This window comes from Arachidicoccus rhizosphaerae (assembly GCF_900107765.1).
Lineage (GTDB): Bacteria > Bacteroidota > Bacteroidia > Chitinophagales > Chitinophagaceae > Arachidicoccus > Arachidicoccus rhizosphaerae.
Genome location: NZ_FNQY01000006.1, coordinates 1 through 57,671, shown reverse-complemented (window position 1 = coordinate 57,671; position 57,671 = coordinate 1). Strand labels below are relative to the sequence as shown.

Sequence of the window (57,671 nt, the reverse complement as noted above, 5' to 3'; positions counted from 1 at the left end):
CAGTCAGGTCCAGCTCTATTCCTTTGCTTCGCTGTTTGCCGTCCTGATAGACAAAGCCGCTGCCATCCGTCCGCAGCGCGTCATTAATGTCAATGTTATAATAACTCAGCGAGGCGGTCAGCCTCTTCGAAAAACCATCCACTTTGATCCCCGCTTCCCACTGTCTTGCATAGGAAGCCTTGAAATTTATCTGTGTTCCGTCGGGCTGCACAGATGGACTGTTATTTTGGAAGCCACTCATATAATTACCAAAAAGCGACAGGACGCCTTTTACTGGTTGATACACCAAACCAAACCTGGGGGCGGCAGACGTCTGTCCATACGGAGCACTGCCTTTACGTTCATACCGGTCTATCCGCACGCTGGCTAGCGCCATTAACCGATCGGTTATATTCGCAAGATCAGAGATATAAGTGGCATAGTGCAACCATTCAGAAGGATAAAGGGCCACATATCCGTTTGAAGAAATGGCATAATCGGCCTGCTCTTTGGTCACCGGGATTATGGTTTTATTAATATTAATACCATCTATGAATCCACTGGAATAAGTCATATCACTTTTAGAGGACAGATAATCCAGGCCCCAGACAAACCTGTTGCGGATACCACCGATTAAAAAGTCTCCCTGTAAATTGTGCTGTATGTCAAAATTGGTAGTGGTGACTCCATATAAGGAGATACTCCGCTTGATGGAGTCAATATTATAAAATGTTGGATACCCCTGATAACTGGTCACATTTTCATTATTGACTGACAGGTTAGTCAAAGAAGTCCAGTTTTTGGCAATCTCGTATCTGGCCTGGAAATAGGCGCGCTGTGTATTGACAACCGCATTAAAATTATCTGCATATAAGGATGTCCGATATCCTATCGGCAGCTCGCTTACATTTTTAACCCCATTATTCTTTACCAGTGAATCAAAACGTAGGTAAGGCACCCTGTTGCCATCTTCCTGATAAAGTTCCAGATCAAAGGACAAGGTCAGCCTGTCGTTCACTTTTAAAAGCAGGCTCGGATCAAATGCATAACGGTTCATATGCCCGGCAGACATATAACTATTTTGCTTGTTGGCAACTGCATTAACCCTGAACAAGGCAGTTTTTTCTAAATTTAAAGGGGTATTGATATCTGCTGTCACCCTGTTTAGACCCCAGCTACCCATTGAATACGACACTTCACCTTTGAATGTTTCAAAAGGTTTTTTGGTGACCAGGTTTACGGCACCGCCGTAGGAAGTGATCGCATTACCGAACAAGGTGGCTGCCGGCCCTTTTAAGACTTCAATACTTTCAATATTAACCGGATCAAGCGAGGAACGACCGGCAGCAATGAAAGGCATACCGTTACGCGCGGAAGGTTCCGAAGTAAATCCACGCACCGTAATACTGCCCCCCCCGGCAGGATCCGTACTCGCTACAGCGCCAGGAACGTTATTTAAGGCCTGAGTGATATTGGTATTGAACTGATCCTTTAATAGTTCTTTTGTCACAACGCTATAAACCTGTGGGTTATCAATATTATTTAAAGGCATTTTGGCAACGTCCTCACTATGGTCAGTTTGGTAATTATATTGTCCTGCATAAACGACAACATCTTCCAATTGCTGAAAACTGATATCTAATTTAAAGTCTTCCTCCCGGCTTTTCCCTTCTGCGATAATAATTTTTCTTTCCTGGTTCGCGATACCGAGTCCGGATATTTTCAGTGTATATTGACCAGGTACAAGGTCTTTAATTATATATTTACCTTTTTCATCAGAATTTGTTCCTTTATTTAAAGCTTTTACAACGACATCGATACCAACTGCCGCTTTTCCGTCTTTGGTAGTAACCGTTCCCTTGACGGATCCGGTTTTAGTCTGAGCGAAAATTGAGGTCGAACTGACAAGAGCTAAAAAGAGAATAAACAAACGAATTGAGCTATGCTTATATTTCATATTATGGATTTTCGTGCGCGAAGTTCACCTTAAGCCGTCGAACAGATTTACTTTATCGGGAAATGCATTTACGCAATCGGAAATAAAAAAGTGCTGTTAAAGTAGCCGCTTGTAATAGTCATGGCTGGCAAGTATTAAAATGGCGACTACAATGACAAGCAATCAATCCTGTAATTTTTTCTTTAGGCAGAAGACTAACCAAAGACTCCATCGATATCTATAGGCATCTGCGTATGCTTTTCAAGCAGAGAGCTACAAGATTATTTCTTATAACTAAAGGTGACCATAGATATGAAATCAAGTGTCAGCTGTTATAGTATAATAAAGATCCGCTTGGGTCGACCTGTGCCAGGAAACATAAAAAAGAGAAAAGGAATTCCCCTTTTGATATATATAAATAGAAAAGTACAAAATGGCAGAGCGATAATATTGTGCCCGACAATAAAACTAAGTGAGTTATTATTAGCACTCCAGCGCCCAATGCAACCGAACTCCATCAGCACTCTTGAAGATGCTGCAAGCATCTAACTGTTGGCATATACATTACATGCCTGTCAATTGAGATAAATCACTCTCCGATGCAAAAATGGGTAGTATTAAAACGGCTTTTACCCCGCTTTCATTTTCGGTCTCATTTCCCGTTTCGCCAGGCGCAATTCCTTTATTTATGATCTCTAAAGATCCAATATTCCCGTGCAGCGCTCCATTGATAATTCCAATTCTTTCCCGGATCATCGTTACACCTAAAGATCGAAGTTTGCCCTCCTGCTTCACTCCGTCCGGTTTTGGATCGACCATCCCGACACCATTATCCTCTACTGTGATCTTAAGTGTTTCATTGATATGCTCCATTATAACAGATAAATGCAATCCAGGTTTTATGTGATGCCTGAGGCCGTGATGAATTGCATTTTCTATTAAGGGTTGAACCATCATGGATGGCATAACGAAGCCAGATAGATCCAGATCAGCCTTCTTAATAAATTCGAAAGAAAACTCATGACTAAAGCGTTCAGCTTCCAGTTCTGTATATAATTGTAAAGCCTGCCATTCTCTTTGTACACTTACCAATCTCTGATCTGAATTCTCAAGGATGAGCCGGTCCTAAAGGCTGTGCAGCTCTTCATGTCAATTTATTTATAATTCCCACATATTCTTCAACTTCTGCTTCAACTGAAGGGTAAACAAAATAAGTTAGGCTATGGCGCTCCAGTATCCATCGCAAAAAGACCTTCAATTTCTATAACTTCATTGACATAGAATATACTTTGGTGGTATTGGATCAGACAACCAAATACCGTTTTCTTCTTTATAAAATTTAATATTGTCTAAAAATGCTTTTTTAGCCTTCACTTTAAGTATAATCAAAATACCGACTCTTCTCTTTCCTACCAATTCCGCGGTTATTTCGTCTTCAGATAAATGGACAAATTGCCTTTCCATGGGAAGTAAGCCATTTTCCATAATTTTATCTAAATTAGCCTTTATTGTACCATGGTATAAATACTGAGGCGGTTCGATTTCAGGTTTCAAGATTTTAGTTTTTAGGGAGTGCCCATAATAAGCTCTAATTTTCCCATCTATTATCTGATGGCGTTTCTTTTGGGAGGAATTAACCATTTCAATAATATCGTCTTTGCTAATTTGCATCCCATTAGAATTCATAGCGGCAACCAAATCAGAAAGTAAAACCCAACCTTGAGAATCTAAAATGATATTATAAGATTGCGGGTCATGCCTTAAAGCATGAGATACTATCATACTTAATCGTATAAAGTCGTTCTTTTCCATCATTTAGAGAATTTTCTATTCGTAGCTGATTGTCTAATAGTATTTACACCTTTCATTACCCCATTATATTGCCATTGCCCTGAATGCATTTCTTCAAATTCCGGGTCTCCTATTTTATTTGCAACATGCAACGATTGACCGTGTCTTCTCCCATAGCAAATTGACCTTTGAAATCCACTGTCCGCAATCTGGCTATTCTGGAATCCTACATCCTCAGTTCAAAACGTATTCCAGTCTGTCTCTCCATCCTTCTCCGCATAGTCTCCCTGGCCACCATACCGGTAACTCGTTCTACCGCTTCTAAGAATCATCCGATAATCGAGTAATAATATTAATAACGTCGACCTAACCTTAATAAGTAAAGCCCATTTTTAGAATCAAGAACATCAAAAAAACCTTGAAAAAAGTCAGTAGATAGTACCGTATCTTTAAATTCGCTTATATACCTATATTCATAAGCTGATACAAGTGGGCCATTAGGAAGGGGGCCATAATCAAACACTAAAAAATCAACCTGTCCATTACCATAATATTCACATCCGGTTATATGCATCAATGATAATCGTTTAATAACAGACTTTAAGCCTGACAAATCTTTGTTATCTAATGAATCTAATTCTTTCAGGCTAGATATGTTGCCATTATAATCTTTAATTTGTATTAGATGATCAATGGGAAAATATCCATAATTATATTCTCTAGAATATATAGGGCCATTTAATTTTGCAGCATACACTTTATATTGTCGAATATAAAATTTTATACTATCGATTTGGTCATATGTTATACTTAATTTATTAAAATTATTATTGTCATTACAGCAAATCATTACAAGACTAGCCATAAAAAATGTTAAGCCTTTGACATAATTCATTTTTATTAAATTCATACATATAATTTATACAATTATAGATGAAAAACGCCAAAAATACCCTCCCATTGCCGCGAGTCGTAGAAATTATAATACCCTTCTTTAATCATGTAATTATTCGGAGCTTCAAAATATGTTGATGGTCCCTGAATTGCTTGCAAATTGTTTGCAAATTTCCAAAAAAGAGAAAAGCAGCTATGATTCTAGATCATAACTGCTTGATAATTAAGTGGGCCCACCTGGGCTTGAACCAGGGACCCCCTGATTATGAGTCAGGTGCTCTAACCAGCTGAGCTATAGGCCCCAAATTTTGAATCACTTCAAAATTCGAGGGGGCAAAAATAAAGATTTATTCCAAAAATCAATCCTTTAATTGAATTCTTTTTAAAATTACCCCTAATTCTTAGTGCCCGCTTTGTAAATATTGCTTTAAAATGTCTGATTTTGGATGATTAAAGATCTCATCCGGAGTTCCCTGTTCAATTACCTCCCCAAAATACATAAATACGATATGATCCGCCAGCCTTCTGGCCTGTCTTAGAATATGTGTGACCACAATCAGGGTATAATCCTCTTTTAGCCTTAAAAATTCCTCTTCAATCTTTCTGCTGGAAATTGGATCCAGTGCTGAGGTCGGTTCATCGGCCAGGATGATTTCCGGGCCGACTGCCAGGCCTCTGGCCAGGCAGAGCCTTTGTTGCTGGCCAATGGAGAGCCTAGCTGCAGGACCATGGAGCCGGTCTTTCACTTCCTCCCATAATCCGACGTCCTTTAAATGCTTCTCTACTTTCTCCTTTATGACCTTTTTATCTCTTATACCCTTAATTTTCAGGCCATAAGCGATATTTTTATAGATGGACATCGGCAGCGGGAAAGGCCTTTGAGAAAGCAGTCCCATTTTCTGACGGATTTTAGTCAGATCCTGCGTTGGATGGAAAATATCCTCCCCGTCAATTAATATCTTCCCATTTACCTTTAAACTTGGATGCAGATCAGAGAGTCTGTTTAAGCATTTTAATAGCGTCGTCTTTCCACATCCTGAAGGGCCTAATAAAACAGTAATTTTACCTTTAGGAATCTCCAGATTAATATTTTTTAAAATAGTCGATCCTGCGGCCTGAACATTAAAGTTTTTAATGCTTAATATGGCCGGGGCTTTTTGATCATTTGTTGAATAGGCGTTTTGTTGGGGAGTACTTATACTCTGTTCAATCTGCCCATCTGCATCCAGACTTCCAGCCTTAAAAGAGGGTTCTTCTAAAAAACCCGCATCAAAGGACTCGGTTAATCTGATTTTATTTCCTGGGATTGGATAACTAGCTGACATGACTAATAACACTTAAATAATTACAAAATATTCTTTTTAAACCGCCGGGTGGATAACCTGGATACGACACTGATGATTAAAATTATAATCGTCAGTATCAATGCGGCAGCATAGGCCCTGGCTTTCACTTCCGGAATCGGTGAACTTAACTGAAAAAATATGGCAAGCGGCAATGTAGCAGTTGGATCTTGGATGGTTTGCGGAATATGGTCAGTATAGCCGGCGGTAAACAGAACGGAGGCCGCGTCTCCGATTCCTCTTCCGAAGGCTAACAATATTGCGGTGATAAAGCCAGGCAGCGCCTGTCTGAAAAATACAGTAAATGCAATCTGGGTTTTATTGGCACCCAGACTATAGGCTGCCTCCATCAGTCCTTCCGGTACGGTCCTTAAGACCTCATCGAAGGCTCTGATAAAAATTGGCACTATAAATAAAGTAACGGTGATTATACCTGCTAAAAGAGAAGCTCTCAGGCCCAGATAAGCCATAAGCGCAAATCCGAAGGCACCAAAAACGATGGAAGGAACTCCCCAAAGCGCATCCAGTAAAAAACGTAACGCGCCCACAAACCTGGTTTTAGTTATCCAGTGAACGTTCATGCCCAGTGCGACCGGCAGCCCCAGCAACAGGCCAAAAAATGTAGACCCCAGAGCCAGATACAGAGATCCCACAATGGCATTTAAGATGCCACCGCCTTTCCCAAAATAAAAGCCTCCTTTAGGCTCCTGGCTGATCATTTCCCAGGTCATGGCATGAAACCCTTTTTTAATAATAATCCCCATGATGAAAAGAAAAACCAGTATGATAGACAGCGTAACCAGACGCATCAACCATAAAAAGAATTTTTCTTCCAGTATTTTTCTATTCTGCATGTCTTTGTTTTATCCATTTTGTTCCAAAAGATCAACCCTTTATACCTCTTTCACTCTTGATAACAATACATTGGTAATGCTATTAAAAACCAGTATAATGACAAATAATAATAAAGCCGCAAACATCAGTGCCGAATCATAGAGTGGTACAGACATCATATCTCCATAATTATTGGCAATGAGTGCCGGCAAAGGATAAGCAGCGTCAAATACGCTTTTGGGCACTTTGGCCACATTACCCACGACCATTAATACAGCAATGGTCTCTCCCAGGGCTTTGGAAATCCCCAGGCTCAGGGCTGCTATAATCCCTGTTATCCCTTTTCTGAGCACGACCCACTTAATGGTCTCCCAGTAAGTAGCTCCCAGGGATAAAGAAGCCTCCTTTAATTCAACGGGGACACTTCTAAAAACCTCCATTAACATATTCAGCATATAAGGCACGGCCATAATAGCCAGTACCACTCCCCCGGAGAGTAAACAATAACCTGTGGTAGAAAGACCAAGTGCCGGTGCCACATAACCAGCCAGCAAAGGCACCACCACCAGTACCCCCCATACACCATAGACCACGGAAGGGATCCCGGCTAAGACATCTATCACAAAATACATGGTCTGTGTAAGCCAGGCCGGGCTGTATTCAGTCAGATAAATGGCCGCCAATAAACAAACAGGTGCAGATAACACAAAAGAGAGCAACGTTACCAGAGCCGACCCCATAATAAAGGCATAGAAACCAAAATGCCCTTGTTGTGGAGAGAACTCAGCAGAACTAAGCATTTTCCAGGTTGAGGCTTGCTCCAGCAAAGGCAGTGATTTAATCACCAGCCCCACCCCTATTACCAGGGGTAGCAAGATCAAGAATAGAACTGCAAAATTTAACCAGCCGGTGGAGAGTCGGTCTGTCAATTTTGCCGGAAGTCTAAGGCTTTGTAACGCTGCCATCTATTTGTTTGTTTTCTATAGTTAGTAATAATTCAAAAATTGAAAATATTTAATGATGGTAAAATGCTCTACCCTATCGCAATTTTGCCAGCTCCTCCTTAATGTGGGCATCTGTCAGCGGAACATAACCCGCTTCTTTTACATACTTCTGACCATCTGTCAGCACCCATTTAAGAAAAGCAACGATATCGGGATTGGTAGGTTTCCCTTTCGTAATAAAATACAGATCCCTTGCAGGAGGTGAAGGATAGCGGCCATCTGAGATTGCCTGCAGAATACTATCTGCATTTTGATAAAAATTCTCCTCAGGATCTATGACTCTGTTATTATTCTGATCAATAGGTATGATATCAATACCGGGTCTTTTTTTGCCTGTAGTGACGTCATAAGCGTAGGCAACATTATTAAATCCTACTCCGCTTGCATCCTTGCCAACGGCCTCGGCTAACCCCGGATCTCCATAAATACCGGTTCCTTTGATATTCTCCTGTTTGCCTCCGAAATAATCAGCCCAGGTATCGGCAGCCCCGGCAGCATCTGAACGGGTATACACCACCACCGGCTGCGTGGCTGCGGTATCCAGTAAAGAACCCCAGCTGATATTTGTTTTACCGGATAAATAGACCTCTTTAAGCTGATCTTTGGTCAGGCCTTTTTTACGAATCAAGTCTGCCAGCGGATTATTCAGACTGAAGGTTGGAAGTACCGCATCCTTTGCCACAGCAAAGACCCAGATACCTTTTTCTTTTTCTGCCGGCGTTAATTGCCTGGAAAACATGGCAATATCAGCGGCGCCTGCCAGTACATCCGTCAGGCCTTTACCGGCACCTCCTGCTGAAACGTCAAAGCGAAGATCAGGCGCGTTTTGCTTATACTGTTCTGTCCATTTAACCCCTAATGGATATAGCGCAAATGCGCCTGATATAGTTACGTTTTTGGTCTTTTTACCTCCGCAGGACACAAGACCGGCGGTAAAAGATCCCAGAAGCAATATGGCTATAAATGATTTAATACGCATTTTAATGTGTTTAATGTTTTAATGAAAATGATTTAGTTTAATAAAGTTTCAGGGTATGATAGAGCGTAAATCTTAAGATATCCCTGTTATAATACTGATTGCCGCTGCTGCGCTGCTGAAACCAGTTCATATACCCGAGTTCTGCCTGGAAGGACTTAGAGATCCCATAATTAAGCCCTGCATAAATCCTGTTCTGGTCAAAAGTGTTGTTTACTATATTATGTCCCAGGTTCAGCAGGATCTCATCAAAGGCCACTGCCTTCAGACTTCCCACTGTTGATTTCGTTTCTACCAATGGGTATGAGAGTTGAAAGCGGTAGCGCGCCCGTCCCTGAAAATGATAACCGGAAGTCAGTTCCGTGCTGGTACTATTATGAATCCAGCGCTCCTCCATCTGAAACCTGTGCTGTACTCCGAGTTTACCTAATTTCTGAGTAGAAGTAAAATACTGATGTGGCCGAAGTTCAGGAGCGGTTACGACGGTTTCCTGTTCGGGATCCTGCGGGCTGGAAGCTAAATAGTAAGTAAAACCCGCACCTACAGCCCAGCCACTGCCTAATTTTCTTTCAACAGCTACCCTTGGCAAAAACCAGTTGCTCTGGCGGTTATTTTTAAAATATCTGCGATCTTCAACTTCCAGATTCACCCCCCAATCATCGGAAAGTTTATATTTCCCATAATATCTGATCCAGTATTGACTTTGTTTGGTAACCTGCTTTTGTCCGATAGCAGGACTGGTAAAACCTGCCATGCCCAATGCCGCCCAGATAAGCGGTCTGTATTTATAACGATTCATAGAATGATTTGCTAATGTGTATTGATAATGTATTGACTCAAAACATCCATTTGTCCCATTATCAATTTGAATGCAACTAGCAAGTCCTCCTCTGGGTGTGTTATATTTAAAATTCTGCATGACCGGTTATTATTTTTTTTGACTTAACATCACGCTACAATTAGTCTACTATTTTAGTAGACTAAAATGATAAAAAAAACGGAGATTTTCCTTATCCCCTTATTGAGTATATTATTTAATCCTTTATAAAAACTACTTGGACTACCAATCCGAATGTAGTTCCGCAAATAAAAAGGTTCAAGCAGGGACCGCATGGTTTCCATAATAATTTAAAATATCTATTATTGGATCTAGGTATTGCCCTTTTTCTTTAACCGCGATGCAAACATATAACAAAGTCCACTATTTTAGTAGACTTTTAGAAACTTTTTTTATATTTTTTTAGAATAAGCCTCTTTAATACCAACTAATCACTGATAAACAAATACTTATGCAATTTTATTTTCTACATTAATAGCCAATATAAATACAGCATCTTGCGTAAAATCTAATTTTAAGCCTTATTTTAACCCTTAAATATGTGATCACCCGCAAGCCTTTGTTGTCCTCTTCAGGGACAACTTTAATTTTTTATCTTTGCCTCCATGGAAACAAAGCAGTCAGCCACCGACATCGCAATAAAAAAGGCAGATCAGACTTTTAATAAGGCCGATATCAAAAATATCATTTTTGATTTTGGCGGCGTATTACTTCATATAGATTTTAAAAGGACCCATCAGGCTTTTGAAGCGCTGGGTATTGAGGATGCAGCGGCCCATTTCAGCCAGCACCATGCCAGCCAGCTGTTTTCCCGTCTGGAGACCGGTCATATTTCCAACGAAGCTTTTTATGATTTGTTCCGTGAGGAAGCAGAAAATCCCCGGCTTACCAATGAACAGATCCGGGACGCATGGAATGCCATGCTGCTGCATTATGCAAAAGACAATATTGCGCTTCTAAAACGGCTCAGTAACAGCTATCAGTTGTATTTATTCTCTAATACCAATCAGATTCATTACGACTGGTTCGCTGATTTATATCAAAAAGAATTTAATGGAGAAAAACTGGAAGACTTATTTAAAGTAGCCTGGTTTTCCCACGAAAAAGGCGTCCGTAAACCGGACCCAAGCGTTTTTACACACATGCTGGAAGTAGAAGGGCTTAAGGCTGAGCAGACGCTCTTTATTGACGATACCGTAAGCAATATTCAGGGAGCTCATCAGGCAGGCTTAAAGACCCACTTATTAAAAAGTCCAGCAGAATTGCTCCTACTGGACCTGTAACTATTAATTTACCGTGTCTTAAATTACATAATTTGAACGATTAGGCCTATTTAACCTCTTCAAAATCAATATAATCTGACTTTGAAGGTTTAGCGGCCTGCCCGGCGGCCTTTTGTTTGGTAAAGCGGCTGAACGGGCCCTTGCTTTGCCCGGTCACATTGACCCCGGCATTCGCAGACCGGTTCTCTCCGGTACCGGCATTATTATAGGCACTCTGTCCAAAAGGCCCTTGTCCGTAGGAGCCATTCATCTCTCTCACTTTGCGTTTCATTTGACTGGTGGTTCTAACCACCGGTAAGACAAAACCTACAATAAAGCGGTATAGAAAGTAAACCAAAAACGCTAATACTATATATCCTATCATGTAACGAAGATACTAAAAGACACACTCAATACGCCTGCCCGCCATAGATTTTGCGAATCACTTAACAAACAATTCGGTGAACGAACAAATAGCTTCCGTCAGTAACAAACGGACGGTTTTTGGTTAAAACAACGTGGGAGTTTCCGGGTTAATATTAAAACTTTTACGGTGATGCTCGCAAAGGCCGTAGGCTTTTATGGCCTCCCTGTGAAAAGCCGTCCCATACCCCTTATTGCTAGCCCAGTCATACCTGGGATAATCCAGATGCAAGGAGCGCATATGCTCATCCCTGTAGGTTTTGGCAAGGATACTGGCTGCAGCTATATTGGCATATTTACCGTCTCCTTTAATAACACAGATATGCCTAGTGGAAGGATAGGGCGTAAACCGGTTACCATCAATGGCCAGAAAAGCCGGCTTTTGTTTCAGCGCCCTTATGGCCAGATGCATGGCCTTGATGGAAGCTTTTAATATATTAATACGATCTATTTCTGAGACACTTACGCTGGCCACGGCAAAACTAATCGCCTCTTTTTCAATGACCGATCTTAATACATCCCGGTCCTTCTCCTGGACCTGTTTACTGTCATTGAGCTTTTCATGAAAAAAATCCTCTGGCAAAATGACGGCCGCCGCGAAAACCGGGCCTGCATAGCATCCTCTACCCGCTTCATCACAGCCGGCCTCCAGCACCTCATTTTGAAAAGAATTGAATAGCATAAGGCAAAAATATAAACTTTCAATCGGCCTGCCAATCTTCTTTACCGGTAAACGGCTACCTTTGCACCGGAAAAAACCGGATATCATGAGCACATTAGCTGATAAAGAGCAACGTTTCATCAAATACGCCAAACTCGTTTTATATACCATTTTTATTGTTATACTGGCCGGATCTATCGTCCGGACAACTCATAGCGGAATGGGCTGTCCGGACTGGCCCCATTGCTTTGGCAGACTGATTCCTCCATTAAATGCAGGACAGTTGCCTAAAGACTACGAAAAATACCTGAAAAAGCAGGATATCGACCACACGTTCAATGCTTTTCATACCTGGATTGAATACCTGAACAGAATGCTGACGGTTCTTTTGGGATTTTTCATTATCTGGCTGAATATCTCTGCCTGGATTACCTACAGAAAGACCAAAATTTCCATTTTCTACTGGGCACTGAGTCTGTTTGTTTTGGTAGGATTTGAAGCCTGGGTCGGTAAGGTAGTGGTGAACTCCAATCTGGGTGTTATACAAATTACGGCTCATATGATTCCTGCCCTGATTATCGCAGGCGTATGCGTCTATATCATCCATTTGGTTAAAGGAAAGCCTTTTATTGTCAATAAATCACTGAAAGGCCTCATCTGGCTGGCATTTATACTTGTTTTTGCACAGATTCTGATCGGCACTGAAGTTCGTTCAGAGGTAGATAATATCTCAAAAGCCCTTAATTACACCTCCAGAGACACCTGGCTTGGACAGGTGGGCAAATGGCTGAATATTCATGAACTCTTTGCCTGGGTGGCCTCCTTTGCCTGTATTCTGGTGGTAGGCAAATCCTTTAACCATAAAGAAACCCAGAAAACGGGGCTTTTAATACTGATCTCCCTGGTTTCTGAGCTATTTTTAGGACTCATCATGACCCAGCTGAAAATGCCGGCTTTTGCGCAACCCCTGCACTTGCTCTTCTCCTCCATCATTATCGTAGCCCTGTACCGCATGATGATTCAGGTCAGAACCCGCTAAACAATAAACCCACACTTATCATTCCCCTTATCAAAAATATATACCATGGAAAATAGAACAGAAATCTCAGAACTTGGCGAATTTGGCCTGATTGACCACCTGACTAAAAATTTCGAGACTTATAATGTTTCTACCATTGAATCCATTGGTGATGACGCAGCCGTCATGGATCATTTCGGGAAACAAACAGTCATGACGACGGATTTGCTCATTGAGGGAATTCATTTTGACCTGATGTATACGCCGCTGAAGCATTTAGGATATAAAAGCGTCATTGTCAATTTAAGTGATGTCTATGCCATGAATGCTCAGCCTACACAAATCACCATCAGCCTGGGTATTACCAATCGCTTTAGCGTGGAGGCTTTGTCTGAGTTCTACGAAGGGGTATATGCTGCCTGTGAAAAGTACAAGGTAGATCTGGTCGGAGGCGATACCTCCGCTTCTCAAAAAGGCTTTATTATCTCTGTCACCGCCATCGGTGAAGTTGCTCCTGATCAGTATATCAAAAGGTCCACCGCTCAAAAGGGAGACCTGATTTGTGTCTCTGGTGATTTAGGCGGTGCATTTCTTGGACTGACCTTACTGGAGAGAGAAAAGAAAATCTATATGGAGAACCCGAAGGTCCAGCCAGATCTGGAGGGAGAAGACTATATCGTGGGCCGCATCTTAAAACCGGAAGCCAGAAAAGATATCATAGAATTTTTTGAGAAACAGGATTTAAGACCGACTGCCATGATGGATGTCAGCGACGGGGTCAGCAGTGAGGTATTACACCTTTCCAGAAAGGCCGGGCTAGGCTGCAAAGTCTACGAAGATAAATTGCCTATTAATGAAGCGACCCGGCAGGCCGCCTTTAAATTCGGGCTGGACCCCACGGTCTGTGCTTTAAATGGCGGAGAAGATTATGAACTCATCTTTACCATCAGACAGGAAGACCATGATAAAATTGTCCTCAACGAAGAAATAAGCGTCATTGGTTATATGACTGATGTAGAAGAAGGGTGTAAATTCCTGACCAAAGGGGGTAACACCTTTGATATTACGGCCCAAGGATGGAAAGCCTTTTAAAACCTCGCTTCAGGATCCAAGTATTTTCTATTACTATAAGCTGATTTTCAATAACAAAATAGCCGGCAGGAGTCTTTGCCGGCTATTTTAATTTAATAACATTCCACAACATTAGACAAAGATTTGTCGATGTCACTTCTTAAGGGAGTGTATTACAACACTTAGCCTCACAGAAGTCTATACCTTTAAATTTATCAAGGCTTTCCCCCCATATTTTCTTGCACTGCCTTAGCCACATATTCGTAGGCAAGTTTTCTGACATAAACCTCTGTCCACAAACCGATAGGTTCGCCTGCTCTCCAGCTAGAATTAGCCGGGCTATCCATTGGACTCCAAATAGTTATACCATATCTTTGACTTGCAGGAATGTATTTAAAATATTGGTCGATTACAAATTTATACAATTCAGCCTGCTTAAGATACTCTTGAGCCGTCGCATTATCGGTCTGTGTATTCCCTCCTAGACCTATATCCAATTCTGATATTTTAATCAATTTACCGGTAGCTGCTAACAATTGGAACATATTTACAATTTTAGCACTATCTGCATTTATATCAATGTGCATCTGCGTACCAATACCATCTACCTTTTGTCCTTTACTCTCAATATAGTTTACATATTCAATCAACCCTTTGCATTTATCTATATTGCTTTCTAGCCCATAATCATTAATAAACAGTTTATCTGTTGCATTCCCATATTGTCTGGCAAGTTTAAACGCCAAAACAGCGTAATCTTTTCCGATATAATCCTGCCAGTAAAACTGATCATCACTAACTGTTTTACCAATTCCAGTCTTTAATTCATAAGGACTGCCATCATCCATAGGTTCATTAACCACATCCCAGGCATGAACATAATCCTTACAATTTGTTACCATAGTACTTATCCAGCTTTCCAATGCTCCTGAAATAATCGTTTTTTTCTCCTCAGCTGTCTTTTCAATAGTTTGAGTTCCTAAATCTGGATTCTCCCTTTGCAAGGCAATATTATCAATATACAATGTACCTCCATAATTGCCATAATTAAATAAAAACCTTGTTCTGTCTGCCGCCGTAACGGTTGCCTCCAGCTCAACTTTAGTCCAGTCTTTGGTTACATTAAAGGAGGGAAAGTTATCACTTCCATAGCTTGTCGTTTCCTGAAAGGAGGCACTGATTGCTCCTGCAACACTTCCCTTTATATAAAAACTTAGCTTATAGACAGACCCTTCCTGAAATGGGGATGTAAAATCATAGGCCGTCTGCGCCTCCCAGGAGTTAACTATTGAAGGATTCGTCATTTTTAGGGCGTTACTGCTATTATATCCATCTATTGTTAATTCCCTGACAGAATTATTTCCCCATCCTGACCAACCATTAATATTACCCGCTTCAAAATCACTATTGGCAAACAAGTTTGATTCAAGCCCTGAGCTCGCATCTTTGTCCTGTACAGACAAACTATTTACATCAATATAATAGGTAACACCAGGCATATAACCCAAATCAAAATTCATGGCAAAAGAACTGGCAGTAGTTTTAAAGTCACTTACCGTAAATTTAACTTGCTGCCAGCTTGTCTTGGTCTCAAAATACTCCGATGCGTTTCCTGTATTCATCCAGTCAGTCCACGGATACTGATTATTCAAATCAGCACTAAAGGACACTCTACCCTTACCTGCCTTATCAGATTTAATAAAAAAACTCACGACATACTGCTTTCCTGCGGTTATATTTATTAAAGGTGTCTTAATACTCATATCCCAGGCGTTAGCAGAATTAGAATTTGTAACCAATTTAATGGCACTTCCGGTATTTTGCCCTGCAGCAGATTCAATTGAAGAGGCAGATGCTCCATTTACTACCCAGTCTCCAAACTGACCATCTTTAAGACTCGTTAAATCGAATAGATTATTATCAGACTCTACAACTTCCGGCGCAATCAAACCATTCAAATAGGTAGCATTTTGATTGGAATGCCAGCAAAGCGTATGACCATACAGTGAAATCCCCGCCTCTTTGGCTGTTTGGATAAGGGTATTTACGTTATCCAAATTCAGGGATCCATCTGCCTGAACCACCGCCCCGTGTTTCATTGCATACCCCAAAACTATTTGTTGAAAATTCCGGTTAACCATACGGTACAGCACTCCTTTTTTGATATAATCACCTAAGGAGACTGCAGCGCCCAAATGAAAATCCGCAAATTTGACAGTATCAATGTATGATTTTAAAGCAGGATATCCATCGATATCTTCCTGTGCTGCCACTTCCTCAGGTTTGGACACGTTAAAATCCAACGCTTTATATTTATAACAGCTACTAAAAAAAACTGTAAGCAGTAGTACTGTAAGCAGCGCTCTTCTAATATTAAATATTTTCATACCTAATTGTTTATTGAATGTTAGTTTGGCCTTAAAAAGTTTCCAGAGTTACCCCTCTGTTTCTCATGACTAGTGTATCCTTAGAAGAAACATGCTCATCTACCATATTTACTTCATACGCTAAGTATAAGGCATCTCTATCCTTATTGCCCCAGCTATTTTTTTCTCCCTTTTTTACAAATTTCCCACTGCCTGAGGCTGTTATGCCTTCCGTAGCAGAACTAATAGTACAGGTATTATCATCATCAAAATGAAGCAATAGATTACAATTAACATTATAACCATTTTTATCTTTAAATATCAATGGGAAAATAGTTTCCGTCAGAGATTTAGTTGTTAATTGCTGTACGTCATCATATTCTACATATTGCTGGTGCCTTACATTTGTATTATCTAGTGCAGTATTGCCATTATTCCCCTTAATTACGTCTATCCCTCTACGTAAATAGTATCCATGCCACTGATTAATATACTTAATTGCATAAAGTATATAATCCTTATCTATCAGAATTGAATCAGCGTTGGTTACGGATTTCATTTTTAAAGGAATGACATATTTATTCTTTATAGCATCCGGATCATTGAAAAATGCGTCCGTTAAATGGACTTCCAACCCTCCAGAAATACTATCTTTAGGGATTTCAATTGTATTTGAAGCCAGCGAATAATAATCCGTTGGCATCGCAGTTACTTCACTACCGTCGCTAAAGCTAACGCCCTGCACCAAATCGTTATCAACTGCATAGGTTATATTTACGATCTTATTATTATGATAAACCCCTCCTAAGGTTGCATAAATCTTACATTTGTGCGCATTATCCAAATCCGTATTTACGATATCTTCACCCAGCGTGATTGTTCGAACGGGGTGTTGATAAGAAAAATAGACTGTCTGATAAGGGTAATCCTCAAAAATAATGTCTTTATTATGACATGCACCTAACAGCATAGCAGCCATCATTAAATATAATATTCTGATTTTCATTTTTATCGCTTTTGAAAAATTCTTTAATTTTCTAATTTCACCACCCTTTATTCTGAACCAGATTTGTAAATTTCAATACTTCACTATAGGGAATAGGTCCATAGTTCATATAATCTTTATAAACTCTATTTTCAACATTAATCGCTGTGTACTTTTTATCCGAAATACGTATACCCTTGGCCGTTTCATTTAAAGCGGCATTCCATCTTCTCAAATCCCAGAACCTAAAACCTTCAAAACAGAGTTCCAATCTTCTTTCATTTCTAATTAGATCCCTCATTTTGTCCTTGTCTGCACTACTAGATTCTAGATATGGGTCGCCATTATTTGTGCCTACGCCCGCCCTGTTACGAAGTGCTTTAATAATATCGTAGGCAGAATATGTATGTCCCCCAGTCCCCTCAGGACCCCACGCTTCATTGGCCGCCTCTGCATAAATCAAATAAATTTCAGTATATCGAATAAGTGGTTTATAATGGCGTTGTGTAGTCGTAGATGTACTACTCAGATTCACATCCTGCCTTAATAGTTTTTTCAAATAATAACCAGTTCTTGTGGAAGTCTCTGTTTTATTAAGGCCATCATTTGTAGTTCCATCTGCTTCAGTATTGATAGCAGAACTATTAACCCCCGCTTTAGTTCCATCTACCAAAATAAAATCTGTAAGTCTTGAATCTCTATTGGCATATGGATTCTGATCGTCATAACCACTTCCCGATTGATTTATAGGATAGCCATTGGCCATAGGAAAGGCGTCAACTAGATTTTGCGTAGGATTTATCCTGCCTTTTCCATTAAGAGTTGGAGGAAAATTATCAGATTCCAGATTATTACTTTCGCTATAGTTAGTTCTCCATAAAATTTCATCTGGGTTTTGACCGTCCGCAAGACCTGCTATTTCAGATGTGTTGGTATACCAGGTTAGACCATTTGAGGCAATACCACTTACCCCACCTTTAAGATCAATTATTCTTGCCGCCGCATCTGCTGCCTTAGCCCAGGTCGCACCACTTCCCTGGCTAAAAGCCGGGCTTGCTGCCAACAGAGCCAGTTTGGCCTCAAGAGCCATGGCCACCCTGCCTGAAAAGAGGCCACTCATGCTTTTACCCATTGCCCTGTTAAATTGCTCCTTAGTAATAGAACCGTATTTAGCAGGCACCTGTGCATTATCGGTTAGGTCTAAGTAATCTATCGGTAAATAAGATTCTGCTAAATTTAAATCCGCATAAATCTGGGTCATGCAATCCTGAAAAGAGGCCCTTGGTAAATTAAAATCATCCCCTACTACCTGAGAATTTAACACCAAAGGCACTCCTAATAGTTCCCCATCGGCTCCAAAACCCGCATGCGCCTGAAGTAAATAAAAATAAAATAAAGCCCGAAGTCCATAAGCTTCCCCTTTAACCCTCATATTAAACAAACGGGATACGGTTGAATCTTCTGCCCAAGTGACCTTATCGATTTGTTCAAGCGTCAAATTCATATATTGAATAGCAGCATAACAATTGCTCCATTGCTCTACAGGATTATTATTCGCTGCCCACTGCCCAGTCGCCATTTTTAAAAGACTACTTGTCTTATCATTGGTAACAGCATCATCAGTTGCTACATCATTAAAAGACCAAGAATTGACCGGTATTCTATTATAGCCATTAAGGATAAGTCCATAAGGGAACTTTGCATCACTTGGATTATAAGAATCTTCCAATTGTCGGTTATTCTCAATTTGTGGTGTAATTAAGTCCTTACAACCGACCCCCACAAATGCCAAAAAAAGCAGATATAGAATAATTTTATTTTTCATCTTAACTAATTTTCCCTTTTTAAAAATTGGCTTTTACCCCTATATTATAAAACCTGGTTTGCGGCGCACTTCCTATATTGAGTTGCATAATATCTTTGTGTTTAGAAATGGTCAAAAGATTTGCACCGCTAACATATACCCCTAATGTATTGATAAACCCTTTCGATTTTAACAGGCCGGTCATATCATAACTTAGTTGTACTTTGGACAGATCAAATCGATTGGCTTTATACATCCAGAAATCTGATGTCCTGAAATTATTATCACTGGAATTAGTGGTCAGTCGGGGATAAGTAGCTGTTGCCTTAGTCTCTTCCGTCCATCTGTTGCGGACGACTTCGGAATACTTTCCATCTCCATACACCCAATAATAACTATTGTTTTTAACTCCATATGCACCATAACTTCCAGTTCCGTACATGAAAAGTGTAAGTTTTTTGTATTTAACGGTAAGATTCATACCGATCGTAAAGGGAGCGCCGAACCATCCTCCCTTGCCTAAAAACACCTCGTCCTGGCTATTAATTACTCCATCTCCATTCTGATCCTTGTATTTGATGTCACCCGGATGCACTTCTCCAAAAGATTGGGTGGGTGAATTATCAATATCCTCCTGGCTTTCAAAAAATCCCAGGTTTTGAAGCCCCCATATACCGTCAAGACTTTTCCCTTGCCTGTATTGATAAGCATCTTCATAGACCTCAGCGCGTCTGGTAGCTTTTGTTGTATAATATGTTCCATTTAACCCAAAGTCAACATCTAATTTACCAATTAACTTATGCCAGTCCAGCCCGAAATCAACCCCTGTTCTCTGATCTCTATCATAATTGATATAGGGAATAAAAGAAGAAACCGGCCAATAAGAAGTAAAATATGAAGGGAATAAAGAGGATGCCTGAATAATATTACCATCTATCGTATTACGGAAAAAATGACTGCTAAGCTGTAAAGAACTATTGAAGAATAACCCCTCAAAACCTATATTAATCTCCTTGCGCCTTGGGAAAGACATATTAGGGTTATTTCCCCTTCTGGATTCAGTTGCCTGGAACCCAGTTCCATCTTTCCAACCATACCAAGAGCCTGCTACCGTATAGTAACCCTGATACATATAATAATCACTAATATCAATATCCGTATTCAAAATGCCCGCTGAGGCTGTTATTTTCAAATCGTTAACCACCCCGGTTTTATTATGCATAAATGGCTCTTTGCTGATTCTCCATGCAATAGATAAGGTCGGTGATAAAGCCTCTCTGTGATTTTCAGGCAATTTCGCTGAATGAATATATGCTCCTTTAAAATCGATATAATATTTATGATCATAGTTATATCCGGCATGAAGGCCCAGATTTGCATTACTAACCCTGTGATAAACTTCCGATTCAGACTGCTGATACCCATTTGCTATGAGTTCACTGGAAACATTGTTTTTTGTTCCAAAAGTCTGGTCATAGCTAAATAATCCGTAAAAAGCAATTGTTTGCCTATACCAACTATTGCTAACATTTTGTGTCCCTGAAGTCGCATCATTTCCATACTTATTCAGACTACTGATAAGATCCTGACCAGCATAATTATTCCAAATAGGTTCATATGTTGCATAATCATAGTTATAAGATAAGGAATATGCAGTCGCATAATCGACCGCAAAATTCGATTTAAATTTAAGTCCAGGCAAAATATCCTTTAAATCCGCATCAATGCCGGAACTAAACTGAAACTGTCTTGAAATATATTTATTATATCCGCCTGCATAAATGGTAGCCATTGTATTGGTTTGATCCAACTGAGTTCCACCCAACAGGTATTTCCCATCTATTACATGGTCGCTGTTTTGCACCAATAATAATGAAGCTTCATCATTTGACTCAATCATATCAATTGGCACCAGAGGAGTAAATCGATTCGGGCGAACTGTTGCTGCTGCTGACCAGTAATCAGCATTTACTCCTCTGCCATCATAAAACGTAGCAGTCGCATCAATTCTCCCATTAATAAACCGATTAATTTTTATATCAACATTCCCTCTGAGATTAAACCTGCTATTTCTATTCTCCTTTGCCATTCCAAAATCCAATAAGGAGCCTTCTGTATAAAATCCCATATTGGTATAATATCTCGCCCGGTCGTTACCTCCGGATATTTCAGCAGTAGCATCATATCTATTGTAAGCTCTTTTTAAATAAGAATCAGAATAATAATCGACATTCGGATAACGGTACTCATTCTCATTTGATGCGTAATGATAAATAGTAGCCTCATCATATAAAGCAGGCAAACTATCATTACTCCTCGCTTCATTATATAAGCTCATATATTCTGCAGATCCAAGATATTTCGGATAACTTACAGGAACATAAGTACCCATATCTGCTCTAACAATTAATTTCTTATTAAATGCCTGGCCGCGTTTAGTGGTTATATTAATCACTCCTTTCGCTCCTTTGCTCCCATACAATGCTACAGCCTCCACTCCTTTTAGAACAGCAATCTGATCAATTTCAGTAGGCAGGACATTATTAGCATCCCTTGGAACACCATCTACCAACAATAAGTAAGATCCCATACCCCAAATACTATTACCATTATAACCAGGAACATAAGCGACTAAACCATCCAAGCTGTAAGTTGTATAATTCTTAGCCATAATTTCCTGTTGATTAACAACTGTTACATCCCCAAATAAATCTTCCTTTCTACTTGTACTAAAAGGAGCTTGTACATCAATGGTATCTAAACTGGTCGGATTTAACTTAATAATATTTAATTGTTTCGATGCTGGCAGATACAAAGAAGTAAATCCTGGGGCGGATACAAATATGTTTTCGCCAGGTTCAGCCATTAAACTAAAAGCGCCATTACTGTCCGTTAAAGTATGGACATCTGCCCTTTCCTGGCTTTGAATCAATGCATTAGCAATAGGATTTTGGTTTTGATCATAAACTTTTGCACTGATTTTAATCTCCAGTACACTTTGGGCCTTCACCCCGACTGCGCCGAAAGCACATGCCATGTATATTATGAGAATTATTAATAATTTCATTGAATGTCTGTTTATATTACAATTCATAAATAGATTAGATTTTCTACACCATTACCAACCAGGATTTTGGTAAAATCCCGGGTAAAGTGTCACATCGCTTGTCTTAAGAGGTAGCCAATAATGTTTCTCTGTAAATTTTCTTTCAAGAATCGTCTCTTCCCGAAGGTTTTTCACCTCATTATCCTCAGGATTTGTAGTGCTGAAGGTTCCTGCCCTGTCAAAATAAACAGTCTTCTTCAATGTATAGGGCTTTTTAATGAGAAGTAACCAGCGGCGTAAATCGTTAAATCTATGACCTTCAAATGATAATTCAACAGCTCTTTCCCTACGAAGTTCAGGCATAAAAGCATCCACTGATCCTGTATATTCAGCGGCAACATGTCCTACTCCCGCTCTGTCTCTTATCACATTGACAGCATCAACTGCCGTTTTGCCATAAGAAGATACAGAAGCAGTTGGAGAGCCATATCCTTCAGCCACAGACTCTGCATACATTAAATAAATATCTGCCAGCCGCATATAAGGGATATGAATATTGAGACTATGAGAATACCCATAGCCATCATCATATTTATTACAAGTAATTGGAATGAATTTTCTTAATAAATACCCAGTTCTGCTACCAGTACTTGGATCTCTATAGCTGCCACGGCCGTTAATTGTTCCATCACCGAATAAATTCGCATACCTGTTTGCCTCATCTGTTGTTGAACCTTGAACAAACTTGACACCGTCATAAACTATATCATTATAGAATCTCGGATCTCTTCCTTTCCAAGGGTATTCAGGGTCATAACCCGACTTTGGATCAGATTTCGTAATATCAGATATTGGCAACCCATTAGCCATTCCATAATAGTCTACATAATTGGCAGTCGGTGCGAATACAATATCACCTTCGCCTATAATTAACGGAGTATATTGTTTACTAGTTCCCCAATTCGATGAATTAGCATTATAATAAGGCGATCTGAAAATTGCCTCAGTTCCACCAGGCATTAACCAATTTTGACCAGTCGTATAGAAATTATTGAAATATTTATCAAATGGCAATAATTTATATGGGGCCTCCCCACTTTCGCATAGTTTCAATAATTCTGCAAAAGCATCCGCTGCTTTTTTACAATAATCCTTATTATAAGCTGTAGATCCGGTAGAAACGGAGTTCATTAAGGGACTTCCTGCCCATAGATAATCTTTTCCCAAATATCCCAAGGCCATTATCTTATTAATTCGAAGTTCATTTTTCCCAAGCGTATTTTTACCCGCAGTAGTGTTATCCCAATTCGTAGGCAATAAATCTGCCGCCTCTTTAAAATCCAAGGCCGCTTTATCCGCGCACTCCGAATAACTTAACCGAGGTAATGTTAACTTCTGATCACTTGGCAAAAGCGTATCAATATATGGAAGCCCCCCAAAATATTGCATCAACTCAAAATGAAACCACCCTCTAAAAAACAGCAATTGACCTTTAATTAAATTTTTTTCTTCGGTTGTGGCATCAATTAACTTATCCATATTCGCTAATCCTAAATTAGCCTTATTTATGCCATACCAACAAAGCGGATATAAGGACTTATGAAACCTATCATTGTCTGTAGATGTGGATGCCCGATCCATCCATCCCCCTTGCCAACCATCGAATTCTGATTGCCAGCCCCAAAAATTCCCTAAATCAATTTTATTTACAAAATGAAAATCATGTGATGTTGACATTATCTCATCCTCCCCCCAATTCCATGAATTGGTCCAATAAGCATTGGAAAAATCCGGTATGCAATGATACAACTCCTCGGTAAACCCCTGAAAGTTGGTAAAGTTTTTATAAGCATCATCCGCATTCAAAGTTGAATCTGGACTTTTATCTAGGTATTTTTCACATGAACTAATGGCAGTAAATACTGCAAGAAAGCCTATTAGTATATATATTTTAGAATATCTTTTCATGATAACTTATTAAAAGGTGATATTAAATCCAAGGTTGTATCTCTTTAGCGTAGGGTAAGCACCCTGACTTGCCCAGCCACTTCCGGCATAGTTAGATTCGCGATCATCAGGCATTTTGGTCCACAAGAAAAGATTGTCTCCATTTAAATAAACCCTAATATTTTCCAGGCCAGCCTTTTTAATAAACCGCCAATTCTTACCGAATGTATAGGCTATTTCCGCATTTTTTAACCTTAAATAGGATCCGTCATACATATACTGATCAGCTCTGTAGTAATCAGGTGGAGTGGACAACCATCTAGGCAATGGAACCGTTCCGGAAGAAGCACTTTTGCTCCAATAATCACCCTCATCATAAGCAATATCCACTTGACCGGAAAAAGTACTAAATACAACTTGCCTTGTTACATTGGTTACTCCATAAAACTGGACAAATGCACTAAACCCTTTCCAGTCAAATCCGATAGTTGTATTATAAGTGTTTTGTGGCCAGCCAGTATAACCATAAGGTATATTATCATCCTGATCAATAACGCCATCTCCATTATAATCAATGATATTATAATTACCGGGAAGTTTGTTATTATCATTGGTATTATACTGTGTGCTACCGTAAAGTTCGTCCCAGGTATTATAATAGCCAGAACTAACATAAGAATATGCCTGTCCTACAGACTTACCAGCCTTTTTCTGATACTCGGGCAACAGTTCTGCATCATCTTCATCAATTACTTTATTTTGAGTATGTGTCATATTAAAGTCCACATATACCCGTAAAGCATCGCTCAGATTTTTATTTAAATGCAATTCAAACTCATAGCCTTTAGCATTCACCTTCCCAAGATTAGCTGCTGGTGCAGAAAATCCAAAATAGGAAGGAACCGATCTATTAGTACCAGCTATGAATATTTTAGAACGTTTATCTTCAAAATAATCAAATTTTCCTTTCAGCAGACCACGAAATAACTCAAAATCAACGCCTATATTACTCTTAAAAGATTCTTCCCATTGGATTTTTTCATTACCCAGAGAGGTTAAAGTATACCACGTATAACTACTTTGTTCAGCATCTACTCCCGATGTACCTAATAAGGCATTTCCGGAATGAGCCCATTGATTCAGGTATAACCACCTAAGGTTATTAATATTGTCGTTACCTGTTTGTCCTACAGAAGCCCTAACTTTTAGGACATCTACAAAATTCACAGATTTCATAAAGTTCTCTCTACTTACTACCCAGTTTACCCCACCTGAAGAAAAATAAGCAAACCTATTGCCTTTTGCAAACTGCTCTGAGCCATTATACGCTCCATTATACTCGACAGTATATTTATTTTTGTAACTATAGGTCGTTCTAAACACCCAATCTTCTCTAGAATGCGGGACTTCACTACCTGTGGCATATTGATTTCTATTCATCAGTCCCATTGCCGTTATATAATGATTTCCAGCGATAGTTTTCGCATAGTTTAATTGTAATTGATAAAATATGCGTCTGTAATTTGAGCCAACATTTCCAGCGCTGGTAGACCAGTTTATCCCTTCCTGAAAGTCAAAATTTGTAACACCATCATAAGCCTGTTTATAAGTTACCGCTCCAGTTTCTGGATCCACATATTTCATCTGAACACCATTATACAAATCATTGACACCACGATTATTTTCAACAAAAGTGTTATCGAGCGATACCGTTCCAGATAATTTTAATCCTTTAACAAGCATACCCAGATCCTGATCTAAGATAAAGTCTGTGGTCATTCTGGCAGTTGTTACCTGTTGAATACCGCCAACTGAAAGGTTTAATGCAGAATTTGCCAAATTACTATTAACCAGACTATATCCCCACGAGCCATCAGGATAAATCGGCAAAAATGCATCCGGTGGTGTAGAATAAGCAGACAGCCAAAGCGTTAACCCAGTTACATAATCACTTTGAGAAAAATTCCATGGAGTTTTTTGTACACCGTAGGAACCACTTAAATTGGTTTTAAAAACAGTGGATGGAGTTAATTGAAAATCAAGGTTACTTCTTACATTAATCCTATTGAACCCAAAACCCGGTTTATACCCTCTGCCGTTATCATATACTTTGAAGATGTCTCCTTCATGGAGATAATCTACATTGGCAAAATATTTTACAAATTTCGTCCCACCACTTATATCAACACTGGCATTATGACTCATAGTGTAATCCTTAAAAAGAACTTTATTCCAATCCACATTAGGATATCTTTCCCTCTCTTCTTCATTAGAAGGGTTTTTGTATTTTTCTAGAATTTCTTCCGGCAAATATTGATTCCAACTGTCTGGATCTACATTCAATTCATTTTCTATCACCTGATTTCTTAAAGCAAGCGTATTATATGAATCGTATTTTTGCGGCAATTTGGAGGGCTGCTTTATAATCGTATTTACTCTTGCACTGATAGAGGCTCTACCTAATTGACCTCTTTTAGTGGTTATTAAAATTACTCCATTGGCACCTCTTGATCCAAATACAGCAGTTGCAGAAGCGTCTTTTAAAACACTTACTGTTGCTACGGAATTAATATCTACACTGTTCATTGGACGTTCAACCCCATCAACCAGAATCAGAGGAGATGTGTTATTCCAGGAATTTGTTCCGCGAATAACTATCTGTGGGTCTTCTTCTCCAGGTAACCCCGTACTCGATGTTGTAATCAAACCTGGCACATTACCTGTCAGCGCAGCCCCAATACTTGAAACACCCCCTGCCCTTTCTAAAACTTCACCCGTCGTTTGGGAGATAGCTGCAACCACACTTTCCTTTTTTTGAGATCCATATCCAATAACAACCATTTGTTCTAAATCAGACACCTGTTGTTTTAATGTGACATTTATGATCTCTCCATCACCAAAATTGATTTCAGTAGTTTCATATCCAATAAAGGCAAAAACAATCACCGCTTTCTGCTCAGGGAAGCTCAATGAATAATGACCATTTTGATCCGTTGTCGTCCCAATTTTTGTTCCTTTTAAATATACACTCACTCCTGGTAATGGATTGCCAAGGGAATCTGCAACTTTTCCGCTTACTTTTACCTGTTGAGCTACCTTTATTTCAGTTGGAGGTACTTCATCCATCTTTTTTCTTTTAATACCAATTGTATTTTCCGATATATAAAAGGAAATAGGTAGATTCTTAAAACAGTTGGTCAGTACATCATTAATATTAGCATTTTCTGCGTGTACAGTTACCTTTGGCAAACCGTTTAAAACTTCTTTTTCATAAAAGAAATGATATCCCGTTTGCATCTTAATTACCTTGAAGACATCTTCAAGTGGAATATTCCTGGCATCTAAATTTATCTTTTGGCTTAAAGCGGCACCATGCGCACCAATGCAGGCAACTAGTATCAAAATAGTAATTAACTTCATAACCAGCAACGATTTATAAAGCTCCCTGCCCGTTTTGGGCATGAGCTTCCTAAAAGCATTAAAATCCATATCTTTGTAAAAGTTTGGGTTAAATGTTATGTATTACAGCCAACCTTCCAGATTGGTTAACTCAGATTTTTATGGCCGGAGGTGTTGCGAGCACTTCCGGTTTTTCTGATTCGTGCAATTACTCTATATTTTTTATTTCATATTCAATATCAGTTTAAAATTTTAGGGAAGTATCGTTAATTGTTTACCTTGTATCTTGTAATCAACATTCTCAAATTCCAATAGTTTAAGGAATTCGGATAGATTCAATTTCCGGGATATACTACCTGTAAACTTTCTATTGGGAATCTTTCCGCTATATGTCACATCAATATCATACCATCTGGAGACTTTCTTCATAACTTCCTCCAACATTTCGTTATCGAATATCATCTCACCATTCACCCAACCGGTAACATTTTCTGTATTCACTTTACTAATTTTAATTATGTGGGAATTATCTGTTTCCGCCTGTTCTCCTGGTATTAGGACATGACTACCGCTGCCAGCAGAAACTTTTACACTTCCATTCAGCAATGTAGTTTTAATAGAAGCCTCATCATCATAAGCATTAATATTAAATTCAGTCCCAATATCTTCAATCATTGTATTTCCTACCTGTACCTTAAATGGCTGCGATTCATTATGAACTACTTCAAAATACGCTTCTCCTTTGATGCTTACGATTCTGTCCTTTCCATTAAAAGCTAATGGGTAATGAATCGAGCTCACTGCATTTAACCAAACTTTGGTTCCATCTGGCAGTGTCAAGCTCCATTGCTGCCCGCGCGATGTTGTAATATCATTGTAAAGGGTTTCCTTGGCCTGTCCTACATAAACGAGTCCATTTTTATCCTTAAGAATTTTAACGCCATTTTGTTCCGTTACCACACCATTTTGAAGACTATCCAGAAGTATTACCTGCCCGTTGGATAAATGCAGAATTGCACCATTGTGACCCGCTGCAATATTCTGTCCTGGAAGACCCTGCATTTCTTCTTTTGCAACTTGCTGTTTATTAGCACTTTTTTGAAATTGCAATCGATAAACCATAATTGAAAAACAAAATAATATTAGAATGGCTGCAGCCCATCCCCATCTATTCCACGAAAATCCCTTTTCAGCTGCATTTTGTTTTTTATCATTTTCTACATTTTCCTGGACGGTAAAGTTTAAATGATTTTGCCCTTTAAGAGCTCTTGCCTGCTTTATTAATTTCAGCAGCATTTGTTTCTTCCAGGTTTGAAAATCTTCATCTCTTAAACCCGAATCATCTTTGCCTCTAAGGTTCATTTCCTCATACCAAAGGCTAAGTTTTTGGTCCTCTTCCTCACTGGTTAACCCTTTAAAATACCTTTCAATAATGTCTTCTATTTCTTCTTGTTCCATATTAATATAAGGCCATTTAATAAAAGAGTCCATGAACAAGCATGAACCCTAAAAAAATTAAAAAAAAATTGAGAAAAAAGTTATAAAATCAGAAAAGGCTTCTGATTATCATGATAGTAATCAAAAGCAACTTAACATGATGAGCATGATCCAAGGCAGTTCTGAGTAACTTTAAAGTTTTGGTTATATGGTATTCGATTGCCTTGGTTTTCATATTCATTTTACTGGAAATGTCTGCAACACTCATTTCCTCATTTCGACTATAATTGTAAATAAGTCTGGATTTTTCAGGAAGAGACTCTACCACCTCCTTTAAATATTCCTCCATAAACTTGATTTCAATCCGCTGTTGCTCCTCCTCCGTTAATAATTTGCATTCATAATTTGCAAGAAGATCTTTACGGCGTTTCTTTTTCAGAACCATTTTATATATTCCAAACTTAATTGAAGTGAATAAATAGGCTGGCAAGGACCTTACCTGAAACTTCTCAGGATTACTCCACAATTTCAAAAAAACGTCATTTACAATCTCTTCAACCGCTTGCTTATCATTTGTAAAACGGTATCCTATCTCAATTAGCTGTTGCCAGTAACGTTGATAAATTTCCGTTAATGCCTCTTCCTGCCCTTCCATGAGTAATTCAAGGAGATGCTCGTCCGAATAAGTCTCAAATACAGACATTATGGTTAATTTAAATTACTAATTTATTATTACACACCGGCTTACAATCAAAATCCTATTCATAAAATAAATAATAAGAATAGATCTCTATTTGTATTTTGTACAATTATTCTATTTCAAAATAAGTTAATAAAAATCAAATATGCAAATAAAATTAAGATTTAGTTTTGTTTTGCTATGAAAATTTTAAAAATAAATTATAAAGGAATATCCTGATTTAACGGAGGCAAAAATCAATTTTTTGTATGATTATCGTATTAAAATTTACCTGATTAATAGTACAGTTATACAGCCAAAAATTATTTTTAAAAATCAGTTGACAATGCAATGACAAATGGCAATTTTATCGGCATTTAAACCCCAAATTATCTATACTCATTTGACCTGGGAATTCTTATTCCAGAAAGCAGTTTCAGCATTTAAGTAACGTCGTACCTTTTTGTTCAACCAAAAATAAATCGCCCGGAACGCTTTCGAAGAGTTGCTGTATCGGAAATAGTTAGCCCAGCCTTTAAGTATGGAGTTGATTATATCCCGTATTTTGGTTGATGGTTGAGATACATAGTGTTTGAAAACGTCCGCAAAACGGGAAATGGGAAGAAAGGTAAGTAGGAGTCGGAGGGGATTATAGTAGCGAAGGATCCCTATTAGCAATCATTCTTTCAACAAAATGAGAGGCAAGACGAAAATGGTAAAAACGTCAATTAAATTGCAGGAACTGAGTAGAAAGATATACATCAAGGCGAAGGCTGAGCCCAGCCATCGCTTCTGGGGAATCTATGTTCATGAATGCAAACTGGAGACACTAGAAGAAGCTTAAGCTAGCTGAAAAAGGCGCTTTGACCGTAAAACCGGTATACCCTAAGAAGTACCGGACGTACATATTCTCCTAAATGAAGGCAATTGTTTCCCGATCGGAAAGATTGCAAAGATGCTTGACCATTAGGCTACCTAATACCAAAGGTCCGCTTAATGTAGCACGCCCTTCTTTGGACAGAAAATTTTATCGTAAACCCCCACAATTCGGTCCCACGGAATGCTTTGGGCTAAGATCAACCAACGGTTATTTTATCTAGCTGCTGTTCAAATGGAGTCTCAAAACCCTCAAAACTGAGCTGATTGGGGCTAGTATAAACCGGGGTTGGTGCACGCTTTTTATAACTTCCACGCATAAATTCTTGCACTTTTTGATAAAAATACACTGAAACACTAATATACGCATAATTAGCTAGTTAAATAGGAGTACCTAAGCCCTTTCCTAAAAACGAAAAGGCTTAAGCACTCCTATTTAAATATAGAGGGGGGCAACGCAGAAACATCATAAGTTCGATACAATAGCGCAGCACACCTACTGCTCCTTTGAACCCTTAAGAGCCATTATTTCTTTATAAAAGAAGAAGATTGTCCTTCTATTTTAAGGAAGTACAGTCCGGCAGCCAAAGACTTAATATCAATCTTATTATTGGCTGCATCAAGTCGAATATCTTTAACTTTTCGTCCCCTTGAATCATAAATAACGCCCTCAATAGATTTTGGAGACCAAACAAAAATATAATCAATGGCTGGATTAGGGAAAATGGAATAGCCGGATTCTGCGATTGAAGAAACCGTGATGACTTTACTATAAGTACTCAGACCTTCTTTATCAATAATCCTTAATCGATAACTAGCCGTTTTTGCAGGTTGCACCGTATTAATTACATAATGACTGTTATCGCCCTGGGCATTCTCTTTGCCCAAACGGGTAAAAGACGCACCATCAATAGAACGTTCTACTTCAAAATAATCGATTCCAGTCTCTATTCCAGTACTCCATTGGATATAGGTATAACCGCTTTTCTGATAACTGCTAAAATCATTAAAAGTTACAGGGGTGGCAATATCAACGGTACCCCAGCTAAGCGCATCCAAAGCCAAATACTCAAAATCTCCGGTTGTATTGATTACAAATGCATCAATGGATTTATTGGAATTATCAGCTCCTCCATAAGAGCTCATGTCAAATTTTAAGAATCCATTATTTGTCGTAATCGGAACAGAACTTAATGTTGAACCAACAGCGGTAAAAACGGTTGCTCCTAAACGTACGCCAGTAATTGTCACAGTCCCTGTTCCCGCCATCAAATTACTATTGGAAAGAAAAAGCCACATACTTTTCAGTGTAAATGGGGCACCATTATTTGTACCAATGGTCAATTGAACGGTTTGGCTAGGATTGGCATAGTCAGTATTATCAATAAAGGCATCATCTGCCGTGGATCCATTCCAACCATAGCCATTATTATCTTTATAAATATCAAAATAACTAGACTGGGACGAGATATTAAATACCTGGCCATTACTGGTAAAACTAGTTGCTCCTGCAGTCTCACCCTCAAAACTTTCTAGTGTTACAGTCTGCGCCAATAATAATGCAGGAATTAAAATTATCAAGATTAAAACGTAAAGTTTTTTCATAAATTCTAATTTAAAATGAATAATCTAATCCCTGGTTGGATAAACTCCTGCTAAACAAATAATATAATTGACCCCCAAACTAGGTTGGATATTATTTATGGGGATACCAGACCCCGTTATACCAACACTAACAGCTAAGCCTCCAATCTGGGTATTGGGCTCGGAGGCGCTATAGCCTAAAGTGGCTTCAAAGGTCCTTCCATTTTGGTATCCCGGCGCGGCTAATGTACTATTTTGTGACGCAGCGGGCACCGAGGCATTCCCTTTGTCCACCGACATCGAGGCCATTACAGGGTGCGTATGAGGCGGCAAATTAGACGTTAACAGGGTAGTTGTTTCGGTACCAATAGCCTGTCCAAGATTATATGGCTGCAGCCCCGGGCCAGCACTTGCCCCTGCATGTACAGGTACCCGACTTCGCAAATCAGGTAATGCAAAAGTAGTAATCCCATCCCCTCCATACACAGTACCTAAAAGGGAAAATAAGGCTGTATTACTAGCGATGGATAATAGCTGACCATTGCAAAATGCCCAGCCTCTGGGTGCAAAATTTCCGGCAAAAATTTTTATAACGCCGAGGTACTCCTCCATAACATGAATTTTTAAAATGTGAATAAATAAAATCTTGATGAAAATAAATATCTTAGAAACCTTATTTACACAATAAGTAAAATGAACACGCAATATCGCAATACGATGCTCCCATAAACAATCAATACATAAAAGTTCTCAAATCCGCCGACCACGCAAAATCTTCAACCCTTTTTGATTAGCTAAAGTTAATTATATTTTTATTTCTCCCATAAATTTATCATTCTTATTGGAAAGCAGTTGCCCAATCATTTATACAAAAAATCAAATTTTAAGCGTTATGCTAAAAAACAAACCTTCACTAACTACTGTCATTCAGCAAGATACAAATAAATATCGGTTGCCTGTTTTAATTGTCACATTCTGACAACCACATTTTCTCTATAACCAGCAGTTAATATTTTATCCAGTAAAACAGGAAAATAACTGACCTGCTTTACTGCTAAAACCAACCTTTTTTCCTAAAAACAAATACCATCCATATAGGAATGAGTAACATAAGGGCTACAGCCACCGCAAAACCGTAGGTGTTATGTAGTAAAGGAATCTGCGCAAAGTTCATCCCGAAAATCCCGCCGATTACCGTGGCAGGCGCCAATAGACAGGTCACCACCGCCATGACTTTCATGGATTCGTTCATCTTCAGATTGGCCATATTCATATGCAGGTCCTGCAGATTAGACATACCTTCCCGGTAGTTCTCCACCATTTCTACTGCCTGCAGTATATGATCATAGATATCTTTTAAATACCGAAGCGTTTTGGTATTAAATAGGGCGTTTTCATTTTTGTTCAGGCTGCTGATTACATCTCTTGCCGGAAATATCGTTCTCCTGAACAGCAGTAGTTCTTTGCGTAAAAAGAGGATATAGGACATACGCATCTGCGCGTTGGTTCGGATCAGCTGGCTTTCTCCCCGCTCCAGCTTTTCTCCGTAGGAGTCCATGGTGGTAAAATAATCATCCACAATGGCATCCACCAGGGAGTAATACAAAAAGTCCGATCCATACTGCCTTATTTTACTTAAAGGCGACTGTAATCTTTTCCTTATTTCACCAAACGCATCCCGTGTTGCTTCTTCCTGAAAGGTCAATACAAAGTTTTTTCCCAGTACCAGAGAAATCTGCTCTCTGCTGAGTTCATTGTATTTACTTTTATCCAGAAAAAGCTGATAGAGCAGACAATAGACAAAATCCTCAAAAATATCACTTTTGGGACGCTGGTCAACCGACAAAATATCTTCTTCAATTAACTGGTGTATACTGAACTCCTTACAGATCTGACCGACTTCCGCCCTGCGCAGCCCGTCAATATTAATCCAGACTTTTTTGGTGGTATCGATTAATTGCTTGCACTCACCTATATCCGTGAGATCTATTTTCTCTATCGTTTTTTCATCGTATACATAGGCCGTGATTAGTGATTTATCCGCATCTTGACGCAGGGTATTATCTGTCGGATTCTCAAAAACAAGCCGGCCGGCAGATTCTCTGGTCGGCAGCCATATTTTGAAAAAATTACCCTTTTCAAGTTTCATGATCTATCAGTTTAATAAGTACTTAAACGTAACCTGCTGTTTTAATAATCCTTTCCAGGGCCTTTGCAGAAGCGCCAATGATCAGCGAAGAACCATCTGACGGTCTGCATCCAGTCTGAGCATGATAAAAATAAGAATGGTAAAGGTCACCAGAGAAGAGCCCCCGTAACTGACCAAAGGCAAAGGAATACCCACAACAGGGAACAGCCCGACGGTCATACACACATTAATAGCGATATGCATCAGGAAAATACTGGCCACGCAATAGGCATACACCCGGGAAAATACACTTCTTTGCCTTTCCGCTATTTTTACAATCCTGAACAGTAATGCCAGATAGGTAAGCAGAAAAGCCGCACAACCCACAAACCCGAAGGCCTCCCCTATGGAAGTAAACACAAAATCGGTCTGCTGTTCCGGTACATATTTACCCCTGGTCTGCGTTCCTTTTAAAAAGCCTCTGCCAAAAATGCCCCCGGAACCAATAGCGATCTTACTTTGACGCACATTATAATCATCCGGTTTTGCATAACCCTTGTTTTCTTCTTCCCTGGCAATACTGCTTTTATTCTTTGAACAGTCATATACCTTTCCCACCATCGCATATACACGGGTCGATTGGTAACACTGTAATATATTATTAAAGATATAAGGAACGGCAAAACGCTGTATGCCCACGCAGGCACCCCAGATAAGAATGATCAGCCCAAGGATTGTCTTACTGCGCTTAATCTTCTTTCTTAACAGGTAAATCATTGCAATGGCAATAGCGGTTAAGATAATAGCCAGCAAATCCGGATCCATAATCAAGGTCGCTACGACCAGTACCCCGAAGGAGAATCCGATTAAAAGAATGGCTCCAGGCAGTCCTTCCCTGTACATCACAATAAAGAAACAACAATAAACAAGTGCCAGTCCGGTTTCGTTCTGCAAAATGGACAGCATGGCCGGAAACATGGCAATAACCGTTGCGATAATCTGTGAGCGGAGCTTGGTAAAATCCAGCTCCTGCATGGATAGGTATTTAGCCAGTGCCAGAGAGGTAAATATCTTACAGAGTTCTGCCGGCTGCAGATTAAAGCCTCCTCCCAGAGGTATCCAGCTTCTGGATCCGTTAATGTTTTTCCCCAGTACAAAGGTTGCCAGCATGAGCAGAATCCCGAACAAATAGGCCAGATTGGCAAAGGCGGTATAGAGCTTGGAATCACTCAGTAAGATAAATATAGCCAGGATGGCACACACCCCTGCAAAGATGAGTTGCTTGCTATACTCTGTCTGACCAGAAATAAAGGCAGACACCCAATTGACATCCGGATTGTACTCTACCATAAATATGCACAGAATACCAATACCGACCAGTGCAGCATATAAAAATACCACCACCCAATCTATTCCTTTTGCTAATTTTTCTTGCTGATACATTTATTTTCCTGCGTTTTTATGAGGAGGGAATCTAAGCGGCCACATTTTAGTGCGCCAGTCAACCAGCATAGCCTCTCTCATTGAATCTTTTTTTGTAGAATCTTTTTTATGGCTGTCTGCCTGAGTGAGTAACTGCAGGCTATCTGCAATCTCCGCTTTTTGCCTGGCCAGCAAGGTAGAATCCTTACGTTTTTCTCTTTCCCTTTGCTCTGCTGCCCTTAAAGAATCCTGGCTCCTGCGCCAGCTGTAAACCTGACCCGGGATTAGGTTGGCTTTAGAAAGCCTTTCTACATCCGCCTTCGTATCTTCTGTCAGTGTATCATTCAGATACTGCTCCATCATGTGGGCCGCAATGGGCGCAGCCCATGCGGATCCATATCCTGCATTCTCTACATAGACCGCGATGGCTATCTGGGGATCCTCAATGGGGGCATATGCCACAAAGACCGCCAGGTTCTTCACCTTAGGCACCTGCGCAGTACCGGTCTTACCTGCAAATAAATGTCCCGGAATCTTCACGGCAGAGGCTGTACCCTCAGAGGCTACATCTTCCATCCCTTTTTGAACGGATCTGAAATCCGCATCGCTGATATTTAAAGGCTTGTGTTTTACATGATATCTGGCCAGAAAACTGGTATCTCCCAGCTGAGGATTTTCTATACTGTCGACAAAATGCGGTGTATAGTACCAGCCCTTATTGGCAATAATACAAGCTTCATTGGCGGATTGCAAAGGAGTAGCCGTCATGCGGTCCTGTCCAATACCCATGGTCACCATATTACAGGAGACCCAGCGGTTACCATAATCATGATTATATTCGGTAGTATCTGGAATATTACCTGCTCTTTCTCCCGGTATATCTACGCCCAGATGCGTTCCGAAGCCAAATCCGTGCATATACTCCCGCCAACGGGCATATCCTTTACGGGGGGACCCGTATTTAGGATTGTCGATGGTCATCCTGAATACATTACAAAAATAGGAGTTACAGGAATGCGCAATAGCCAGCTGCATATTAGCCGCATGGCCGGCCCAGCTTTCATCGCATCTGACCCTTTTACCACATGCCCAGTAGGCGCCCCGACAATCGTAGCCATAAGAAGGCGTTATTACCCCCTCGTCCAGCGCGATCAATGCGCCTAAGGGTTTATAGGTTGAACCCGGGGGATACATCCCGGCAATCGCTCTGTTATAAGTAGGCCTTGTTGTATCCGTCACCAAAAAACCGATATGACTTCTGTATTCACTGGGTGTCAGATCATTGGGATCAAAAGAAGGGGCCGTTACCATGGCGATGATACCGCCTGTTTTGGGATTAATGGCCACTGCTGCTCCCAGCTTATTTTCAAATAGTTTTTCTCCCAGTTTTTGTGTCTTGACATCAATGCTGGTATAAAGACTTCTTCCCGCTATGGCGGTGGTATCATAGGCTCCTCCGGCGTAAGGTCCCTGAATCCTGGAGCGGTTATCTCTGAGGTACCTGTTCACGCCCCTTTGACCCATCAGCACTTTTTCGTAAGATTTTTCAAGGCCTACTATACCGATATAGTCCCCGGGCTGATAGCCTTCTTCAGGATGCTCTTTGAGGTAATTAGAGGAGACTTCGCCCAGTCTGCCCAAAAAATTGGCCCCGACATGATAAGGATAAGTTCTGACCGGTCTTTCCTGTAAGGCAAATCCCGGAAACTTATATAAGCTCTCATTTAGTTTGGCAAATAGTTCCTTGGTCAGTAAAGGTTCAAATGTACTGGGTTTAAAGCTGCTGTTCTTGATGATAGCCGTAATCATTCTTTTATGATACTCGGCGGTATCAATCCCCAGAATTTCACAAAGGGCGGCCGTATCGACGCCCTTTCTGGCCTCCGTGGGCGTTACGGTAAGATCGTAGTTGATCATATTATCAATCATGGCATGCCCCTTACGATCATAGATAATGCCCCTGTCCGGATATATGACTTTACGGAAAATGGCATTATTTTCTGCCTGCAGCCTGTAGGAAGGTGAAAATAGTTGCAGATTGAGCAGTTGCGCCATAATGATGACGAACACGACTATAAATATCCCAAGGATAATTCTGCTGCGTGACTGGTTGTTAATTTGTGTAGCCATAATAAATCACCCGGCCCCTTGACCTGTTAAGTAATGCTTGATTGATTGCCTATGGTAACGCGGGATCCGACCCTTTTCCCCAAACGCCGGCTGCATCGTTACAATAAGTTGTAATTTACGGATTATTAAGCACATATCGAGCCATTATTAAAGGATATCCGTGTACTAATAAATTGTTATCCTGATGTAATGTTCTATATGTTGTGGATGCTTTCAGATGCAAAGCTACAGATTCGCATAATTGCCTGGAGAACTAAGTGGAAAATTATTTGGAATATTTTTTTTATGAGTGCCGCTTCCATAAAAAGCGTGTGAAGCAGTGAGAAGAACGGTCAACTTTTATCCGCCTTCTACTGGGACATTCCTTATCCAATGCAAGGTAAAGCGGGGAATGATATCCTTTTTTCCGCTTAAGATTAATTAACCGGCATTCGTCTTGAACTTCACTTTTCTGAAAAACAGCAGCTCGGTAATAAAGATCAGAATCAGGCTCAAAGTGGTAGACCCCAGCACCTTTCCGATAAAAAACAGAAAACTGCCAAAGCTCATCCATTCTATAAAAGTGAGGTATATATGATAAATTAAGGTAAGTATTACTATATATATCGTATAGGGGCCTATGCCGATGCTTTTGGTACTGGGATCAGAATAGGTGATCTCCGCTTTTTGCTGCGGTAATAATAAGTTTAATAAGAAAGGTCTCAGATAGGCAATGAGTACCATGGGTGCGGAATGCAAACCCGGAACACCGGCAAAGTAATCCAGTGCCAGCCCGAATACAAAGGCAATGGCCATGAGCGCCACCCTGGAAAGATTAAAGGGTAACCATAAGATAAACAAAAAGGCAATGGATGGTTTAAGATACTGATGGAGCAGCGGTACTTTATCCAATACAAATACCTGTATCAGGATAAAGAAAATAAACCGCAATATATTTTTCATCAGTACACTCATGGTCTATTTCTGGGCTTTTGCTTCTATTTGTTTTTGTTCGTTACTATAGTCGTTTTTAATGACATATACATATTGCAATGTCCTGAAATCCGTTCCGGTGAGTACCCGGATCTGATAATAGTTACTGGTGGGATCTTCCTGACTTACCGTAACCACCCGGCCGATCATCAGGCCCTCCGGATAATTTCCGGAATAATTACTGGTGACCACCGTATCGCCCTTGGCCACCTTCGTTCTTTTAGGGATTCCGCTGAGGGTCAGAAATCTTGGATCCTTCCCGTCCCATTCAACCAGTCCCGGCATAAAGCTCTTTTTCAGCATGCCGCTCACGCGGCTGTTATGGTTAAGCAGACTCATCACCAGGCTGTAGTTATCGCTTACCGCAACCACATGCCCTACGATGCCACTGGGTCCGGCCACCGCCATATCCTTTTTAACCCCTTGTCTGGCTCCTTTCTCAATGGTAATAAAGTTATTTTCGTTGCTTAAGGAGTTGCTGACCACTTTAGCCTCAAAGTAATGATATTTACGGATGGCGCCCGTGGTATCCAGGTTAGCCGAATCGATCAGGGTATAGATATTATCCAGGTGCAGGGAGTCCGCATTTCTGACATACTGCGACAAAGCGGTCCTGAGCGCCGCATTTTCTGCAGCCAGCTTTTTGTTCGTGCTTTTCAGGTCAAAAAAGTACTGGATATTATTGTATTTCTTTTGAATATCTCCGGTAAGTGAATGGGCCGTGTTGGAGTAGGCAGCCTCGTAGGTCTTATTATAATTTACCAAAAACGAGATACTCAGCACCTGAAATATCAGGAACATAAAAAAGGTAAAAAATCGCCTTATAAATAAAAATATATTCTTCACGCCCTACCTTGTCTTAAAAATACGGGTATCGGTTTATGGAGATAATACCTGCCTATTTTGATAGCGGTATTATCAGTGGCCAAAAATACAAATTCCAATCAACAGCTCCTTTAAAACTTATACAGTCATCTGAATAACCGTCAGAAGCACGGGAGACCATTACCTTGAAACCCTGATTGTAATACTGGCCGTAGCCCTCAGCTAACAGGCAGGTTTTTGACCTGCCTGTTAGTGTATGGACATCTCCATTGAGCCTTCTTAAAAATTCCAATTGTTTTTCTGTCCGACTTAGTTTTTCCTTTTATCTGTTGTCAACAGCGCTGCGGTATATGCCGCCGGAACGCCGGCCGTTTTACTACCGCATAATAAACGGAAAACGTTGGTAGTGCTTTAAGGCAATACCCGTGCCACGAACAACGCTTTTCAACGGATCGTCCGCAATATGCACCGGTAATTTAATTTTCTGACCCAGGCGTTTATCCAAACCGCGAAGCAAAGCTCCACCACCGGTCAGATATAATCCACGGCGATAGATATCCGCTGCCAGTTCAGGAGGCGTCGTTTCTAAGGCTTTTAATATGGCTTCTTCAATTTTGAATATGCTTTTATCCAGGGCTTCAGCAATTTCCTGGTAGCTGACCATAATCTGTTTAGGGATGCCCGTTACCAGGTCACGGCCGTTTACCGGCAGATCATCGGGCGGATTATCCAGGTCTTTCATGGCGGCGCCCAGCTGAATTTTAATCTGTTCAGCCGTTCTCTCACCAATCAGCAGGCTATGGTAACGTCTGAGTGCTTCCATAATATCTGCGGTAAACTCATCCCCTGCAATACGGATACTCTGATCACAGACGATCCCAGCCAGGGCAATAACGGTAATACCCGTGGTACCACCTCCAATATCAATAATCATATTACCCACAGGCTCTTCCACATCGATACCAATACCGATGGCGGCAGCCATGGGTTCATGTAATAAATAAACTTCTTTGGCACCCGCCTGCTCCGCACTGTCGCGAACCGCTCTTTTTTCTACTTCCGTGATACTGGACGGGATGCAGATCATCATCCGCCAGCTGGGGGGGAACAGTGGTTTTTTGGGATGAATCATTTTGATCATTTCCCGGATCATCAACTCTGCGGCATTAAAGTCGGCAATTACCCCGTCTTTTAACGGACGGACGGTTCGAATACTTTCATGGGTCTTTTCGTGCATCAGCAAGGCACGTTTCCCAACGGCCAGCACTTCTTTAGGATTATTGCGATTCAGGGCCACAATGGAGGGCTCATTTACCACAATTTCTTCATTATGAATAATTAAGGTATTAGCGGTGCCTAAGTCCATCGCTATTTCCTGCGTAAAAAAATTAAAAAGTCCCATGCGATTTTATGCTGCGTTTATGTGTTGAAGGTGCAAAGTGACGCTAAATATAGTGAAATAACAAAACAGATTTTTAGAATTATTTTTCCTTTATAAATGTTTGCGTTATTTTAACACCGTGGCGTCATCTGCGTCCGGATTCATAGATTTTGCAGCGAAAATAGCAGATTATTCTTGATGCGGAAATTTTAATTTTCTAATGGTCGGCAGCCGCCATTAAAATCTTCTCTTTAAACCCGTCAAACCATTTACGGGTAGCATCCGCATAGAAAGGAAGTAAGGTCTCTGGGTATTTTTTCTCCTCAAATAAAAGGATATTCTCAGCAGCCTTCAGCTGATTCTGGCTCATGGCCAGATCCGCTGCCGCTGTATAGGCGAACCGGTAGTTATTCAGGACCTGTATATTGTCTTTATTATAAGTAAAATCCCCGTCATCCTCTATGGACAGTTCATTTAAGGTAGCCAGGCGGTTTTCCAGGCGTGTCAGGGAAGTGGCCCGCCAGCTGGGAACAATTTTTAGCGTCAGGCCTTCCAGAGAGGCATAATTATCCACTCCCAGATATAAGCGCATCTCGTCAGGCACGTCGGCCGCGAAGTAAACGTCACTTTTGAACCCGTTTTCCTGCAAAAAATCCTTTAAAATGATATCGCTGCGCAGCATGTAGCTTCCCTCTTTGGGGGTCACTTTCCAGACGATAGCCGTATCTCCTGCGATGCCTGCTTTATTTTTTATGGTGAATTCTTCCTGTTTCCACTTCCTGGATTTGATTTTAGCCAGATCTTCCGCTCCGAAACCAAATTGCAAGGATCCTTTTTTACGAAGATATTCCGGATACCACTGCGTATTTAAGAAGTTCAGGCTGATGCAGTGTACCTGCGGTTTATAATTTTTTACCAGTTGCAGATAAGAAATATAATAAAAATAGACGTCCCCGTTGGCAAACAGGTAAGCGCTGTCTGTGCACTCGTCCAGCACCTGTTTAAAATAATCTTCCACACTGGCGTTAATGCCGCCATAGACTTTTGCCTGCTCCATACACCAGATGGCAGAGTCTTTATTGCCTGCGCTCAGGTAGCGTTCCGCCTGTGCACCCCAGACCGATAATATTTTTGTGTGGGGATCAAAGAGCAGGGTTTCCCCTGTATACTTATTGTTGCTGGAAAGGTCTATGCTGTTGACAAAACAGTCGGAGGCACGTCTGGCAAGTGCAAGGGTAGAAGCATGCAGTTTTTCCAGACTGGAAGTATTAAACTTATCGATGGCTGTTCCCAGAAAATACCAGACCTCCGGATTACCCGGCTGCTGTACGGCCAGCTCCTCTAAGGTACGCCCGGTTGACACATAAGCCTCGGCAGGCTGTCCTGCCAGGCTTCTGAGGTCATTTTTTGCCTTTTGAAAGGCGGTGTTCCAGGCCGTAGAGTCCCCTTGCGCTCTGACTATCAGGCACATCCCAAGACCTAAAACCAAAAAACACCATTTTCTCATCATAATACTCAGTTGAACCCCTTTTGTTGGAATTCCATGTTGGAGTTGCGGCCACAAAATAGCGAATAATTCTAAAAGCGTCCTGATTTATAGAGACTATCCATAAGGTGCTTCATAGAACTGGGGTATTTGACCGCCACTTTAGCATTTTGTTTAAATTCTGAAGAAATTCTTTTAGAGAGTCTGGTTGAACCATCAACCAGACTGATCAGGGAAGTTTAGCGCCTGCTGGTGGCCAGCAGCAGGTTCAGATCTGTATATTTAAGGTTAAAGCGTTCACTCAGATAGAAATTGGTGACCTGGCCTTTAAACATATAAATCCCGTTTCTTAAATTGAAATTATGCCATAGGATTGAATCCAGTCCGCCCTCATCTGCAATTTTTAAAAGCATGGGCATCAGCACATTAGAGATAGCATGGCTAGCCGTTCGGGCAAAGCCGCTGGCAATATTGGGCACACAGTAATGAATCACATCATGCTTTCTGAAGACCGGTTTTTCATGAGAGGTCAATTCGCTGGTTTCAAAACAGCCTCCCCGGTCAATACAGACATCTAAAATAACGCTGCCCGGCCGCATTTTAGCCACCATGCTCTCTGTCACCACTATCGGGACCCGGCCTTTTTCACTGGAAAGAGCTCCTACGGCCACTTCACAGGTCTTCAGCTGTTTAGCCAGGATTTTCGGTTCAATGACACTGGTCCAGACCCTGAATCCCAGGTTATTCTGTAATCTTTTAAGGCGGTAGACATTGTTATCAAAGACTTTCACGGAAGCCCCCAGGGCGAGCGCCGTGCGGGTGGCAAATTCTCCGACCACCCCGGCTCCGATGATAATGACCTTAGTGGGCGGGATACCGCTGATGCCGCCCAGTAGTACCCCTTTGCCATTATTGGAACAGGCCAGAAACTGACCCGCTAACAGCATGGCGGCACTGCCGGCGATCTCACTCATGGAACGAACAATGGGGAAAGTACCGCTGTCGTCTTTCAGCATTTCAAATCCCAGGGTGGTAATTTTTTTTCTGGACAGCTCTTCCAAAATCTCTTTTTTTATCAGAGAATGGTTCAGCGGGCTCATAATTATCTGCCCTTTTTGAAGTTTGGGCAGATCGGACATGGTGATGGGCGCACTTTTAATCAGCATTGGCTGTTTAAAAACTTCATCCGGATCGTGGGTAATCCTGGCGCCGGCCTCACTATAATCCTTGTCGCTGAATTTGCTACCCTCCCCCGCTTTGGATTGAATCACCACGCTATGACCATTGCCTACCAGCACGCTGACCGCCTCCGGAATCAGCGCAATACGGTCTTCCTGGAAGGCATCTTCTTTTGGGATGCCGATAGCTAACCGGGCACTTTTTCTTCTAATGTCCAGGGTTTCTTCCAGAGTTTCATAACTGAAAGCGGTCGTTATAACGGGTTTTGATGCTGCCATCCTTTACTTTTCGGTGGGTAAATTTAACGATTTTGGCAGTACGGGGGTAAATTTAATTTATAAAGGCCTATAAACGACGATTAAAAAGGCTAAAGCCTCCTCATAAAGAAAAACCGGATACCTGCTTATTGGAATAGTAACCTGTAATCCCATCCCCTTTTTGCAACCATAACATTTGGTATTTTTGCCGGGGTGCAGGTAGAGATAAGCCCGCTCTTACTGCACAGATAATCCCTATTTTTACAATCGCCCTGTCTAAAGACAACAGGGTGCAACTTACCAGATAATGACGACCATCAGAACCGCAACACTGAAAGACCTGGACGCTATCCACCAAATTGAAACCGAGAGTTTTCCGCAGGCAGAAGCCGCCAGCTATGAACGACTTTTGGCACGTCTACAGGTATTTGCTGATCATTTTTGGGTGATGGAGATGGATGATACCATAAAAGACGAGCCGGTCATCGCCGGATTTATCAATGGTATGGTAACTGGTCTTGATAAAATAGAGGACCAGATGTTTGAAAACGCCTCCTTGCACGACAATAAGGGTGAGTGGCAATCTGTTTTCGGGCTGGCCGTGTCCCCTGCTTTCAGAAATAGAGGAATTGCCGCTCAGTTGATTTATCACCTGATTGCTGATTCCACCGCTACCGCAAAGACCAGCATTACGCTCACCTGTAAAGAACACCTGGTAAAATATTATCAAAAGTTCGGATTCCGGGATGCAGGCATCAGTCAGTCTAATCACGGCGGGGCGGTCTGGCATGATATGCAGCTCAGGTTATAAATGATCGTTTCGCTTACCTGGATTATTCCGATTTTAAACTATTGACAGGGTTTACCGTGGCAGATTTAATGGCAATAAACAAAACGGTCAATATGGTTATGCCAACAATAGTTAAGGCCCCGGCTAGGAAACTAAATACGCCGACAGACGCCTTATAGGCGAAGTGGTTTTGCCAGCGGGCTGTAATCAGATAAGCCACCGGCATGCCGATCAGTACCCCTAAAAACACCAACCGTAAAAACTGACCGGTAATCAGGCCGATGATGCTTTTAATATTGGCCCCCAGCACCTTTCTGATGCCTATTTCCTTTCGCTTCACTTCTGCCGTATACAAAGCCAGTCCAAATAATCCCATGCAGGAAATGATCAGGGCTACTACCGAAAAAGCATTCAATAAACTGCCTGCTCTTTGCTCCGCCTCGTATTTTTCCGCAAAACGCTTATCCAGAAAGCTATAGGAAAAAGGCGCGTTACCTGAATACGCTTTATAAAGTCTTTCAGTCTGCTGAATGGCTGAGCTGGCAGTTCCGGCAGTTGTACGCACATACAGAATATTTTTAAATCCACGGCTATCCATAATCAGTGGGCCGATTTTCTGGGTCAGCGGTGCATAGTTAAAATCCCTTACCACCCCGATCAGTTCTCCATTCACCCCTGCGTAACTGATCTTCTGACCCACATAGGGGACCCGGAGCGCCATACGTTTGGCAGCGGCCTCGTTTACAATAAATTTATTACTGTCTGATGCATCGCCGGTAAAATTGCCTCCCGCGACAAAATGAAACTTCATCATATCTATAAAGGCTTTATCACCGGACATCCCGGTAAAAAGCGTTTTATCGTTATCTGGCTTTCCTGGCCAGATGACGTCGCTTGTTGAGTTTTGAACACCGGACAGATCATATACGTCTGCTACTCCAACGCCCTGTATAGCCGGATTTTTCAGCAGTTCGGCTTCCAACTCGTCCCCTTTATCCACCATGTTATTGGTCATCGGTGCCACAAAGGCATAGCTCCTGTCAAATCCAATATCTTTCGTACTCAGAAAATGCATCTGTTTATGGACGACTATGGCGCCCATAAGCAGAATAAAGGTGGCGCCAAACTGAAGGATGACCAGCGCTTTTCGTAGGACGGCGTACCGGCCTTCCTTCACCCCACCTTTTAAACCTGATACGGTTCCAAGACCCGACAATAAATAAGCCGGGAAAACGGTGGCCAGCAGTAAAGTGCTTATCAAGACAGCCGTGATCATCAGTAGCGTCACAGCATCTCCCTCAACCACGCTTAGCCAGGCACCCGTAAAGCGGCTCACATAAGGCAGCAGGCTATACACCAATACAAGAGAAAAGGCCGTTGCTATCAAAAAAACGATACCCGCTTCTGTCATAAACATATTAAAGAGCTGCGACTTATTGGCGCCATTCATCCTGCGCACCGCCACCTCTTTCACTCTGGTCAGAGACCGGGCCGTGGTCAGGTTCATATAATTGATACAGGCCACAACCAGGATGACGATGGCCACTAATAGCAGCATCTGCACGATTCTAAGATCTGAAGGGTTGCCATCCGCTGAGACCAGGTGCAGGTCTTTTAAAGGTTGCAGGGAAAAACGCATGGACTGATCCTTTTGCCTGGCATAGTTTTGCGAAATAACTGAAGCAATGGCCTGTGGTTTTACCTGAGGATCCAATAATAAATAGTCATTAAAATTGATATTATCCAGGGTCTCATCCAGGTAATCCGGATGATGAATATAACCCTGCGCCATCATTCTTCTTGAAAAAGCGCTCATCGGGAAAAAAGCAGTGTATTGTAAAGTAGAATTTTTAGGGAAATCTTTCAAAACGGCCTCTACCGTATAAATATCTCCAAAATAGCGAATCTTCTTTCCCAGCACACTAGCGCTGCCAAACAGTCTGATGGCAAGATCCTGCGTAATGGCCGCCGCATTGATATCTTTCAGAAAACTTTCTTTGTTCCCATACAGTAATGGAAAATCGAAAACCTTCAATATATCCGGATCCGTATAGGCGATATGGTTGCCGTCAAAAATCTTTGATTTATCATAGTTGGAAATATTCTGGTCATCCCATGATTTCATACGAATGACCTGTTTGATCCCCGAAGCTCCTTTTGTCAGAACGGACAACCCACTGGGGCCCTGGTCCCATGTCACGGGTCCGTCTTCCGAACCGATGGTGGTATTCAGCCTGTAGATGGAAGCGTACTGCTCATGGAACCGGTCAAAACTAAACTGATAATGCACCCAAATCAGTACCAAAATACTGGTGGCAATGCCGATGGTCAGCCCCGCTATATTTAAAAGACCGTAAACCCTGTGCGCCTTCAGGTTACGCCACGCAACTTTTATATTGTTAATCAGTAAATACATACATTTTTTTGATATATACAGGTCTCCAACAAAATGCCATTATAATAAAATATTAATTATCAACAACTTACAAAACTAACGATTATATATACTGTCACAAAACCGAACAGTCTGATGTCCGGTTTCGCTCATTTTGACTGATGGCGGCAGATTGCTAAATCAAAAATAACGGATATAAAATACTGACACTCAAAATTTATTCTATATTTGATATGGAACTGCATTTATTACGAACCTTTTAAATTTTCATCTTATGGGATTTATGGACAAAGTCAGAAACGGCTGGAAAATCTGCGAGCTTTCCCTGGAAGTACTCAGGTCCAACAAGAAGCTAATCATTTTTCCAATGATTTCCTGCATCGCACTTTTTATAATCATCAGCTCTTTTGTATTCGGATTCGGTTACTTCAATAACTGGCATTTTGAACAGCTCAATGACCCGGATCATTACATCAAACGCTATTCATTTACGTTTTTGATTTATCTGATCAGTTACACGGTAGTCATTTTCTTCAATATCGCACTGATGCACTGCGTCAGGCTTTATTTTGAAGACAAAGAGGTTAGCCTGTCTATTGGTATTAAATATAGCGTCAGTCGTCTGGGCTATATCCTGTCCTGGGCACTGTTTGCTTCCACAGTCGGGCTCATTTTAAAAATCATTCAGGATAATGTGGGCAAGCTGGGCAAAATTCTGGTAGGGTTCTTAGGGATAGCCTGGGGCGTTTCTACTTTTTTCGTAGTGCCTATTCTGGCCTATGAAAATAAAACACCCTGGAATGCTTTAAAAGAATCCATTTCCATGATGAAAAAACTCTGGGGTGAGAGCCTGACGGCTGGCTTTAGCTTTGGTATTTTACAGCTATGTGCAGTGGTTGTGTTTTTATTAGTTAGTTTTATCGTGGGTCTGGCCAATATCTATCTGGGCATCGCTCTTTTTATATTAGGCATGGTTTTGACTTCTTCCGTATTCAGTGCCCTGAACAGCATTTTTATCAGCGCCGTGTATACCAAAGTCTCAACCGACATTGATGTCAAACAATTCTCAGCAACAGATGTTAATCAGCTTTTTGAATCCAAAAAGAAATAAGCTGCTTTCAAATTGAAAAATAAATAGCTCCAGTCTACTATAAAAGGCTGGAGCTATTTGTTTTAGGCGCTTCCGAAATTATCATTTTCACACAGTTATTTGAATATCTTTAGCTTTTAAAATTTTGTGTACATCGATAAGCGACATGGGGTAGTTGCAAAATTCTGTATCTTTTGTATTGGCATATAACACCCCTCTTGTCGTACTTGCTACAATACTTGCTAAATGCTCTGCAAAAATCCCTGGTAAAAGAAAAACACAACGCAAACCCTATTGAAAATTTATTTTTAGTCATAACTTACAGTATGCGTTGAAATAGTTCTTGATTATTTTTTTAATAATCTGCTTCATTTACAGCACAATTATTCAAAGGTATATTCTTACAAATTACTCTTTCACCACCCCTCTTATAAACTTGTGACTGCTCAATAGGATTAGACACTACTTCAACCTTGGATCTATTAAAGGGCACTTCAATTAATTCAATGCCTAAATAATTTCCAATACGGAACAAAAGATCCAAACTGAAATTATTATCCTTTCCCTTTACCCATTTATTAACCATTTGAGGACTTACTTCCATTTTATCCGCTAAATCTTTCTGGCTCCATTTTAATTCTTTCAAGCGCCTCAAAATTAAAATCGAAATTTTTTGAGCAGTTCTTCTTAATTTCTTATTTGCATTCCTCTCATTTAGCCAATCCAGAGTATTGGAGTCATCTGTAGATACCAGTTTTAAGAAATTTTCCTTATTTGTCATAATTATTTTCATTTACAAGCTCATAAAATTAGTCTTCGTCAAAAATACCATTATCCCTTAGATAATCTTTTACTGATCCTAATCGCTCCAATTCCTTTAGTGTATGGAACCTATGTTCCATTAGATGCTGTAAGGGCAGTTTGATAGCACCACCAGTTACCAAATACATATTTTCACCCATGCGAATTGCATACGTTCTTAAATAATTGGGACGCCTGACTTCTGCTTTCCCCCTCCTTAATGCAATTTCAACTGCCTGATATTCAAAAAGCTGAGTATTCATTAATTTGCTAGCCCTCATAGTGAACCGCAAACAGATTACCTGCAACCAATAAGAACTACCTTCACAAAATCAACTTTTAAGTTTATTTTTTAACATTCAAAATAATAATAACCATATGATTTTTTTAAGTCATATCAGGTACCTTACTGCATTCTTGGACAATATTGAAGTAATCATTTAATGGCTGTTTTGAAAAAAACAATAATCTCTTTCATATACAAGAATCGCAAGTCTTACAAAACTAAAAAACTAGATGCAAAATTCAAATCATTTAATCAATTTATTTAAAATTATTAATCATTGAAAACCAACATTTATGTCTTCTTCCGTCTTCAAAAATTTTTTCAAACGAATTACTCTCTTTGCGCTTTTAAAAGGCTATCCTTTCAAGTAGTCCCAGATCTCATGAGACCAAGTCCCTTTACAGCCTATCCGTCTTATCCGCACCCTGATATCTGGTCCAGTTATACAACGCTTTGCCAGAACTAGGTACCCCCTGAGATGTGGCATATAACCCCAGCATACACCCTATAAACCCTCCGGCTGCATGTGTACTTAAAGGACGCGCATCCAGATTATCCTTCAGACTTTCCCATTTTTTACGCTCATCGGATCGGTATAAAAAACTATATGTTGTCCCTTCCATATTTATTTTGATTTCAACGGCCTCTTCATTTTGCTTAGGATTTCTTGCTGGCAGTGATTTTTCTGCTAACAGCTCCATCCCCTTCCCGGTTGAATCTGCCTGATAAAGTTGTATAACAGAGACGCCGTTTTTTGCTGAATAGGACTTGCAGGCATAATAAAAATGGGTTTCATCCTGAAAGACGCATACACCCGCTTTTTCATTGGATTTTTTCGTATCAAAAATAAGATTAACGGTAAAGCTTCCATACAGATGCTGCTGCCTGCGGCCGATAAAGGCCGGGTTACCATACTCCAGAATGGTCGCCGGTTGTACATTTAGCAACAATCCCTGACCTCCTATGGCCTCCGTTTTAAAACTGCTGCTGTCTGCGCTTCTTAAAAAGACATAAGATTTATCCAAAGGCCCTTTAAAATAATCCGTATACGTAAAATTACCATTCACAGGTATCCCTGATGGATGGCCTTTGTCCGGGAACCGGGCTTCATAGCTATACTTAATCCTTTCATGGGGACTTGTTACAACCGGCCAGTCATTTACCCAGGTTACGGGGGCCAAAAAGGTCTCTCTGCCCGTATTATAGTAGTCTGCCTCATAAGGGCGAACCCCCAGAAAAAATGCATAGGTTTTGCCGTCAGGACCTATAACCAGCTGCGCATGACCGGTAGAGGTAATAGGATGCTCACGGTTTTCAGGCAAATCCCTTTGCGTTAAAATGGGATTATGCTCATAAGGCAGGAAGGGGCCTTTGATGTTTTTACTTCTGAATACAACTTCCGAGTGATGGATGGCTGTGCCTCCTTCCGCTGCATACAGATAATACCAGTCATTTCTTTTCAGTAGATGTGGTCCTTCTATCCATTGAGGTTCAGTACTGATATCCACACCGCCATTGACCAGCATCCTGCTTGTGCCAATCACTTTCAGGTGCGTATAATCAAAGTCATATAACCTGAGTGCTCTTTGTCCATTATAAATGGTTTTCCCATCCGGACCGCCGTTATACACAATATACGCACTGTCTTTTTGCTCATCAAAAAAGATAGAAGGGTCAATACCCTGGACTTCGGGTAAAAACACCGGATTACTCCAGGGACCTGCCGGATCGGTAGCCGTCACCACAAAATTTCCGCCGGTATCTACCTGGGTACAAATCACGTAAAACAGCCCCTTATAATAACTGATAGATGGAGCAAATAAACCTCTGGTCATTCTGGCTCCCATAAAGTTCATTTGATCAGGCCTGGTAATCACATTTCCTATTTGTGTCCAGGACATCATATCCGTACTATGAAATACAGGTATCCCCGGGAAATAGCTAAAGGTAGAATTAATCAGATAATAATCCGACCCTCCTGCCTTGTCCACCCGGATAATACTGGGGTCGGGATAAAAACCCTTGAGTACCGGATTACGCAGCGTTATGGGTACAGGTTGCTGCGCCTGAACTGTTGCTTGCGTCGTACTCAGTACCAGTATACCCAACATGATTTTTGACAGGGCCTTAAACTTATTCATATCCTTTGATTATTTTCTTTACTTACGTTATTAAAAATCAGGTGTTCCGGCTTATTTAAAAATACGTGAAACGCATCTTTTTTTTGCAAAAAACACCGGTTAATCTTTCAGTAGCCTACATGCGCTTCTTTTCCCCGGAACCTCTTTAAAATTAAGCTTTCTGAAGTGTTAAACAGCCTGTATTTTTCAAATAATGACTGCCCCGGTTACTACAACGCCCCCCTATCTCTATATCAGAAAAGGGGTCAGGCCCCGGCTCACTTAACGCTCAGCCCTGACCAGCCCCCATTCTTTTGTTATAGACCATTCTACTCTTCATGCTATTACTAAACCGCCACAGACCGCTTATTTTAATTTTTGACTTTTAAAACTGCGTCTTCCGCCAGTAGTATCCCAGGCCTCAGCATCCGCCCGTGACAGTTTGTAATTTTCTGTTCCTATTCATTGGACGCAAACCTGATCTCCTTATTCATATCCCGGATTCTGATAGGCCGCTTTATCTGCATCAGACATCTGCAGGGCATCCATTTCTCCTTGTGGAACCGGCCTCAGATACAGATAATTATTAGCCCCATAATCCCTGGTAAAGGTTTTTGGAGAGTGGTCATACCAGTTGGTGCCTGCAATCTGATAGGTACCGCCAAGCTCTGCCAGTTTTTGAGTACGCACCAGATCTAACCAACGGTATCCTTCTCCAAAATACTCTCTGGATCTTTCCGCCAGAATATAATCGATGGTAATGGTGGCAGGCGTAGCCGCCACCATGGCTGCGCTGTTATCTGCAATTTCTGTCTGGTTTTCGGCCAGATTAAACGTCCATTTACCGGCACGGGCACGGATTACATTAATCAGGTCTCTGGCCGTCATGCCGGATAAGGAAGCTGCACCCTTAACGGCCGCCTCAGCTGCAATAAAATACAGCTCAGAGAACTTGGCAATATTATATGGGCGCGTACTACCGGCATTAGGCTGACCGAGTCCCGTACCATTATCCGTACGGTAGGGCCCTAATTTCCAGTTTCCGGGGTAGGCAATTCTATTGAGATCATCCAGACTGATGACAAAATCAGAACGGTTAGGCAGGGTTCCGGCCCCTACATTACTTTTACCTGCATCAGAAGGATAACTGATTGATCCGGTATAGCTGCCCGGCGTAACAAAACTTAAAACGGGATCGCCGTTCTCAATGGGCAGGCTGTTGGCATTGTACAGCGTAGCTGCGGCTACGCCACCCTTAGCCCAGTTGCCTCTGTATACCGTCACAAAAGTACCGTCAAACCTTGAGTCACTAGTCTTATCCGCAAAGGTCTTGGTAAAGACGGCCAGTGGAGGCACCATCATCGTCCAGGGACGACCCAGACTCTGCACTGCTTCTCTTTGAACGGAACTGGTCGTTGCACTCCAGGAAGCATCATTGCCGGAACGGATTGTCGTATAATTCCAGGTCGGGAACCAGCCGGCAAAGTTATCCGGTGAAGAGCCCGAGCTATACGTTAAACTGCCACCGTTATAGGTCTCACTGGACTCCGTATGGTCTGCATATAGCAGGATCTCCATATTACGGTCGTTGGTTCCCAGGTTGACATCGTAAAAGGTCGGCTCCAGTCCGAAAGGTCCGGGATTATTAATAGCCGTTGTGGCGACGTTATACGCCTGCTGAAAATACCAGGCAGCATCATGACCGTCCGGATCCTTTCTGTCGGCAGCAGGGTAAGTGGGGATATTATTGGGATTTTGTAACCACCAGCCATAGGTCAGATAGGCCTTTGCCAGGTACAGGCGGGCAACGGTTTTGGTTACCCCTCCTTTTACCCTTGGATTATCCGGCAAATCGGCTACCGCTTCTGTCAGGTCTTTAAAAACCGCCTTGGTATAGACTTCTGGTACGGTATTTCTGACAGAGGTACGCACCGTCGTCGTATTAAATTTAAGTTCACCGGCGCCCAGATCCAGCGGCACACCGCCGAAAGTCTGCACCAGGGAAAAATAATCAAAGGCTCTGAAAAACATGGCCTCAGCAATAAGTGAAGTCGGAATGGTATCGGAAGTTCCGGCTTTCTCTGTGTTCACGAGCGTGGCATTTTCAATAACGCCGTTGGCGGTATTGATATCTCCGAAGGCGGTATTCCACAGGACGTCAGATCTGCTGCTGGAGGGCGTAACCTGACCCACGCCTGTCAGATCCAGGTCTTTGATATTGGCATCGGAGTTCTGTCCCCAGGTTGCTTCATCCGTACCGGTTTCGCTGGCATTATAATAATACCCGTTTCCATAAACATAGCGCAGGTTGGCGTACATAGCGGTTATACCGCCTTCAACGCCGGCCTTGGTCTTAAAATATTCAGGGGTGAATATGCTGCGGGGCTCTTCATCCAGGATCTTGGAGCAGCCCATCATGACGCTGCCTGCCAAAAAAGCCCCTATTAATGATTTTGTGAGTATGCTATTCATCTTCGTCGTGTTTAAAAAGTTAAATTAATACCTATCATATAGTTATGGGTAGAAGGGGTATTATAACCCACTGTCAACAGGCGACTGAGTGCAGCGCCATAAGGCACGGCTGCATTCTGGCTGTCATTTCCATAAGAATTGGTTTCCGGATCCATTCCGGAAGCTTTATGATAGGGAGAGAATAGTACAAATGGATTCTGAACCGTAGCATAAGCCCGTAGCTTTTGAATACCTGCTTTTTTCAGACCTTTGCCTGCAAAATTATAGCCCAGGGTAATGGTCTGAATCTTCAGATATGAAGCGTCAAAATATCCCAGCGTAGAAGCATATTTGGGGTTATTGCTATTAGTGATACCTCCTGGCAGCGGGTAGCGGGCATCCGTATTATCCGGGGTCCAGTAATCAATCTGAATCTGACCTCTGCGTCCGTCTTCCAGATTTAAATACCCGGCTGCACCATACAAGGTACTGTTGAGGATACCTCCGCTTTGAAAACTACCCACAATCGTAAAATCAAAGTTTTTATAGGTAACCCTGGTATTAAACCCACCCTGGAAGTCAGGATCAGCATCCAGTATCTGGCGGTCATCTGCGCCGATGGCTCTTGTAGGCGTGCCATCATCATTATAATCACCGGTATACAGTACTTTAATCATCCCGACATTCCCACCCGGTTCATAGTTTTGTAAGTTGGCATCACCTTCCTGCCAGATACCTATATTTTTATAGTCATAGATGACATTTAGCGGATGTCCTACAAACCACCAGTTGGATTCATCTCTGGTCTGACCGGAAGCCAGGGAAACAATCTTGTTTTTATTACCATAGAAGTTAACGCCGGCTTCCCAGCTCCATCCGTTCAGGTTATCCAGGATAATACCGTTCAAAGAGATTTCCCAGCCCTTATTGGAGGTCGCGCCTACGTTGCCCACATAACTGCTGACTCCTGAAGTGGCAGGCAGTCCAACGCTTAACAGCAGGTCCTTGGTATCGGTGGTATAATATTCGACCGTACCGGAAAGTCTGTTATTAAACAGTCCGAAATCCAGTCCGATATTTTTGGTATTGGAATATTCCCAACCTAAATCACTATTGGGCAATTGAGATACGTAATACCCGAAAGCACCCTCTGTTCCAAAGTTATAAGGTCTTGTACTCAGTAATCCCAGCGTGGCATACGGGGCGATGGCCTGATTGGAGGTCTGTCCGTAACCCACACGTAACTTTAACTGATTTAACCACGTAACATTACTCATAAAGGCCTCCTTGTCAATATTCCAGCCGGCAGAAATGGCCGGATAGCTATGCCACTGATGACCTTTGGCGAGCCTGGAGGAGGCGTCTGCCCGGAAGGTTGCACTCAGCATATATTTATCGGCGTAGGCATACATGATACGTCCCATATAAGAGGTCAGGCCGCTAACCTGATAGATCTGCTGACTGGGATCAATGGTAATATCTTCCGTAGACTGTCCCAGGTTAAAGTACTGAAAAGCATCTGCCGCAATTCCTTTTCTGGAAATGGCATTTTTAGTGTATTTGGTTTTTTCTGCAGAGTACAGGGCCACCACATTAATATGGTGTTTCTCAGCAAAAGTCCTGTCATAGGTTAAGATATTTTCCAGTGCCCAGTTGGTCGTCGTTGCATTACCGATAGAAGCGGAGGATAAATTATCCGGTGTTGAGCTAAACACCCCTTCACCCGTGTAACTGCCGCTGTTCGTCGTTCTGTAGTTGGCACCCAGATTGACCCTATACTTTAAGCCGGTAATCCAGGGAATACTCAGCTCGCCATACAAAGAGTTATAAGAGCCGAATGAGGCATCATGATCTACATATTTATCTCCCAGGCTTTCTATTGATTTTCTGGTATATACCCACTGTTCATCCTGCGGCATACGAACCGTTCTTCTGAGCGATCCGTCCTCATTATAAGGGCTGGCCAGAGGAGACATGCTAAGCACTCCATATAAACCCATATCAGCGCCATCCACCGTGTTAAAGTTATTATTCGTGGTAAAGCCAAAACGGAAGTATTGCCCGATGGATTGATCCAGAGATCCTCTGATGGAATACCTGTTGTATTCCGATAAAGGTATCACCGCCTGATCTTTATAATAACCGGCCCCAAATTTATAACTCCCCCCTTTGGTTCCGCCTGCTATACCGATATCCTGGTTGGTCACAATACCCTGGCGGTAGAATAAATCCTGCCAGTCCGTATTTGTAGAATCATTTTCATCTACCCCGTTGGAGTTTTTGCCAGCCAGTTCTCTGAGTTTTACATACTGCGGCCCGGTCATCATAGGGTATTTAATGGCATCCTTGATGCCATAATATCCGTTATAGGAAACAGTTGCTTTCTCTCCTTTATGGCCTCCGTTAGTGGTAATCAAAATAACGCCATTGGCACCTCTGGATCCATAGATTGCCGTAGCAGAGGCGTCCTTTAAGATATCAATGCTTTTAATGTCATCGCTGCTGATATCGGCAATGGTTCCGGCAAACGGAATCCCGTCCAGCACGATCAGGGGATCATTGCTTGCAGTCAGCGATCTGGTTCCGCGAACTCTTATTTGCATGGTAGCTCCGGGCTTGGAAGAAGTCTGTACCAGCTGCACACCGGGCATCCGGCCCTGTAAGGCCTGCGATACGTTGGAGGCAGGAACCTCTCTGAGTTGATCTCCGCCAATGGTAGCAACGGAACCGGTAATGGCTTCTTTTCGCTGGGTACCATAACCTATCACCACAACGTCTCCCAGTTTATCCGATTCACTATGTTTAAGCGTTACATCCAGGGAACCCTGCCCTGAATAAGTCAATTCCTGTGTGGCATACCCTACATAAGTAAACCTGAGGACAGCTCCCTGATTTGCTTCAATAGAGTAACGACCATCTTCTAAAGTAAATGTCCCTTTTCCGGTGGTGACATTTAAAACAGAGACCTGCGGCAGTGCGGCACCACTGGTATCTGTGACCTTACCGGTAAGTATATTTCCTCCCTGGGCCATTGAGAAGCCCGGAATGAATAAACCTGCGGTAATCATCAGTAAAAACGGAACCATAAAGTTCCTTAGTTTCAACTTTTCCATAAAGACCAAGATTTTAATTTTTTTGCGAAAGGTTTTGATTTTGTGTATTGCAATCGATTGTTATTGCTTAGAAAAAAAAGGGCTAGCCGCTTAAATTAATCATTAACGTTTTCATTTAAAATGAATAAATAGGTTTAATTAAACTCTTTAATACTGTTGCCATCCTATTCTCAGATAGGATAGGTGAATCTGTACTCCTTCTTTTTATATCGTGCTTGCTAAAGTAAGAAAGTTTATCAATTAATTGCAATCGATTGCAACTTATTTTTTAATTATTTTTTACAAATTCATAAAACATAAAGTTAATTAATTAAGGTACAAATGGTTAGATTTATAATAAACAAAATAAATGCAATAACAATCGATGGCGATGGCTTAAAACATATACAAAAACTTAACAATTATTTGGTTTTAGGATAAATATTCAACCCTAAGGAGTTAATTACAAAATTTGAAATTAAAACATATTATTGATTATCTATATAGTTACGGAAAAATAATTCGGCCAAATTAGGAGTTTGCATTAAAATCATTTTTGTTTATACGCCGTACGTATAATAAAAAGGCTTGATAATGAATTCTTCTGCTAGATTCCGATCAGGGCTGACGCATTAAAATTATTTTATTGAGTTATCCACATTTGAGGGTTCCTGTGTATTTGGCTCTAATATTAGAGTTTTTATTCACATGAG

The 57,671-nt window shown here is 41.1% G+C and carries 41 protein-coding genes and 1 tRNA gene (1 of these 42 running past the window's edge); 5 read left to right on the top strand and 37 right to left on the bottom strand.

Annotation, left to right across the window (positions count from 1 at the left end):
* The 10 genes from BLU80_RS06740 to BLU80_RS06695 all read right to left on the bottom strand — a co-directional run.
* A protein-coding gene (locus BLU80_RS06740) for a TonB-dependent receptor (protein WP_091395526.1) crosses the window boundary here: on the bottom strand, window positions 1–1,936 show its 5' portion. The gene continues 398 nt to the left of window position 1, outside the view; only the first 1,936 of its 2,334 coding nucleotides appear in the window; it begins with the start codon at window positions 1,934–1,936; the stop codon falls past the left edge of the window.
* A 543-nt stretch (window positions 1,937–2,479) separates the two neighbouring features.
* Complete coding sequence (locus BLU80_RS06735) at window positions 2,480–3,007, bottom strand: LytS family sensor histidine kinase (RefSeq protein ID WP_091395523.1); 528 nt, start codon at window positions 3,005–3,007, stop codon at window positions 2,480–2,482.
* Window positions 3,008–3,184: 177 nt separating this feature from the next.
* Complete coding sequence (locus BLU80_RS06730; protein WP_211481777.1) at window positions 3,185–3,730, bottom strand: RNA 2'-phosphotransferase; 546 nt, start codon at window positions 3,728–3,730, stop codon at window positions 3,185–3,187.
* A gap of 328 nt (window positions 3,731–4,058) precedes the next feature.
* Window positions 4,059–4,616, bottom strand: coding sequence for a hypothetical protein (locus tag BLU80_RS06725; protein ID WP_091395520.1), 558 nt, complete (start codon window positions 4,614–4,616; stop codon window positions 4,059–4,061).
* Between the two features lie 212 nt (window positions 4,617–4,828).
* Window positions 4,829–4,902: transfer RNA gene (locus tag BLU80_RS06720), tRNA-Ile, on the bottom strand.
* 99 nt (window positions 4,903–5,001) lie between these two features.
* A complete protein-coding gene (locus BLU80_RS06715) occupies window positions 5,002–5,925 on the bottom strand; it encodes a phosphate ABC transporter ATP-binding protein (RefSeq protein ID WP_091395517.1) in 924 nt (307 codons plus the stop codon).
* Window positions 5,926–5,945: 20 nt separating this feature from the next.
* Complete coding sequence (locus BLU80_RS06710; RefSeq protein ID WP_091395512.1) at window positions 5,946–6,797, bottom strand: PstA family ABC transporter permease; 852 nt, start codon at window positions 6,795–6,797, stop codon at window positions 5,946–5,948.
* A 39-nt stretch (window positions 6,798–6,836) separates the two neighbouring features.
* Complete coding sequence (gene pstC, locus BLU80_RS06705) at window positions 6,837–7,742, bottom strand: phosphate ABC transporter permease subunit PstC (protein WP_091395509.1); 906 nt, start codon at window positions 7,740–7,742, stop codon at window positions 6,837–6,839.
* 73 nt (window positions 7,743–7,815) lie between these two features.
* Window positions 7,816–8,760 (bottom strand): PstS family phosphate ABC transporter substrate-binding protein, encoded by a 945-nt coding sequence (locus BLU80_RS06700; RefSeq protein ID WP_091395505.1) that lies wholly within the window; start codon window positions 8,758–8,760, stop codon window positions 7,816–7,818.
* 37 nt (window positions 8,761–8,797) lie between these two features.
* Window positions 8,798–9,556, bottom strand: a complete 759-nt coding sequence (locus tag BLU80_RS06695; protein ID WP_211481776.1) for a DUF2490 domain-containing protein — start codon at window positions 9,554–9,556, stop codon at window positions 8,798–8,800.
* Between the two features lie 644 nt (window positions 9,557–10,200).
* On the opposite strand from BLU80_RS06695, the gene BLU80_RS06690 reads away from it, so the two are divergent.
* Complete coding sequence (locus tag BLU80_RS06690) at window positions 10,201–10,878, top strand: HAD family hydrolase (protein ID WP_091395498.1); 678 nt, start codon at window positions 10,201–10,203, stop codon at window positions 10,876–10,878.
* A 46-nt stretch (window positions 10,879–10,924) separates the two neighbouring features.
* Here the strand turns inward: BLU80_RS06690 and BLU80_RS06685 are convergent, their stop codons facing one another.
* Complete coding sequence (locus BLU80_RS06685; RefSeq protein WP_139188099.1) at window positions 10,925–11,149, bottom strand: hypothetical protein; 225 nt, start codon at window positions 11,147–11,149, stop codon at window positions 10,925–10,927.
* 216 nt (window positions 11,150–11,365) lie between these two features.
* Entirely contained in the window at window positions 11,366–11,962 is a 597-nt protein-coding gene (locus tag BLU80_RS06680) for a ribonuclease HII (protein WP_091395840.1), read from the bottom strand.
* A gap of 85 nt (window positions 11,963–12,047) precedes the next feature.
* Between BLU80_RS06680 and BLU80_RS06675 the strand changes: the two genes are divergently transcribed.
* Together BLU80_RS06675 and thiL are read left to right on the top strand one after the other, a co-directional pair.
* Window positions 12,048–12,980: a COX15/CtaA family protein gene (locus tag BLU80_RS06675; RefSeq protein WP_091395491.1), complete on the top strand. Its 933-nt coding sequence runs from the start codon at window positions 12,048–12,050 to the stop codon at window positions 12,978–12,980.
* Between the two features lie 45 nt (window positions 12,981–13,025).
* On the top strand, window positions 13,026–14,051 hold the full coding sequence (thiL, locus tag BLU80_RS06670; RefSeq protein WP_091395487.1) for a thiamine-phosphate kinase: 1,026 nt from the start codon (window positions 13,026–13,028) through the stop codon (window positions 14,049–14,051).
* A gap of 194 nt (window positions 14,052–14,245) precedes the next feature.
* Here thiL and BLU80_RS06665 read toward each other — a convergent pair whose 3' ends face one another.
* The 19 genes from BLU80_RS06665 to BLU80_RS06570 form a co-directional block, all read right to left on the bottom strand.
* Complete coding sequence (locus tag BLU80_RS06665) at window positions 14,246–16,417, bottom strand: endo-1,4-beta-xylanase (protein ID WP_091395484.1); 2,172 nt, start codon at window positions 16,415–16,417, stop codon at window positions 14,246–14,248.
* Window positions 16,418–16,448: 31 nt separating this feature from the next.
* Window positions 16,449–17,402: a DUF5627 domain-containing protein gene (locus BLU80_RS06660; RefSeq protein WP_091395481.1), complete on the bottom strand. Its 954-nt coding sequence runs from the start codon at window positions 17,400–17,402 to the stop codon at window positions 16,449–16,451.
* Window positions 17,403–17,439: 37 nt separating this feature from the next.
* Entirely contained in the window at window positions 17,440–19,206 is a 1,767-nt protein-coding gene (locus tag BLU80_RS06655) for a RagB/SusD family nutrient uptake outer membrane protein (protein ID WP_091395478.1), read from the bottom strand.
* 19 nt (window positions 19,207–19,225) lie between these two features.
* A complete protein-coding gene (locus tag BLU80_RS06650; RefSeq protein WP_091395475.1) occupies window positions 19,226–22,252 on the bottom strand; it encodes a SusC/RagA family TonB-linked outer membrane protein in 3,027 nt (1,008 codons plus the stop codon).
* 51 nt (window positions 22,253–22,303) lie between these two features.
* Window positions 22,304–24,199, bottom strand: a complete 1,896-nt coding sequence (locus BLU80_RS06645) for a RagB/SusD family nutrient uptake outer membrane protein (RefSeq protein ID WP_091395473.1) — start codon at window positions 24,197–24,199, stop codon at window positions 22,304–22,306.
* 9 nt (window positions 24,200–24,208) lie between these two features.
* A complete protein-coding gene (locus BLU80_RS06640; RefSeq protein WP_211481775.1) occupies window positions 24,209–27,667 on the bottom strand; it encodes a TonB-dependent receptor in 3,459 nt (1,152 codons plus the stop codon).
* A 162-nt stretch (window positions 27,668–27,829) separates the two neighbouring features.
* On the bottom strand, window positions 27,830–29,035 hold the full coding sequence (locus BLU80_RS06635; protein ID WP_170831169.1) for a FecR family protein: 1,206 nt from the start codon (window positions 29,033–29,035) through the stop codon (window positions 27,830–27,832).
* 88 nt (window positions 29,036–29,123) lie between these two features.
* Entirely contained in the window at window positions 29,124–29,717 is a 594-nt protein-coding gene (locus tag BLU80_RS06630) for an RNA polymerase sigma factor (RefSeq protein ID WP_091395461.1), read from the bottom strand.
* 375 nt (window positions 29,718–30,092) lie between these two features.
* Window positions 30,093–30,371, bottom strand: a complete 279-nt coding sequence (locus BLU80_RS20065; protein WP_091395460.1) for a group II intron maturase-specific domain-containing protein — start codon at window positions 30,369–30,371, stop codon at window positions 30,093–30,095.
* A 723-nt stretch (window positions 30,372–31,094) separates the two neighbouring features.
* Window positions 31,095–32,174, bottom strand: coding sequence for a T9SS type A sorting domain-containing protein (locus BLU80_RS06620; RefSeq protein WP_091395459.1), 1,080 nt, complete (start codon window positions 32,172–32,174; stop codon window positions 31,095–31,097).
* A gap of 24 nt (window positions 32,175–32,198) precedes the next feature.
* Window positions 32,199–32,765, bottom strand: coding sequence for a phage tail protein (locus tag BLU80_RS06615; protein WP_091395458.1), 567 nt, complete (start codon window positions 32,763–32,765; stop codon window positions 32,199–32,201).
* Window positions 32,766–33,207: 442 nt separating this feature from the next.
* Complete coding sequence (gene corA / locus BLU80_RS06610; protein WP_091395457.1) at window positions 33,208–34,302, bottom strand: magnesium/cobalt transporter CorA; 1,095 nt, start codon at window positions 34,300–34,302, stop codon at window positions 33,208–33,210.
* 81 nt (window positions 34,303–34,383) lie between these two features.
* Window positions 34,384–35,724, bottom strand: coding sequence for a rod shape-determining protein RodA (gene rodA / locus BLU80_RS06605; RefSeq protein ID WP_091395456.1), 1,341 nt, complete (start codon window positions 35,722–35,724; stop codon window positions 34,384–34,386).
* Complete coding sequence (gene mrdA / locus BLU80_RS06600; protein WP_091395455.1) at window positions 35,725–37,833, bottom strand: penicillin-binding protein 2; 2,109 nt, start codon at window positions 37,831–37,833, stop codon at window positions 35,725–35,727.
* Window positions 37,834–38,253: 420 nt separating this feature from the next.
* Window positions 38,254–38,775 carry a rod shape-determining protein MreD gene (locus tag BLU80_RS06595; RefSeq protein WP_244518788.1) on the bottom strand — a complete coding sequence of 174 codons (522 nt, stop codon included), beginning with the start codon at window positions 38,773–38,775 and terminating at the stop codon, window positions 38,254–38,256.
* A gap of 15 nt (window positions 38,776–38,790) precedes the next feature.
* Window positions 38,791–39,651, bottom strand: coding sequence for a rod shape-determining protein MreC (gene mreC, locus BLU80_RS06590; RefSeq protein ID WP_091395453.1), 861 nt, complete (start codon window positions 39,649–39,651; stop codon window positions 38,791–38,793).
* Between the two features lie 355 nt (window positions 39,652–40,006).
* Window positions 40,007–41,032, bottom strand: a complete 1,026-nt coding sequence (locus BLU80_RS06580) for a rod shape-determining protein (RefSeq protein ID WP_091395449.1) — start codon at window positions 41,030–41,032, stop codon at window positions 40,007–40,009.
* Window positions 41,033–41,228: 196 nt separating this feature from the next.
* Entirely contained in the window at window positions 41,229–42,521 is a 1,293-nt protein-coding gene (locus BLU80_RS06575; protein ID WP_139188098.1) for a hypothetical protein, read from the bottom strand.
* A 215-nt stretch (window positions 42,522–42,736) separates the two neighbouring features.
* On the bottom strand, window positions 42,737–43,954 hold the full coding sequence (locus tag BLU80_RS06570) for an alanine dehydrogenase (protein ID WP_091395445.1): 1,218 nt from the start codon (window positions 43,952–43,954) through the stop codon (window positions 42,737–42,739).
* A gap of 286 nt (window positions 43,955–44,240) precedes the next feature.
* On the opposite strand from BLU80_RS06570, the gene BLU80_RS06565 reads away from it, so the two are divergent.
* The gene (locus BLU80_RS06565) at window positions 44,241–44,744 is read left to right on the top strand and encodes a GNAT family N-acetyltransferase (protein WP_091395442.1); all 504 of its coding nucleotides are present in this window, start codon (window positions 44,241–44,243) and stop codon (window positions 44,742–44,744) included.
* 22 nt (window positions 44,745–44,766) lie between these two features.
* On the opposite strand, the gene BLU80_RS06560 is transcribed toward BLU80_RS06565, so the two are convergent.
* Window positions 44,767–47,139, bottom strand: a complete 2,373-nt coding sequence (locus BLU80_RS06560; protein ID WP_091395441.1) for an ABC transporter permease — start codon at window positions 47,137–47,139, stop codon at window positions 44,767–44,769.
* A gap of 253 nt (window positions 47,140–47,392) precedes the next feature.
* Between BLU80_RS06560 and BLU80_RS06555 the strand changes: the two genes are divergently transcribed.
* Entirely contained in the window at window positions 47,393–48,229 is an 837-nt protein-coding gene (locus BLU80_RS06555; RefSeq protein ID WP_091395439.1) for a DUF6159 family protein, read from the top strand.
* A 334-nt stretch (window positions 48,230–48,563) separates the two neighbouring features.
* Here the strand turns inward: BLU80_RS06555 and BLU80_RS06550 are convergent, their stop codons facing one another.
* The 5 genes from BLU80_RS06550 to BLU80_RS06530 form a co-directional block, all read right to left on the bottom strand.
* Window positions 48,564–48,989: a helix-turn-helix transcriptional regulator gene (locus BLU80_RS06550; RefSeq protein WP_170831168.1), complete on the bottom strand. Its 426-nt coding sequence runs from the start codon at window positions 48,987–48,989 to the stop codon at window positions 48,564–48,566.
* Window positions 48,990–49,017: 28 nt separating this feature from the next.
* Window positions 49,018–49,272, bottom strand: a complete 255-nt coding sequence (locus tag BLU80_RS06545) for a hypothetical protein (RefSeq protein WP_091395428.1) — start codon at window positions 49,270–49,272, stop codon at window positions 49,018–49,020.
* Window positions 49,273–49,693: 421 nt separating this feature from the next.
* Entirely contained in the window at window positions 49,694–51,436 is a 1,743-nt protein-coding gene (locus BLU80_RS06540; protein ID WP_211481774.1) for a glycoside hydrolase family 43 protein, read from the bottom strand.
* Window positions 51,437–51,901: 465 nt separating this feature from the next.
* Complete coding sequence (locus tag BLU80_RS06535) at window positions 51,902–53,887, bottom strand: RagB/SusD family nutrient uptake outer membrane protein (RefSeq protein WP_091395417.1); 1,986 nt, start codon at window positions 53,885–53,887, stop codon at window positions 51,902–51,904.
* Between the two features lie 11 nt (window positions 53,888–53,898).
* Complete coding sequence (locus tag BLU80_RS06530; RefSeq protein ID WP_091395414.1) at window positions 53,899–56,979, bottom strand: SusC/RagA family TonB-linked outer membrane protein; 3,081 nt, start codon at window positions 56,977–56,979, stop codon at window positions 53,899–53,901.
* Window positions 56,980–57,671 lie beyond the last annotated feature (692 nt).

What these genes read in the sequence shown, in the direction of transcription:
- BLU80_RS06675 (WP_091395491.1), top strand. Translation starts at nt 12,048, where the DNA reads ATGAGCACATTAGCTGATAAAGAGCAACGTTTCATCAAATACGCCAAA.
- BLU80_RS06710 (WP_091395512.1), bottom strand. Translation starts at nt 6,797, where the DNA reads ATGCAGAATAGAAAAATACTGGAAGAAAAATTCTTTTTATGGTTGATG.
- thiL (WP_091395487.1), top strand. Translation starts at nt 13,026, where the DNA reads ATGGAAAATAGAACAGAAATCTCAGAACTTGGCGAATTTGGCCTGATT.
- BLU80_RS06695 (WP_211481776.1), bottom strand. Translation starts at nt 9,556, where the DNA reads ATGAATCGTTATAAATACAGACCGCTTATCTGGGCGGCATTGGGCATG.
- BLU80_RS06630 (WP_091395461.1), bottom strand. Translation starts at nt 29,717, where the DNA reads ATGTCTGTATTTGAGACTTATTCGGACGAGCATCTCCTTGAATTACTC.
- BLU80_RS06640 (WP_211481775.1), bottom strand. Translation starts at nt 27,667, where the DNA reads ATGGATTTTAATGCTTTTAGGAAGCTCATGCCCAAAACGGGCAGGGAG.
- BLU80_RS06680 (WP_091395840.1), bottom strand. Translation starts at nt 11,962, where the DNA reads ATGCTATTCAATTCTTTTCAAAATGAGGTGCTGGAGGCCGGCTGTGAT.
- BLU80_RS06555 (WP_091395439.1), top strand. Translation starts at nt 47,393, where the DNA reads ATGGGATTTATGGACAAAGTCAGAAACGGCTGGAAAATCTGCGAGCTT.
- BLU80_RS06660 (WP_091395481.1), bottom strand. Translation starts at nt 17,402, where the DNA reads ATGAAAATCAGAATATTATATTTAATGATGGCTGCTATGCTGTTAGGT.
- BLU80_RS06725 (WP_091395520.1), bottom strand. Translation starts at nt 4,616, where the DNA reads ATGAATTTAATAAAAATGAATTATGTCAAAGGCTTAACATTTTTTATG.
- BLU80_RS06615 (WP_091395458.1), bottom strand. Translation starts at nt 32,765, where the DNA reads ATGGAGGAGTACCTCGGCGTTATAAAAATTTTTGCCGGAAATTTTGCA.
- BLU80_RS06575 (WP_139188098.1), bottom strand. Translation starts at nt 42,521, where the DNA reads ATGATGAGAAAATGGTGTTTTTTGGTTTTAGGTCTTGGGATGTGCCTG.
- BLU80_RS06715 (WP_091395517.1), bottom strand. Translation starts at nt 5,925, where the DNA reads ATGTCAGCTAGTTATCCAATCCCAGGAAATAAAATCAGATTAACCGAG.
- BLU80_RS06665 (WP_091395484.1), bottom strand. Translation starts at nt 16,417, where the DNA reads ATGAAAATATTTAATATTAGAAGAGCGCTGCTTACAGTACTACTGCTT.
- BLU80_RS06540 (WP_211481774.1), bottom strand. Translation starts at nt 51,436, where the DNA reads ATGAATAAGTTTAAGGCCCTGTCAAAAATCATGTTGGGTATACTGGTA.
- BLU80_RS06580 (WP_091395449.1), bottom strand. Translation starts at nt 41,032, where the DNA reads ATGGGACTTTTTAATTTTTTTACGCAGGAAATAGCGATGGACTTAGGC.
- BLU80_RS06650 (WP_091395475.1), bottom strand. Translation starts at nt 22,252, where the DNA reads ATGAAATTATTAATAATTCTCATAATATACATGGCATGTGCTTTCGGC.
- BLU80_RS06690 (WP_091395498.1), top strand. Translation starts at nt 10,201, where the DNA reads ATGGAAACAAAGCAGTCAGCCACCGACATCGCAATAAAAAAGGCAGAT.
- mrdA (WP_091395455.1), bottom strand. Translation starts at nt 37,833, where the DNA reads ATGGCTACACAAATTAACAACCAGTCACGCAGCAGAATTATCCTTGGG.
- BLU80_RS06620 (WP_091395459.1), bottom strand. Translation starts at nt 32,174, where the DNA reads ATGAAAAAACTTTACGTTTTAATCTTGATAATTTTAATTCCTGCATTA.
- BLU80_RS06645 (WP_091395473.1), bottom strand. Translation starts at nt 24,199, where the DNA reads ATGAAAAGATATTCTAAAATATATATACTAATAGGCTTTCTTGCAGTA.
- BLU80_RS06530 (WP_091395414.1), bottom strand. Translation starts at nt 56,979, where the DNA reads ATGGAAAAGTTGAAACTAAGGAACTTTATGGTTCCGTTTTTACTGATG.
- BLU80_RS06730 (WP_211481777.1), bottom strand. Translation starts at nt 3,730, where the DNA reads ATGATGGAAAAGAACGACTTTATACGATTAAGTATGATAGTATCTCAT.
- BLU80_RS06560 (WP_091395441.1), bottom strand. Translation starts at nt 47,139, where the DNA reads ATGTATTTACTGATTAACAATATAAAAGTTGCGTGGCGTAACCTGAAG.
- corA (WP_091395457.1), bottom strand. Translation starts at nt 34,302, where the DNA reads ATGAAACTTGAAAAGGGTAATTTTTTCAAAATATGGCTGCCGACCAGA.
- BLU80_RS06595 (WP_244518788.1), bottom strand. Translation starts at nt 38,775, where the DNA reads ATGAAAAATATATTGCGGTTTATTTTCTTTATCCTGATACAGGTATTT.
- BLU80_RS06535 (WP_091395417.1), bottom strand. Translation starts at nt 53,887, where the DNA reads ATGAATAGCATACTCACAAAATCATTAATAGGGGCTTTTTTGGCAGGC.
- BLU80_RS06655 (WP_091395478.1), bottom strand. Translation starts at nt 19,206, where the DNA reads ATGAAAAATAAAATTATTCTATATCTGCTTTTTTTGGCATTTGTGGGG.
- BLU80_RS06635 (WP_170831169.1), bottom strand. Translation starts at nt 29,035, where the DNA reads ATGGAACAAGAAGAAATAGAAGACATTATTGAAAGGTATTTTAAAGGG.
- BLU80_RS06565 (WP_091395442.1), top strand. Translation starts at nt 44,241, where the DNA reads ATGACGACCATCAGAACCGCAACACTGAAAGACCTGGACGCTATCCAC.
- BLU80_RS06685 (WP_139188099.1), bottom strand. Translation starts at nt 11,149, where the DNA reads ATGAAACGCAAAGTGAGAGAGATGAATGGCTCCTACGGACAAGGGCCT.
- BLU80_RS06550 (WP_170831168.1), bottom strand. Translation starts at nt 48,989, where the DNA reads ATGACAAATAAGGAAAATTTCTTAAAACTGGTATCTACAGATGACTCC.
- pstC (WP_091395509.1), bottom strand. Translation starts at nt 7,742, where the DNA reads ATGGCAGCGTTACAAAGCCTTAGACTTCCGGCAAAATTGACAGACCGA.
- BLU80_RS06545 (WP_091395428.1), bottom strand. Translation starts at nt 49,272, where the DNA reads ATGAATACTCAGCTTTTTGAATATCAGGCAGTTGAAATTGCATTAAGG.
- BLU80_RS06700 (WP_091395505.1), bottom strand. Translation starts at nt 8,760, where the DNA reads ATGCGTATTAAATCATTTATAGCCATATTGCTTCTGGGATCTTTTACC.
- BLU80_RS06570 (WP_091395445.1), bottom strand. Translation starts at nt 43,954, where the DNA reads ATGGCAGCATCAAAACCCGTTATAACGACCGCTTTCAGTTATGAAACT.
- rodA (WP_091395456.1), bottom strand. Translation starts at nt 35,724, where the DNA reads ATGTATCAGCAAGAAAAATTAGCAAAAGGAATAGATTGGGTGGTGGTA.